Source organism: Vreelandella maris, from assembly GCF_013371085.1.
GTDB classification, from domain to species: Bacteria; Pseudomonadota; Gammaproteobacteria; order Pseudomonadales; family Halomonadaceae; genus Vreelandella; species Vreelandella maris.
Window position 1 is genome coordinate 1 of the sequence record NZ_JABWCV010000017.1, and the last position, 56778, is coordinate 56778.

The 56778-nt window shown below is 52.7% G+C and carries 59 protein-coding genes and 2 pseudogenes (1 of these 61 only partly in view); 27 read left to right on the top strand and 34 right to left on the bottom strand.

Translation table 11 applies throughout. The features are described 5' to 3' along the window. Positions 1-108: 108 nt before the first annotated feature. The 5 genes and pseudogenes from HUO07_RS14570 to HUO07_RS22245 form a co-directional block, all read right to left on the bottom strand. Positions 109-948 (bottom strand): hypothetical protein, encoded by an 840-nt coding sequence (locus tag HUO07_RS14570; RefSeq protein ID WP_176304206.1) that lies wholly within the window; start codon positions 946-948, stop codon positions 109-111. Between the two features lie 364 nt (positions 949-1312). Next, a complete protein-coding gene (locus HUO07_RS14575) occupies positions 1313-1531 on the bottom strand; it encodes a hypothetical protein (protein ID WP_176304207.1) in 219 nt (72 codons plus the stop codon). Beyond that, complete coding sequence (locus HUO07_RS14580) at positions 1528-2520, bottom strand: IS30 family transposase (RefSeq protein WP_176304208.1); 993 nt, start codon at positions 2518-2520, stop codon at positions 1528-1530. Before HUO07_RS14580 ends, HUO07_RS14575 begins: the two co-directional genes overlap by 4 nt. A 213-nt stretch (positions 2521-2733) precedes the next feature. Beyond that, positions 2734-2979 carry a hypothetical protein gene (locus HUO07_RS14585; RefSeq protein ID WP_113270605.1) on the bottom strand — a complete coding sequence of 82 codons (246 nt, stop codon included), beginning with the start codon at positions 2977-2979 and terminating at the stop codon, positions 2734-2736. A 906-nt stretch (positions 2980-3885) separates the two neighbouring features. Continuing rightward, a pseudogene (locus HUO07_RS22245) lies at positions 3886-4035 on the bottom strand (transposase); the annotation flags it as partial. 220 nt (positions 4036-4255) lie between these two features. On the opposite strand from HUO07_RS22245, the gene HUO07_RS14590 reads away from it, so the two are divergent. Then, a complete protein-coding gene (locus tag HUO07_RS14590; protein ID WP_146779539.1) occupies positions 4256-4609 on the top strand; it encodes a hypothetical protein in 354 nt (117 codons plus the stop codon). Positions 4610-4738: 129 nt separating this feature from the next. Here the strand turns inward: HUO07_RS14590 and HUO07_RS14595 are convergent, their stop codons facing one another. From HUO07_RS14595 to HUO07_RS14635, 8 genes and pseudogenes are all read right to left on the bottom strand, one after another. After that, positions 4739-5230, bottom strand: coding sequence for a hypothetical protein (locus HUO07_RS14595; protein WP_113270606.1), 492 nt, complete (start codon positions 5228-5230; stop codon positions 4739-4741). Then, complete coding sequence (locus tag HUO07_RS14600) at positions 5227-5631, bottom strand: hypothetical protein (RefSeq protein WP_113270607.1); 405 nt, start codon at positions 5629-5631, stop codon at positions 5227-5229. The genes HUO07_RS14595 and HUO07_RS14600 overlap by 4 nt, the downstream gene beginning before the upstream one ends. Then, positions 5618-5899 carry a hypothetical protein gene (locus tag HUO07_RS14605; protein WP_127061337.1) on the bottom strand — a complete coding sequence of 94 codons (282 nt, stop codon included), beginning with the start codon at positions 5897-5899 and terminating at the stop codon, positions 5618-5620. The genes HUO07_RS14600 and HUO07_RS14605 overlap by 14 nt, the downstream gene beginning before the upstream one ends. 9 nt (positions 5900-5908) lie before the next feature. Continuing rightward, positions 5909-6289, bottom strand: coding sequence for a hypothetical protein (locus HUO07_RS14610; protein ID WP_113270609.1), 381 nt, complete (start codon positions 6287-6289; stop codon positions 5909-5911). 4 nt (positions 6290-6293) lie between these two features. Beyond that, a complete protein-coding gene (locus tag HUO07_RS14615) occupies positions 6294-6734 on the bottom strand; it encodes a hypothetical protein (protein WP_113270610.1) in 441 nt (146 codons plus the stop codon). A 278-nt stretch (positions 6735-7012) separates the two neighbouring features. Next, complete coding sequence (locus HUO07_RS14620) at positions 7013-7282, bottom strand: hypothetical protein (protein WP_127061340.1); 270 nt, start codon at positions 7280-7282, stop codon at positions 7013-7015. A 126-nt stretch (positions 7283-7408) separates the two neighbouring features. Next, positions 7409-7846, bottom strand: coding sequence for an ATP-dependent DNA helicase (locus HUO07_RS14625; protein WP_176304209.1), 438 nt, complete (start codon positions 7844-7846; stop codon positions 7409-7411). Further along, positions 7830-9593 (bottom strand): annotated as a pseudogene (locus HUO07_RS14635) (AAA family ATPase). Before HUO07_RS14635 ends, HUO07_RS14625 begins: the two are co-directional and overlap by 17 nt. 458 nt (positions 9594-10051) lie before the next feature. On the opposite strand from HUO07_RS14635, the gene HUO07_RS14640 reads away from it, so the two are divergent. After that, entirely contained in the window at positions 10052-12406 is a 2355-nt protein-coding gene (locus HUO07_RS14640; RefSeq protein ID WP_176304210.1) for a DNA topoisomerase, read from the top strand. 195 nt (positions 12407-12601) lie between these two features. Next, positions 12602-13138, top strand: coding sequence for a hypothetical protein (locus HUO07_RS14645; protein ID WP_035561874.1), 537 nt, complete (start codon positions 12602-12604; stop codon positions 13136-13138). Positions 13139-14353: 1215 nt separating this feature from the next. On the opposite strand, the gene HUO07_RS14650 is transcribed toward HUO07_RS14645, so the two are convergent. Beyond that, positions 14354-14971: a helix-turn-helix domain-containing protein gene (locus tag HUO07_RS14650; protein ID WP_127061347.1), complete on the bottom strand. Its 618-nt coding sequence runs from the start codon at positions 14969-14971 to the stop codon at positions 14354-14356. Between the two features lie 142 nt (positions 14972-15113). On the opposite strand from HUO07_RS14650, the gene HUO07_RS14655 reads away from it, so the two are divergent. Continuing rightward, entirely contained in the window at positions 15114-15446 is a 333-nt protein-coding gene (locus HUO07_RS14655; RefSeq protein WP_035561868.1) for a DUF2274 domain-containing protein, read from the top strand. A gap of 5 nt (positions 15447-15451) precedes the next feature. On the opposite strand, the gene HUO07_RS14660 is transcribed toward HUO07_RS14655, so the two are convergent. Further along, positions 15452-15994: a hypothetical protein gene (locus HUO07_RS14660; protein ID WP_035561865.1), complete on the bottom strand. Its 543-nt coding sequence runs from the start codon at positions 15992-15994 to the stop codon at positions 15452-15454. On the opposite strand from HUO07_RS14660, the gene HUO07_RS14665 reads away from it, so the two are divergent. From HUO07_RS14665 to HUO07_RS14710, 10 genes are all read left to right on the top strand, one after another. After that, positions 15993-16568 (top strand): helix-turn-helix domain-containing protein, encoded by a 576-nt coding sequence (locus tag HUO07_RS14665; protein WP_035561861.1) that lies wholly within the window; start codon positions 15993-15995, stop codon positions 16566-16568. The two genes, HUO07_RS14660 and HUO07_RS14665, sit on opposite strands and share 2 nt — an antisense overlap. Positions 16569-16683: 115 nt before the next feature. Continuing rightward, on the top strand, positions 16684-17247 hold the full coding sequence (locus HUO07_RS14670; RefSeq protein WP_176304211.1) for a hypothetical protein: 564 nt from the start codon (positions 16684-16686) through the stop codon (positions 17245-17247). Between the two features lie 134 nt (positions 17248-17381). Continuing rightward, complete coding sequence (locus HUO07_RS14675; protein WP_246009098.1) at positions 17382-18251, top strand: TraU family protein; 870 nt, start codon at positions 17382-17384, stop codon at positions 18249-18251. Further along, positions 18236-19213 (top strand): type-F conjugative transfer system pilin assembly protein TrbC, encoded by a 978-nt coding sequence (locus HUO07_RS14680; RefSeq protein ID WP_113270621.1) that lies wholly within the window; start codon positions 18236-18238, stop codon positions 19211-19213. Before HUO07_RS14675 ends, HUO07_RS14680 begins: the two co-directional genes overlap by 16 nt. A 1-nt stretch (position 19214) precedes the next feature. Beyond that, positions 19215-20582: a hypothetical protein gene (locus HUO07_RS14685; RefSeq protein WP_176304212.1), complete on the top strand. Its 1368-nt coding sequence runs from the start codon at positions 19215-19217 to the stop codon at positions 20580-20582. Positions 20583-20585: 3 nt separating this feature from the next. Then, a complete protein-coding gene (locus HUO07_RS14690; protein WP_176304213.1) occupies positions 20586-22805 on the top strand; it encodes a conjugal transfer protein TraN in 2220 nt (739 codons plus the stop codon). A 577-nt stretch (positions 22806-23382) separates the two neighbouring features. Then, complete coding sequence (locus HUO07_RS14695; protein WP_035561844.1) at positions 23383-23796, top strand: hypothetical protein; 414 nt, start codon at positions 23383-23385, stop codon at positions 23794-23796. Continuing rightward, a complete protein-coding gene (locus HUO07_RS14700; RefSeq protein WP_101146467.1) occupies positions 23793-25463 on the top strand; it encodes a type IV secretory system conjugative DNA transfer family protein in 1671 nt (556 codons plus the stop codon). The genes HUO07_RS14695 and HUO07_RS14700 overlap by 4 nt, the downstream gene beginning before the upstream one ends. Positions 25464-25472: 9 nt before the next feature. Beyond that, complete coding sequence (locus tag HUO07_RS14705; protein ID WP_176304214.1) at positions 25473-25724, top strand: hypothetical protein; 252 nt, start codon at positions 25473-25475, stop codon at positions 25722-25724. 83 nt (positions 25725-25807) lie between these two features. After that, positions 25808-26152, top strand: a complete 345-nt coding sequence (locus tag HUO07_RS14710) for a hypothetical protein (protein WP_035561835.1) — start codon at positions 25808-25810, stop codon at positions 26150-26152. Positions 26153-26192: 40 nt separating this feature from the next. Here the strand turns inward: HUO07_RS14710 and HUO07_RS14715 are convergent, their stop codons facing one another. The 6 genes from HUO07_RS14715 to HUO07_RS14740 all read right to left on the bottom strand — a co-directional run bounded on the left by HUO07_RS14715 (position 26193) and on the right by HUO07_RS14740 (position 34714). Beyond that, positions 26193-29327 (bottom strand): conjugal transfer protein TraG N-terminal domain-containing protein, encoded by a 3135-nt coding sequence (locus HUO07_RS14715; protein ID WP_176304215.1) that lies wholly within the window; start codon positions 29325-29327, stop codon positions 26193-26195. Then, positions 29327-30886 (bottom strand): conjugal transfer protein TraH, encoded by a 1560-nt coding sequence (locus tag HUO07_RS14720; protein ID WP_176304216.1) that lies wholly within the window; start codon positions 30884-30886, stop codon positions 29327-29329. Before HUO07_RS14720 ends, HUO07_RS14715 begins: the two co-directional genes overlap by 1 nt. Further along, positions 30886-31905 (bottom strand): conjugal transfer protein TraF, encoded by a 1020-nt coding sequence (gene traF / locus HUO07_RS14725; protein ID WP_113270631.1) that lies wholly within the window; start codon positions 31903-31905, stop codon positions 30886-30888. The genes HUO07_RS14720 and traF overlap by 1 nt, the downstream gene beginning before the upstream one ends. Continuing rightward, positions 31902-32357: a metal-dependent hydrolase gene (locus HUO07_RS14730; RefSeq protein WP_146779542.1), complete on the bottom strand. Its 456-nt coding sequence runs from the start codon at positions 32355-32357 to the stop codon at positions 31902-31904. The genes traF and HUO07_RS14730 overlap by 4 nt, the downstream gene beginning before the upstream one ends. Positions 32358-32428: 71 nt before the next feature. After that, complete coding sequence (locus HUO07_RS14735) at positions 32429-33082, bottom strand: ERF family protein (RefSeq protein ID WP_167408823.1); 654 nt, start codon at positions 33080-33082, stop codon at positions 32429-32431. A gap of 540 nt (positions 33083-33622) precedes the next feature. Next, positions 33623-34714, bottom strand: a complete 1092-nt coding sequence (locus HUO07_RS14740; protein ID WP_052703833.1) for a DUF7146 domain-containing protein — start codon at positions 34712-34714, stop codon at positions 33623-33625. Between the two features lie 715 nt (positions 34715-35429). Between HUO07_RS14740 and HUO07_RS21770 the strand changes: the two genes are divergently transcribed. Beyond that, positions 35430-35756, top strand: coding sequence for a hypothetical protein (locus HUO07_RS21770; protein ID WP_246286688.1), 327 nt, complete (start codon positions 35430-35432; stop codon positions 35754-35756). 87 nt (positions 35757-35843) lie between these two features. On the opposite strand, the gene HUO07_RS14750 is transcribed toward HUO07_RS21770, so the two are convergent. From HUO07_RS14750 to HUO07_RS14760, 3 genes are read right to left on the bottom strand one after another with little or no spacing between them, the layout of a single operon-like run. Continuing rightward, positions 35844-36605 (bottom strand): hypothetical protein, encoded by a 762-nt coding sequence (locus tag HUO07_RS14750; RefSeq protein ID WP_113270634.1) that lies wholly within the window; start codon positions 36603-36605, stop codon positions 35844-35846. Between the two features lie 15 nt (positions 36606-36620). Then, positions 36621-37355 carry a HupE/UreJ family protein gene (locus tag HUO07_RS14755; protein WP_094584646.1) on the bottom strand — a complete coding sequence of 245 codons (735 nt, stop codon included), beginning with the start codon at positions 37353-37355 and terminating at the stop codon, positions 36621-36623. A 55-nt stretch (positions 37356-37410) separates the two neighbouring features. Then, positions 37411-37776, bottom strand: a complete 366-nt coding sequence (locus HUO07_RS14760) for a hypothetical protein (protein ID WP_035561818.1) — start codon at positions 37774-37776, stop codon at positions 37411-37413. A 128-nt stretch (positions 37777-37904) separates the two neighbouring features. On the opposite strand from HUO07_RS14760, the gene HUO07_RS14765 reads away from it, so the two are divergent. Both HUO07_RS14765 and HUO07_RS14770 read left to right on the top strand, forming a co-directional pair. Next, positions 37905-38180, top strand: a complete 276-nt coding sequence (locus HUO07_RS14765) for a metal-sensing transcriptional repressor (protein ID WP_176304217.1) — start codon at positions 37905-37907, stop codon at positions 38178-38180. A 35-nt stretch (positions 38181-38215) separates the two neighbouring features. Beyond that, entirely contained in the window at positions 38216-39586 is a 1371-nt protein-coding gene (locus HUO07_RS14770) for an MFS transporter (protein ID WP_035561811.1), read from the top strand. A 1186-nt stretch (positions 39587-40772) separates the two neighbouring features. Here HUO07_RS14770 and HUO07_RS14775 read toward each other — a convergent pair. The 3 genes from HUO07_RS14775 to HUO07_RS14785 form a co-directional block, all read right to left on the bottom strand. Next, positions 40773-42389: a phosphatase PAP2 family protein gene (locus tag HUO07_RS14775; protein ID WP_176304218.1), complete on the bottom strand. Its 1617-nt coding sequence runs from the start codon at positions 42387-42389 to the stop codon at positions 40773-40775. A gap of 409 nt (positions 42390-42798) precedes the next feature. Further along, positions 42799-44211, bottom strand: a complete 1413-nt coding sequence (locus HUO07_RS14780; RefSeq protein ID WP_113270638.1) for an ATP-binding protein — start codon at positions 44209-44211, stop codon at positions 42799-42801. Next, a complete protein-coding gene (locus HUO07_RS14785; RefSeq protein ID WP_113270639.1) occupies positions 44208-44870 on the bottom strand; it encodes a response regulator in 663 nt (220 codons plus the stop codon). Before HUO07_RS14785 ends, HUO07_RS14780 begins: the two co-directional genes overlap by 4 nt. A 292-nt stretch (positions 44871-45162) precedes the next feature. Here HUO07_RS14785 and HUO07_RS14790 point away from each other — a divergent pair, with 292 nt between their 5' ends. The 6 genes from HUO07_RS14790 (at position 45163) to HUO07_RS14815 (ending at position 50434) form a co-directional block, all read left to right on the top strand. After that, positions 45163-46356 carry a glycosyltransferase family 9 protein gene (locus HUO07_RS14790; protein ID WP_035561801.1) on the top strand — a complete coding sequence of 398 codons (1194 nt, stop codon included), beginning with the start codon at positions 45163-45165 and terminating at the stop codon, positions 46354-46356. Between the two features lie 74 nt (positions 46357-46430). After that, complete coding sequence (locus HUO07_RS14795; RefSeq protein ID WP_217908915.1) at positions 46431-46808, top strand: diacylglycerol kinase; 378 nt, start codon at positions 46431-46433, stop codon at positions 46806-46808. Then, positions 46790-47476 (top strand): phosphatase PAP2 family protein, encoded by a 687-nt coding sequence (locus tag HUO07_RS14800; protein WP_035561798.1) that lies wholly within the window; start codon positions 46790-46792, stop codon positions 47474-47476. Before HUO07_RS14795 ends, HUO07_RS14800 begins: the two co-directional genes overlap by 19 nt. Before the next feature lie 24 nt (positions 47477-47500). Further along, positions 47501-49168 (top strand): phosphoethanolamine transferase, encoded by a 1668-nt coding sequence (locus HUO07_RS14805; protein ID WP_035561795.1) that lies wholly within the window; start codon positions 47501-47503, stop codon positions 49166-49168. 75 nt (positions 49169-49243) lie between these two features. Further along, the gene (locus HUO07_RS14810) at positions 49244-49612 is read left to right on the top strand and encodes a hypothetical protein (RefSeq protein ID WP_144408646.1); all 369 of its coding nucleotides are present in this window, start codon (positions 49244-49246) and stop codon (positions 49610-49612) included. Between the two features lie 258 nt (positions 49613-49870). Continuing rightward, positions 49871-50434 carry a manganese efflux pump MntP gene (locus tag HUO07_RS14815; protein WP_035561792.1) on the top strand — a complete coding sequence of 188 codons (564 nt, stop codon included), beginning with the start codon at positions 49871-49873 and terminating at the stop codon, positions 50432-50434. A gap of 577 nt (positions 50435-51011) precedes the next feature. Here the strand turns inward: HUO07_RS14815 and HUO07_RS21780 are convergent. Both HUO07_RS21780 and HUO07_RS21785 read right to left on the bottom strand, forming a co-directional pair. Then, complete coding sequence (locus HUO07_RS21780; protein WP_235272583.1) at positions 51012-51167, bottom strand: hypothetical protein; 156 nt, start codon at positions 51165-51167, stop codon at positions 51012-51014. 5 nt (positions 51168-51172) lie between these two features. Beyond that, on the bottom strand, positions 51173-51430 hold the full coding sequence (locus HUO07_RS21785) for a hypothetical protein (RefSeq protein ID WP_235272584.1): 258 nt from the start codon (positions 51428-51430) through the stop codon (positions 51173-51175). A gap of 89 nt (positions 51431-51519) precedes the next feature. Here HUO07_RS21785 and HUO07_RS14825 point away from each other — a divergent pair, with 89 nt between their 5' ends. The 4 genes from HUO07_RS14825 (at position 51520) to HUO07_RS14840 (ending at position 53447) form a co-directional block, all read left to right on the top strand. After that, a complete protein-coding gene (locus HUO07_RS14825) occupies positions 51520-51789 on the top strand; it encodes a metal/formaldehyde-sensitive transcriptional repressor (RefSeq protein WP_035561786.1) in 270 nt (89 codons plus the stop codon). 34 nt (positions 51790-51823) lie between these two features. Then, positions 51824-51976, top strand: a complete 153-nt coding sequence (locus HUO07_RS14830) for a hypothetical protein (protein WP_157738124.1) — start codon at positions 51824-51826, stop codon at positions 51974-51976. Positions 51977-52028: 52 nt separating this feature from the next. After that, complete coding sequence (locus HUO07_RS14835) at positions 52029-52406, top strand: YkvA family protein (RefSeq protein WP_035561783.1); 378 nt, start codon at positions 52029-52031, stop codon at positions 52404-52406. A gap of 135 nt (positions 52407-52541) precedes the next feature. Next, entirely contained in the window at positions 52542-53447 is a 906-nt protein-coding gene (locus HUO07_RS14840) for a cation diffusion facilitator family transporter (RefSeq protein WP_045812307.1), read from the top strand. Positions 53448-53922: 475 nt separating this feature from the next. Here the strand turns inward: HUO07_RS14840 and HUO07_RS14845 are convergent, their stop codons facing one another. From HUO07_RS14845 to HUO07_RS14865, 5 genes are all read right to left on the bottom strand, one after another. After that, positions 53923-54321 carry a hypothetical protein gene (locus tag HUO07_RS14845; RefSeq protein ID WP_035561780.1) on the bottom strand — a complete coding sequence of 133 codons (399 nt, stop codon included), beginning with the start codon at positions 54319-54321 and terminating at the stop codon, positions 53923-53925. A 160-nt stretch (positions 54322-54481) separates the two neighbouring features. Then, complete coding sequence (locus tag HUO07_RS14850; protein ID WP_035561777.1) at positions 54482-54790, bottom strand: hypothetical protein; 309 nt, start codon at positions 54788-54790, stop codon at positions 54482-54484. Between the two features lie 128 nt (positions 54791-54918). Beyond that, on the bottom strand, positions 54919-55224 hold the full coding sequence (locus HUO07_RS14855) for a hypothetical protein (RefSeq protein WP_146779553.1): 306 nt from the start codon (positions 55222-55224) through the stop codon (positions 54919-54921). A 97-nt stretch (positions 55225-55321) separates the two neighbouring features. Further along, the gene (locus HUO07_RS14860) at positions 55322-55666 is read right to left on the bottom strand and encodes a hypothetical protein (protein ID WP_035561771.1); all 345 of its coding nucleotides are present in this window, start codon (positions 55664-55666) and stop codon (positions 55322-55324) included. 645 nt (positions 55667-56311) lie between these two features. After that, on the bottom strand, positions 56312-56778 hold the 3' portion of the coding sequence (locus HUO07_RS14865; protein WP_035561768.1) for a hypothetical protein. It continues 439 nt past the right edge of the window; only the last 467 of its 906 coding nucleotides appear in the window; its start codon lies beyond the right edge, outside the window — the gene reads right to left on this strand; it ends in the stop codon at positions 56312-56314.

Here is a 56778-nt window from a genome sequence, read left to right on the forward strand (position 1 = left end):
TCAGCACGGTGGGTTTTGGCAATAACGGGCTTGCGAAAGCCAACTTGCACGGGGCGAATGATCAAAAAGTGCTCGCTGGCGGTGATAGGGAAAGTGTCGGCGCCGGCTTCACGGATTCAGGATATTATCTATATTTTCTGGCAGGACACCGCGCGTTAATTCCACAGTCAAGTCTTCATCAAGATATACTATCCAAGAACTTTCCCCATACTTGCATATCAAATGAGGAATGGAATCAGCACTTGTACAGAATGCAGCAATCTTTGGAACTTCAAAATCATTTATTGGCGGGCATAGGCCATGAAATTGCTTAAGATATTTTTCTCTAAGATAGACCACACCACTACTTTCCATCGCCGAGTAACCATGTTTAAAAAAATCAAACGGTACATACTCGTTTCCTTCTCTATATTTGACGGACATAAATCTTTCTGGCTGAATGCTTCCAAAGTACAACTTCCAAGTAGAAATATTTTTAGGCTTTTTACAGCTCAGCGCGGTTCTCTCGTCCTTAGAAAACGCTTTATAACTTGGATCTGTAGAATGCCCAAGACGGTTACGAAAGTTTTTTGATTCTCTTAGAATGTATTTACTGAATTTCTCAAAGTCAATGAGCCCACTCCAATCTTGTCGGTCGGTACCGCGGTATGCACTTATGTCTAGCGTTTGAAGATAAGTATCATCTAGGTCTATTCTGATCTTTGTTTTATCCATTGAGTATAACGTTTTACTAGATACACCCTCACGTTGACGGACTAAATCTAAATCACCCTTACCCGTTATTAAACTTCCCTCTGGCAGTCCATGATTCTTCCAACTTGGGCTCGTGGTTAACCAGACTACAGGAGCAAGGTCATTACCTAGCTCCATTCGATATACACCATAAGATAAACCAGAATGAAAAATGTCACAGGCCTGAAGCACTGACGTGTAGTGGTATAATTTCAAAAGGCTTTCCTTTCTATATTTTTATATTTGCTCAAGCAAACTTCAACATAGTGCCTGTGATAAAAATTTATAAACTTTCAGACTGAATGGCTTTTCTGCAATATGTTGCGTTGCATCGGTTCGTAAAATCATTTGGCATGTACTAGCGGTTATGGTGTTGGAGTAAAATTATTATCACAATTGCAGCCAGCAGCCCAGGAAAAATGTTCATGGCATTCTCCAAACCACGTTGAGGCCCACAGAAATGCCGATGATGGCGCCTAAGATTGATAACACGATCAACACACCTAAAGCGGGAGCATCTTTGCAACGAAGTAGACATTTTATGAGCTATTTCCTCTTTTCCTCTTTTCCTCTTTTCCTCTTATTCGACATTAGTCTGCCTAGCGGCGTGGTTTTCATTAAGACTTTGCTGCACGTCGTCGGCCATCCCGTCGAAGAGGCCTGGCTGGGCATCCACATTTGGGCCGGGGTTGTTGCCATTTGCCTGCCTAGCGGCGTGGTTTTCGTCAAGACGGCGTTGCATGTCTTCGGCCATGCCGTCGAAAAGGCCTGGCTGTGGCTCTTTTGTCCCTGGATTCAACTAGTAAGTGCAGCACCTGCGGTTTCTAGTGCTCCTAAGTATTCGCCTAAGAACACCTGCGCTGGGGTTCGGTATCCCAGTCGCTTCCTTGGTCTATCGTTTAGCTTATTGACGACACTTCGTAGCTCGGCATTGGTCACTTTGCGAAAGTCAGTACCTTTAGGAAAATACTGCCTAATCAGACCATTGGTGTTTTCATTAGTACCACGCTGGCATGAGCGGTACGGGTCGCAAAAATAGGTCTTAGCCGAGACGGCCTTGGCAACTTTCCGGTGCTCAGCGAATTCCGACCCATTATCCAAAGTGATGGAGTGCACTGCCCCTCGGCGTGGTGCCAATAACCGCGTCATTGCCTGAGCCGTTCTAGTGGCGGTGATTGTTGGCAGCCGCGCTGCCAAGAGGTAGCCACTGCGTCTTTCGACCAGGGTCACCAGTCCAGATTCTTTGTGGCCCTTAAGCACCGTGTCGCCTTCCCAATGGCCGATATGGCGCCGTTCTTCCACCTTGGCAGGGCGCTGCTCAATGCCTACTCGGTGCGGGATTTTGCCTAACCCCGCCCGCTTAGCCAAGTGGCGCTGATAGCGCCGCTGGCGTGGCAGTCGGAGCCGTTTCCATAAGGTTCCACCGTGCTTCTTGTCGTCCCAGATTAACGCATAGATCCATTGATGGCTTACGCAGACCCCGTTGGCATTGGCCATGAAGCCACTGATTTGCTGAGGGCTCCATTCGTCCATCAATTGGTCAGTGACCCAGCGAATCAGGCTGGGCAGCCGCTTCGTCACTTTCCAGGCAGTGCGTCGACGCTGATCACTTGCCGATTGAGCCTGTTCAGGCGCATAACCACTGGTCAGACCGTTGCGCTTTATCTCGCGACTAATGGTACTGCTATGGACACCAATCGCCTTAGCTATCTTTCGCTGGCTAATACCGGTCTCAAGATAGGCAAAAATTTGGTATCGTTGGCTCTGGGTCAGTTGTCGGTATCCCATGCTCTGCTTCACTTTGGTAGGTAAGGCAGAGAGGGTACCGGCGCTGACCCTCCTGCCTCTACCTTGTGGTCCAAAGTGCTGCGGTTATTCTATGAATCCAGGTCCCAAGGTCATCTGCGAGCGTGGTAGATGACATTATTCCTGCAAGAACCAACACTGCCACTCTTGTTATCAACATAATCAATATATTTCCTTGGCTTGGTGTTGCTCTTACTACTTCACCCTGGGAATCTTCACTCCCTCCAGAGTGTAGTGCTCTCCTAGCTCTATAGCGCGGCGCACCGATTCCAACACCGGCTTACGCACTGCGCGGTAGCGGGTAGAATCAGGCGAGGCGAACCAGCCCTTCACCGTCTCCACGCTATACCCAGTCAAGGTGGCCACATGACTCTGGTTCAAGCCATGCCGCTCCATCAGCTGTCGGAGAGCTTCATTCGTCGGTTTCTCTGAAGTGCTCATTAATATCTCTCTATATATCGCCACTGTGCCTACCAGCAACGCTCTTTCATGTATGGCGCCTTAAAGCGCATTCAGGTGAAGACTACGCCTCAAAGCCCCAGCAGCGCCTAGCGCGACACTTGGCACTCTTCTGTGTATGCGCTTCTGCAAGACCAGGGGAGTGTAGTGCGCCACACAGCGTGGACTCTCATAAGTCAAGGTCGATTTCCACTAGCAAATCGACTGCTTGGTGAATATCTATGGCAGACCAAGGCTCCAACTCAGCAACGAACTCATTGTCGCGAATCAGACGCTGGATCTCAGGGTCCTATTTGATCGTCTCGATCTGCACGGTTGATGCCATGAGGTTCACCATTTGGCATCTATTTTAATAGGTGCTGCAAATAGTTTAATGTGCAATGCACACATCTGCAATGCTTGGAAATATTTAGGCATTAAAACCCATCCACGATAAACACTTGGCTTTTAAGCTTCCGCAGTTCGGTAAGTCAGCTCAATAGTAACTAATAAAAAGTGTGCGCCTTAATTATAAAGTGTGCACTGTACTCTATTACAAAGGCCATCAGTATCACGACTTTAAGGCATTCCATGAACCTAGCGATCAACCTCGACACCGCTATGCTGGTTACATTCGAGCCTGCTCCTACCTCTCTGCCCGAGTGCGTTCGCTAGGACGTCCTCAATAGCCAGTCTGGGGTATGAGCCGCTAGGGTGAACGGCTCTCATGCGGCACAAGCGCCATATCGGATATTGTCTCGTATGCTTTTGAATAAACGCGTGCCCCCCGTGGGACTCTATGGAGAAGTCCTGAGCGTCATGCCGACGGTAGCCTTTTATATTATATTCTCGCTCTTCTGATACACGATTGGATTCAGCCTTCTTACAACGGTTCTAAGCTTGGAGCTAATCATCTTCTTGCCGCTGATCTACCGGCTTATCGTAACGCTTGATCAAATAGTACAAGCTGTGGCCTGACACTTCTAAATGCTCATCGACCTCGGCAAAACGATGGCCGCACTCTACCACTTGATTGACGGCTTCGATTTTAAATTCTTCAGTTCAACGGGGATGGCTCATGGTTCCTCCTAGATGACTTAGGTATAAGGCCTGGAGGTGTCTACGAAACCCGGGTGATTCATTTGTAGTAGCCTCACTTATGCGTTGTTTTGTCTATGCATAGCGTCATACCGCATGGGCGTGGCGAAGAGAATAGTATTAAAGTTTCCTGATGTTCAGCCGTAATACATTAGTTCTGACATACAGTAACGGTCTTTGAATGCATAAAATCGGACTTATAGCCCTATTCAGCTTGTTAGTATCAGCGAACACTTATGCAGACTCACCAACATTGGGCGAGTTCTTTGATGGGGCACAAGAATGCTCTAATGAAGTTGTCATAACTTCACAGCCTTTGCGTGAGCAAAATGGTGGAATGATCACCCTAAAATCTGTTCCTTTCGATGAAATCGATATCAGTCAGTATGATATCGCTACTTCACAGCATTCTATTATTCAACTAATCCCAGTTGCTGAGTCAACATATCTTGATGGTTCGTCTGCAGGGTCAGCATGGCGCAACTGTATGGCCAGTAAAGGTCTGCCAGTTCCTACCGGTACTCAAACAAACTAGCTCCGACTTGAGGCCTGCGCCGGTGCGGGTAGGTAGCACCCTTGAAGGCTTACATGCCTCGCTAGGTAGCCTATTTTCGAACCCGCAAATGAATATGCATTGGTCACTCCTTGCAACAGCGCGGTGACATCAGTCCTCGTCACACTGAGCTTGAAGTAAGTCAGCTATTTCCCGCTCGACAGACGCGACTGCTGGTTGCAGTGTTTCGTCTACTTCGTCACGACCCAGGCGGGCGATCTCTTTCCACCGCACCAGTGAGTCACGGGAGACAAGATAGGTACGCGCACAATCACCCTCTGAGGCTTCCTTCTGAAGCGACTCCAACAGCTCCAGGTCACGCATCGAAAAGACCTGAATGGCCGGTACAAGCAGCCCTGCCTCTTCTGCTTGTCGACCGAGTGAAGCCTTGTCCCAGTCACGTTCGGCCGCTTCGTAGGAAGAATGTGTGGTGGTCTGGTAACCACACCGCTGGCACACCAGCCAGTGCGCATGAAACCAGTCGGTGTTTCTTTTCAGATAGTCTGGACTGTCCTGACAGGCACAGACTGGGCATGAGGCTCGCTCGGTCATGGTGCTATCTGGCATATCAAAGTGAATGGGGGGCGGGGCGATGGCATTCATGCATGGCCACCCGAAAGCTGGCTCAGCGTCTGTGCACGAGCATTGGCTGATTCCCGCACAAGGTCGGGAGAAAAGCCGGCACCACAGTGAACTTCATTGATCATCACAAGTTGTAAATAGCCGCGATGAATCAAGTATTGGCCAAAGCCTAGATCCGAGATGTCCCGATGCGCATAGGCACCGGAAGCCTCCATCGCATTAATGTCGTCAATGGTTACGATGCCCTTATTGAGACTATCTAGTGTCGCTTCGCGATAAGGGGCCTGCAGGCAATACTGTTCGGCAAGCTCGCCCAGGTTGAAGTCAACAAGTGCTCGATATAGCCCGCTGCACTGGTAATGGGTCGCCCCACCGCTAGAGAGTGCTACCAGCTCGCCCTTGCAATGACTAGGTTTCGCCATCGCTTTGTCTCCTGTGATTGTGTTCGCTCCCCTTGGCAATACCGGCATGAGTCAGCTTGTGGGCGCTGAGCATGCAGGCATAGGCTGAGTGCATCGCATCGGCAATGATGCGATCGGCCAATTCAAGAGGGGTGGTATCAGTGATGCCAACACGCCGCAGATCCTGCTCAATAACGGCACGATGACGCTGGTAATCATGAAGTTCACTCACAAGCGCGTTGCCTGCGAGCAAATCCTGCTTGTTCGTTTCATGGAGTGCAGAGCCCATGTCTACCCCCTACGTTGCAGCACAGCTGGCTGTCTGGCGCCGAAGAAGCTCGGCCAGCCGATCTAAGGCTGTGATGGAGATCGTCCGCTCTCCCGCTGCACAGCGCGCCTCATGTCGGCGCAGCAGCGAAAGATCCCTTGGCGAGAAATCGTGTTCACAACAAAACTCTGCCTGTGTCATTTCTCTGTCCTTGAGCAGTTGCTCCAGGGCATCACGAAGTACGACAATATCGGCATACGCGAACCCTCCCTTTCCCAGCTCACTGTCATTATTCGCTTCACTCATACTGGGCACACCCAGCTCCGGTTCGAGGTTGCATGTACCGGCCTCGGTGTGTAGCGCACCTGCTACAACCAAGTTCTGCCCAATTTCGGGCGGTTCCTCGTGCAACCTGTCACCAGAGGAGGTAGGGCGCGGGGTGACACCCTCGGCGATTGCTTGCTGGCGCAGTTTGGATAGAGATGTGATAGCGAGCACCGCGGCCAGCTGGAAGATCAGCAGCGCCACCGCTTGCATCCCGATCAAGGCCTGCTGGCGCCAGGTCGAGCACTCGGCAGGGGGGCGCCGCCACGAGAGTTGCCAATTGGTTGTCGACCTCGGCGAGACGAGCCTGTGCTACCTGTATGGGTTCGAGCCAGCCCGCCCGGGCCTCACTATTTGCCCAGAAAGTATCGATGCTCTCCTCAAGACGCGAGGCCTCTAGGGCCAGCCGCTCGAGCTGCAGCTCCCGGCCAGCGTCGACGTGAGATGCCGACAGCCATTCCTCTACCAGAGGCTCACAAACCATATAGATGGGGCCGGTAAGCGTAAGCACGCTGGCGACCATGGCCAGCATTCGCCGCGCCAGCTGGCGCTGATACCAGAGCCACAATGCAACGACTTCTAGGAGAACAGCCTAGGCCCAGCCCATTGGACCTACAAACTCCGTCCAAAACTGAATCGCATGCACCTGCAGCAGCGCGATCGCGCCGGCAAGCACCAGCAAAGGTGGCACCATCTCAATGAAGCGTGTTGTCGGTGACTGATTGCCCATTACGTTGACTCTCCACAAAGCTCACACACTGCCGACTCTCCCTAGCCCCCTCACCAAGAGGGCAGGGGTAAACAGCTTTTCTAGTCCGTCTCCGGTTCGGATTCACCGCCTGCCGAGGTGACCACGGCCATCGGCGTTCCCAACTGCGGCGCAGAGGGAGGCGGCTGGTCAGGCTCCGCCGCAGCCATTCGTATACCGATCGTCAGCGCCAGCAGCGCCGACCAAGCGACCATCCAGTGAGTTAGAAAGCGACGATCTTTGAGATTGCCCCGGCCGAGAATGAGCAACACAGCGAGGAAGACGGCATACGCGAGAGCGCCGACCCAGAGAATGGCGATGAAGCCGCTCATGCCACACCTCCGGTCAAAGTCGCCTCTGCGTTCCCGGGTTGGGAGTTGCGGTTTAGCCAGCCTTGAATGCAGGCGGTATTTGGCTCGCCGCGATCCTGGGGAACACGTCTCTTCTGTTGTGCGACTTCAAGCGCTCGTTTGGCCATAGCTCTCTCCTTTATGGGTTGGTGATACTGTTAGGGCTGGCTGGCGCAACCAAATCGGTAGTGAGGTGAGCCGGCGCTGGCCGGTGACATGGTTGACGGCTCGCTTGATAGCAGAAGGGTGGCCAACCAGTACGACACGGCGCTTTCCACGAGTGAGGCTTGTATAAAGCCACTGTCGCTCAAGCATGTGCCAGTGCGATCGCACTAGAGGAATGACCACGGCCGGGAATTCGGACCCTTGCGCCTTGTGGCCGGTCATTGCATAGGCCAGTTGCAGCTTGCCGAGCGCGTCACTGGTGAACAGCACTTCTCTATCCTCAAACCGCGCCAGCACGGTTTTGTCTTCAGCGTCTGCCGACACTACATAGCCGAGATCACCATTAAAGACATCACGGTTGTAGTCATTCTCGGTCTGCACGATCTTGTCTCCTGGCGCCCATTGGCGCCCATTGGCGCCCATGGATCGTCACCGAGCCCCGATCGCCCGGGACGTGATAGCTTCGAAACGCTTCATTGAGAGCACGGGTTCCGACCGGACCACCGTGCATGGGTGTCAACACCTGCACCTCATAAAGAGGATCGAAGCCACGCGCCAGCATGTCTTCAGTGGCCACCCGCAATGCCACACGACACATCAGCTCGGGGTCACCGCCTTCCGGCACTTCGACAATCTCAAAGTCGCTATCTGGCACCGATTGAGGAGTATTGCCCTGGTTGACGGCGTGCGCCTGGACAGTAATTTGCGAGCCTGGCCCCTGTCGCCGGATCTGTTGAAGACGTGCCACTGGGATAGCACCCGAAGCGATCACATCGCGAAGAATGTTTCCCGGCCCAACCGAGGCCAATTGATCCTGATCACCGATGATGAACAGTCGTCAGTGGTCAGGCAGCGCCACCACCAGAGCCAGAAACAACGGCACATCGACCATCGATGCTTCATCAATGATCACTACATCCGCTTCGATCGGGTTGCTAGCATTAAACTCAAAGCCGCTGGCGCCAGCGCCCAGGAGACGATGAATAGTAGACGCCGGCCTCCCGGTTGCCTCCGACATTCGCCGAGAGGCACGGCCAGTTGGCGCACACAGCGCCAGCTCAAGGCCAGCATCATCCAGTGTCTGCGCCAGCACCTCAGTCACCGTGGTTTTCCCCACCCCCGGCCCACCCGTAAGCACAGCCACCCCATACGCAAGGCAGGTCTCCAATGCTTGGCGCTGCTCATCACTGAGCACCCGGCCATCCGACAGCTCGCCATCAACACGCACTTGGTTGCAGCCATTCCAATGCACCGCACGCGTTAGCAACGCGGTGGCGATGGTTCTCTCGGCTTCCACCAGCGAAGGCAGGCCAACTAGCCCGCCCTCAACACTTATAAGTTTTTCATGCGCCAGCAGCAGTTCAACAACCGAGGCCATGCGTGCCACGTCGACCCCGAGGAGCTGCGCGCCTTCCGAGGCCAATTCATCCGAGGTTGCCAGGGTATGCCCCGAGGCTGATCGTGCATCAACGACATGGCGAAGCCCCGCAATGAGTCGATCGCGGTGGGTCAACTCGCAGCCAAGAGATTGAGCCATAGTATCGGCTATACGAAACCCTATACCTCGAGTCTTCAATAAGGTGCGGTAGGGGTTGGCGGATACTTTCGCAATGGTCTCCTGGCCCAACTGGCGAAAGACCGACATTGCACGTGAAGCGCCCAGACCATGCCCCTGCAGGAAGATCAATGCATCACGCGCTTCTTGGTACTCATTCCAGCTCGCCGCTATCCCCACTGCCTTCTTCTTACCGATGCCTGACACAGCCCGTAAGGCCTTTTCGTCACCGAGTACGTCGCGCAGCCCATCACCGAAATGGGCGACCAACCGCGCAGCGAACTTGGGGCCAATGCCGGCCACCTTGCCACTCGCAAGGTATGCACCCAGCGCTTTGGACTCCTGAGGTATTTGCGTGATGAGCCGATCGGCTTTGAACTGCTTGCCGAACTTAGGATGCGTGCCCCAAGTGCCGCGGGCCTGCACAGACTCCCCCTCGTTGAGCGGCTGACATACAGCCACCAGCGTTACCTCCTGTTCCTGAGCATCGCGCACAGTCAGGATCTGAAATCTCTCATCACCTACGAAACGAACGGCACTGATCACGCCGATCAATTCCTCAAGGTTGTCCATGGATCGCCCTCGCAAATAAAAAAAACCCGGCTGGGGAGGCCGGGTGAGGTACAGGGAAACAGGCTCTTACTGGGGAGCGTGGATTGTCAGCACGCCCGGGCCGCGCCCGACTTCAAACTCTGGATCTGCTACTGGGGAGCCCTCTGAGTTGAGAGTGAGAGAGAAGCCGGATCAGGGCTAACTCAGAGGGCTCTCCGGTAGCCCCGTTACCGAGACGACCAGACGGCTAATGCGCATCCCCGAAGCCGTGTCAGGGGAGAGAGGAGATAGCGGACGCAATCCGCTTAATTCGTTCGGCGATGGGTTGTTAAGCTGTTTCTGCTTACTATGTGTTACTATACTAGACGACATTTTTTAAGAATACAACACACTTTAGAGATGAAAGACATCGTATTGTCGGTTGCTTCTGAGCGGTGCTTATTCCGCTTACTTTCCTCTACCGAAGGACGACCTTCAGGATGACATCACGAGCACTCATTCTGTGTGAGAAACACTCCGACCAGGCCGACAAAATAGCCCCTGCTTTAGGTCTTACGCGCAGCGGCAACGCCTACACCGGCACCTGGAATGGCATCACACTTACCTTAGTTTGGGCCGCTGGGCATTTGCTGGCGCCTGTTGAGCCTTCCGAGGTGAGCCCAGAGGCCAATTGGCGCGATCCCCGCAGTCTTCTGCCCCTACCTACCGCCTTTCCTCAGACGCCTACCGACCGCGGTAAGAAATACCTGGGAAACCTTAAAAAAGAACTCTCTCAAGCAACAGAAGTATGGTTGGCCACCGATCCAGACCGCGAAGGCGAAGCCATCGGGTACGAGATCCTGCAATACGCTAAGTACCGCGGTTCGGTGAAGCGGATGTGGCTGACCGGCTCTATGGAAGCGGCCGATGTTCAGGCCGCGGCCAAGCGCCTCAGGAACGCCGGAGAAACCATATCTTTCTGGCGGGCTCAGCAGGCCCGCGCCAACGCGGATGGCTTCTGGCAGTACCTTGTCCGTGCATACACGGCAACCGCACGCATGGGCCTTATGGGTAGCGATTTAGCCAAAGGCAAGGGCAAGGCTGGGCTCGTGTCGGCCGGCCGCGTACAGTCCGCCACCCTTGGGCTAGTTGTTACCCGCGATCGCACAATCGAAGCCTTTATTCCAGTCGATCACTACCAGGCAAAGATTACCCTGGGCGGGGGCGAGCTGACCTATTCTCCAGCCACCCCAATAGCTGGCGCCAGCAGCATCCAACTGCAGGATGAAGGCAAGCCAATGTTCCTGGACAGGGCAGCCATGTTGGCCTTCACCAAGCGCTTAGAGACCGTCGATAACGCCGCCATTCTGGAGGCCGAGACAAAGCAAACAGCCAAACATCCACCGCTGCCATACAGCCTCACAGCGCTTCAGCGAGACATGTCAAAAAAGTACGGCCTCACGGCCACACAGACGCTGAAAGCAGCCGATTCAATGCGAAGCGATGGTTACCTGACCTACCCCCGAACAGAGCATGGCGAATTGCCCGCAAGCCTCTATAACCGGACCGATCTGTTGGCCATTTTGGGGGGCGCAGCAAAGGCTGATGACACGCTCATGACGCCAGCTCGGCAAGCTGGACGCCGGCATTGCATGGAGGGTGCCGAGGCGCCACGTCCACGCTGTTTTACCGACAAGCCCATGAACCACCACGGGATCATCCCAACGCGCAAGACACCGAACCTGTCAGAACGCACTGAGGCCGAGCAAAAGGTTTATCTGGCCTGCGCAAAACAATTCATCCAGGCCCTCCTACCAGCCGCTACCGTCGAGTCCCTGAGTGTCCGCGCCAGCATAGATGTTGAGGACGTGATTGAGCGACAGCCAGCGCTGTTTGCAGGCACCTTCAAACGCATCATTGACCCCGGCTGGATGACTGCTTTCGAGGCCCACAAAGAGCAGAAAGACCTGCCGCCACTGGTGACCGGCGCTAACACTCCCGTCGAGGCAGTAAGGCTTCATGAGGCACGCACAGAGCCGCCCAAACACTTCACGCTGCACGACTTACTGAGCGCAATGCTCAATGCAGGCCGGCACGTCGATGGTGAAGATGCAGAAGCACTCCGAAAAGCTGAAGGGATAGGCACTCCAGCCACTCGGGATACCGTTTTGCAGACATTGTTTGATCGTGAATACATAACCACCAAGCGTAAGGGCAAACAGCTGCTTATTGTCTCCACCCCGCGAGGCCGCGCATTCATCGATAACACCCCCTCCGAACTCTCCGATGTGCGTGTGACAGCCGCCTGGGAGCGCCAGCTCGATGCGATCCAGAACGCACCCAACGACACAGCGGCAAAGCATGCCCGTGACAATTTTATAACCGCTCAACGCGACTTCATCACCACCCGTATCAAAGAGGCAATCGACATCATGGACAATGCACCCGAGGCTGTTTTGGCAACGGCCAATGGCCCCACAGAGAACATGGTTTCTGCTGCACGAAAGCTAGCTGCAGCTCGCAGTCTCACGCTACCAGAAGGCATCGAAAAGAGCTTCGAGCTGTGTCGCTCATTTCTGGACGAAGTAATGCAGCAAACACCGCCACCAACTGACAAGATGAAGGCCTTGGCGATGCGCTTAGCGGATGAGAATGAGGTGACATTGAATGGAGAGCTGACCTCCTTCAGGGAGTGTAAAACATTCATCGACAAGTACATGCAGATCCAGGCACCGACCGCGAGAATGATAGCTGCTGCTGAGTCTGCAGCGAAGCGCTACAAAGTAACGCTACCCGAGGCTGCCCGCACCTCAATACAAGAGTGCCGCGTGTTCCTCAACGAGCACCCACGCTAGCCGCGCCGAGAGGTAGGCCGGGCACCCCTTGGGCGGGGCAAGGGCACAAGTACGATCACATCAAAAGCTACCGAACAAGACAATCCCTCGCCAAGGAAGGCGTTCAATTTAACACCTGCCAGACGTACCCGCTCACCACCTTTAAAGCACACAGAAAATATCCTTTAAGATTGATAGGAGACGATAGGAACCGTTATGCATGAAGCCCACCAAGACGACGATGAACTACTGGTTGAAAGCACTAATCAACGTCGCTCACGCCGTACAGTTGATAGAGAGGTACTAGCTCACGAGGCCGAGCTAATGGTCGGCGCACTGACGGCAGATATAGATGCAATTATGGGGGAGTACACAAGGCAGCTACTGGACATCGTTGAACGCATCAGAGAAGCCCAACCACGCACCCATGGTGCGGTACTTTTAGATGTTAGTCGGTGTGGTTATGGATGCCTCGGTTGCCCTCACCCGGTATGGCGTAAATGGGTCAACCGACAACAGCATAGCCGGCATTCTCCATCAACCTGGCATGCTGTGAGAATACAGCGACCAGGGGTAGCAGCAAGAGCGAAATCTGTACCTCAAGAGGCACGGGAACTGATAGCAGAAGCTCTCGTGCTGATCGAACGTAGGGCACGCTTCATCGACCATTTGAAGCGCATCAATAAGGCCATTGGTACTGCACGTCACTATCGACCAGAGCTAGGCCAACATGGCGGCAAAGAGGACAGCTAGACGCTCTTTTTTTTGCGCACCAACTGATTCCTCTATGGCTGGGAGTGTCACTCTACAAGCCGTTTTTGAGACGCTGAACTGGCCTCAAGCGGGCTTAGATGTTCACCGTAATGGTGAACGCACCATGATGCATCTCACCCATTATATGTGTACTCGCTATGCGCGTTACTCCTTCCTACGGAGAGCTATACCCATGGGCAACCACCCTTTGGGTATCCTTGTACGGGGGATGGATGACAGTTACTAAATGACCGCGCTGGTAGGTATGAGAGGGTGGGGGAGAGGTAATACCCCATACGGGAATCAACCTCCATGAAAGCACCTCCTAATACAATATGTATTCCCTTATATATGAGATCCCAAGCGCGCCATTGCTGACCAAGCTGGCGCCTTCGGTGCGTGAGCAACAACGGTGAAAACGTCCTTGTCGGGGTGTGGGAAGGCCACGCCACCGCGCTCTATGCTGGCGCCTTCGATGCGTGAGCAGCAACGGTGAAAACGTCCTTGTCGGGGTGTGGGAAGGCCATGCCACCGCGCTCTATGCTGGCGCCTTCGATGCGTGAGCATGAGGAGACAATAGCGGGCTAGAACGAAGTTGAATCGGGGCGGTTTAAGGAATTAGAAATCGCAAATATTAGGCGTTTCGAGGCTTGCCTCGTGATAGGCCGCGAAGCGGCCCATGTGCTTTTCGTGGACAGCAGAAGAAAGATCGCTTGCTCTCCCACAGCAGTCCTGCTTGCTCTAACAAAACGAAGTGACTTGGGGCGTTTTTCCGGCTTTAACTATAGCAAATCTAGGCGTGTCGTGGCCTGGCTCTTATTCAGCCGCGTAGCGGCTCATGTGCTCTCGTTGACTCAACAAATAACTGCAACGGTGAACACAACAAGAAAGCACACCAAGCAGCACATAAAACCATTCAAAAAGTTGTAGAAAAACCTTCTAAAATAGATACGCGCTAACACAGAATACCGCCTAAAATTAGTCGTTTATATGCAATTCCAGAGATGTTCGTAAACTATCTTTTATTGAGATGGGCGAAGATAGCCGGAGCTACCGCGCCGTATAACTCGAACGATTCACGGCCTTATAATCAAATCAGGGTAGTTCGGGGGATGTTCCCTGTCCCTGGCCTAAGGCATGCCTAGTCACCGTGGTTTCAAAGCTACGCTCACCACTGCCACGGGAACTGCATCATTTTCTTGGAAAGGGAAGACCCTATTCCTGACTGGGATATTCCCCCCTGAATTCATCCATGCTCTTGAGCAGGTCCAGGTAATCTACCCCACCCGTAATAAGGCGGGTCTTTGTAGCGCGTTCATACATCCACACACTCCATAACTTCATATGCGTTGAGGCGCCTTCAAGGTCCTTGGGCATCATCCCTCCCCACTCTGGATCGTCAGCCATAAACTGGAGTGCCCGATCAATGGCACGATCCAGATCATTTCGGGGCGAGTAAAAGTCAGACAGATGTACCTGCTCGGCCAGGATCAAAACCGCAAGCACCGGATAGTTCAGAAACTCTGCAAACTTTTCAATCACATCCCGGCCCAGGCTACTGGCAAGCCTACGTCCAGTTTTCAAGTGGCTTAGAGTGCTCGGCGCAATGCCAAGGTGGTCGGCTAGGTCTGTGGAAGCCAGCCCTTCGCCAACAGCTCTCTCGAAGATAACCTGAACCAACTTATAGCCAGGCGTTTCGGGCTCGATTTGCAGGTAGTCAGTTCTTGGTCCTTTGGGCTTTCCCCTCTGTCCATCCTTAGGGCCTGAACCCCCTTTACGGATTCCTGCGTCGATGACCTTCTGTAGGTCTTTATCATTTTTTCCCTGATCCAAGTTTTTCTCCCCATATGACGTCAGCATGTCATCTAGTCAAATAGAACTATACCGGATAACAAATTCTAATACTTATTGCCTATCCAGCGCCGCACGCTCAGCGGCAAGATTGCATCGCTACATCTTAACCCAGGAGTAAGCAATGCTCATCGGCCGTATTGAACACGATCCCAAAAAACACTTTCCGCTGCAGTTGCCGGAGTCAACGCTTGGCCGCCTTGAACTGTACAAAGAACTTTATCAGCAGACATTCGGCGAGAAAGTTGCAAATAACGATCTCGTGGACCTAATGCTCACGAATGTCATGGATAGAGACCGTGAATTCAAGCGGTTCTTGAGAGAGGAGGAACGAAAGAAAAAACTGGAAGCAAAACAACAGGAACGAGGCACAGGAACTAGCCCCTCAGCTGGTGAAGCTGAAACCGAATCTCACGCTGAGGCACAAAGCCATCAGCGTGAGCAGCACCAGGCATAAGGGTACTAGGTCTCGATATGCTGCGCTTGGATGATCTCACACATCTGTTCTACCTGGGGAACAACACGTCTCCACTTGGTACGCAGAACACGGTGATTGCCTGTAGCCCAACTGCGCACAGAGGTAACAGCCTCGTCAGCAGCCACGGCTATCTGGCGTGGGGTCATTACTTCCATCCAGCGCTCTACAGTAGCTTTGATCTCTTTGGAATCGACCCAAGCACCGCCTTCGATAGCGACGTGCTCGGACATTATTTCATTAAGAGCATTGAGCACTTTGTCATATCCGACCTTTCGAGGGACCGCTCCCCCTGTCCAGGTATGAATGGATGCCACGGAAATCGAGCATCCAAGTTTCCCCGTCAGGTGCTCTGCGATCTTGGCCAGAGTCATGCCGTAATCGTCTCGCAGAGTAGCAATATGTCGAGCCAAGTCACTGTCGGTCTTGCTGCGTTCAGCACGCCCACGGGTTGTCGGAATGCTGATCTTGATTTCGCAGCCATGCCTCTCGAGCGTGTTGATCAGGTCGTTCAGGAGTGCGTCACGCATGACTAACCTCTATGAATATTTGGCAAGTCACCCGCCTTCTGAAATGCAGCGACTTGTTGGTTGGACGGCAGCCCGTTTGCATATCCCCAGGCAATGGCAGGAGGACATGAAGCAGGAAATATACGTTGCCTGGTTTTCTAAGGAATATGACCCTTCGTATTCCCATGATGCGATCATGAAATATGCTGGTGAGGCGGCTTTCCTCGCGGTCAGCACATGGCGCCGCCATACCATCCTACCAGTGACCGTTCATAAAGCCGGTCAGGCTGATAGCGAACCCAGGGCTGAGCAGTTTGATCTGATGGCTGAACAGATCCCTGGTTTCACTGAAGAGTTCAACGACGAAATCGACATTGACCCTGAGGCTTTCGTTGAGACCACTTCGATGGCTTCAGCGCACCTCATCGACCTACCCAAACGCTCAGCTCGAACTGAGCTGTCTCATGAAAACTTGTTGGCCCTTCACTGCGAAGGCCTTTCGCCCGCTGAGATCGCAGCTGCAGCGAACATGACCGAGCGCAGCGTATACCGCAGATTGGAACGCCTTAAACATGGAAACCGTAGTACAGTATAGTAAAATTGCAGCGTTATCGGTAGCACTCTTAGGAGCTGCTTTATCCACTACCGCACTTGCCTCTGATCAGGACCTAGGTGTACTTGGCCCTACTTGGGAAATCGTAGAGCCCGACATGCGGCTGGCGATCGTGGCAGAGGCGCATGGTGTCGACTGGGACTCCGTAAATGAGCACCTAGCAGGGCAAGCTCAAAATCATACGAGAGACATCCCCGATTGGTTCGTCCCGATTGCCGAGCATACCGAAACTCACTTCGTAGATCCGTCCTATACGCTAGGTGAAGACATCGAAGCCTTGAAGCGGCAATCCGATGGTACATACCAGTGGGGAGTCATCTATGAGGCCGGCACCAAGGTCAACCCCCTCAAGCACATACAGCCAGAGAACTGGCTCCTCGTTGTTGATCTTCGAGCCGATGATCAGCGTGAACTGGCCATGACGTTAAAGGCCCGACACCCAGCCAACCTAACAGTAATCGTCACAGCAGGAGACCCAGGTAGTTTGGCGTCTGATCTTGGCCAAGCCGTGTACTTCGCAGAGGAATGGCATTTCGATCGGCTGGGCATTACGCATACCCCCTCTTTAGCTGGCGTTCGGGACAGTCATCCTGACGTAATCGAAGTGACCCATTTCGCCTATCCCTACGATGTCACCACCCTGGAGGAACACCTGCCATGAAGAGGTTACTACTCTCTGTTCTGACTGTTGCAGCTCTCACAACGGGGAGCGCCTATAGCGCATCCCCGTTATCGGGTTCTGCCGCATGTCGGGGAGAGATTTTCAATCCCATCAACGACGCGAACTGGAACAACATGTTTCCGGTAACGGTAGCTGGAATTTCCATGGGGGGTGGGTCTAATCCTTCCCTTATGCACATGGACTCAATCTGTTTGTGTCCTGGGCCCTATGGCATCGACATGCCAGGGATCGGCATGACGTTCTGGGAACCAACGTTCCTCGCTGAAGTGGCGCGAACACCTGGCTGTATGTCGACGCTCGGTGGCACGCAGGTACTAACCGGATACGACTCCCTGACTTCTAACCAAACGTATGGCTCGGGACGTGGAGATAGCAGCGTTACCAGGATGCAAATCCACTGGTATATCTACCCTCTGTTCAGTGTACTCAACATGATGAGTTCGCTGGGGTGCATGAATACCTCCGGATTTAACCTTGCAGACCTCACTGAGGTCGACGCCACTTGGCAGGATGACACTTGGACATCCATCGCATTTCCAGAGTCAGCTCTCTTCGCCAATCCAGTTGGTGCTCTCTCGTGCATCCCTGACGCCGTAGCTTCTGCAGCGGGTCGCCCCCTAGACATGATGTTCTGGTGTCAGGGCTCTCAGGGCGTCGTGTATCCCCTCACTGGCTCAAGCACCACTCACAGCTCCCCCCAAGGTGGGAATCTCCACGTCCTTGGCAAGTACATGCAGCGTAAGACACGCATGGCGGGCCTGTTATCAACGACCGGCCCTTGGGCTGAATGCCAATCCGTTTACCTGCCGAACATGATTCGCAGCCAATACCGTATTGACCCGGTGGCCCCTGTTGCCAGCAACCAAACTGCTGTTCTTGGAATGTCCGAGTTCCGCTGGGGGATGCTGCCTCCCGCCAACACCGCTGTTCGTACTGATTCCGCATTCTTGATCTGGGTAGGTAAGCAATGCTGCGCACTCTGACCGCTATTACTTTGACGCTATTCAGCACATCGGCGTTAAGCCAACAAACACCCGTACAAGCCGCTCAAGACGCTTTCTCTGCTCTTCAAGGGTCACAGGCACCTAGTGGCCTATTCGCTGGCCAGAAGAGCCCTGAGGCAATCCTGGAGGCGATGGGCGCGAACACAAGCGGATCAACCGCAGGCCAAGCAGCCGGCTCTGAGATGCTAGGAAACGTCCGGGCCCAAGGTCAGACCGGGGGGATCGCAGACCCTGAAATGGCCGCTGAATGGCAAGCACTGAGGGATTCGTTAGACCTAGGTGAACAGGATCGACTGTATTTCTTCATCTCATTTTCAATGCCCGAAAGCTTGATTCGTGGCTATGCACTTGATGCAGCCAGAGCAGGAGGCGAGCTGGTTCTGCGCGGAGTGGAGCCGGGTATAACGCTCCGTGACTTCACCATGGAGCGCTTGCTGAAGGTACTACGCCCGGGAGGCATGACAGCACCGATCCAGATCGACCCGCGACTGTTCGATACCTACGAGATCGAGACCGTACCCACGATTGTCCTTGCCAAGGAAGATCCCATGGGCGTGTGTCAGACCGCCAAGCGCCAAATAGGCGAAATCGATGGTCAGCAGCTCGAGTACCAGGGATGCCCTAAGGGCAACCCAGACAATTACTGGAAGGCTGAAGGGTCAGTAACTGCCCTATATGCCTTAGAGCAATTCAACAAAGGCGGTGCCGGCAATGCCGAGGTCTACATCAATGCGCTCAAGGGCGAGGGCGCCGAAAGCGCTCCTGAGCAGGGAGGCGTTGCGTCAGCACAGTGGGAGTCGATGAGCGACGAGCTAGCTGAGCGCAACGCACAACGACTCCGTGAGCGCTATCAAGGCACTGATCGCGAAGTTTACGACACGCCAATGGGGCCGGCCGTTGGTCCCGCGGGACAGAATATTGATCATCTCTGGGAGGAGTGACATGCCGAAGGGCTCTTGCTTAAAACTGTTTGCCATGGGGGCCGCTTTTGCGGCCCTCGCGCCCTTGAGCGACGTGGCAATGGCCACCCCTAACCAAGCGGGAATGAATGCTGGGGGAGCCTGGGCTCGAGATTTCAACCCAAACAATGCCTTCCGTTCAGCTACATCGAGCCTGGGTCTTGAGGATACAAAAACCTCTGGCGAGCTTGGAGGGGAGGTGGGGCTTCAAGTTAAACAGAAACAGCAGCGGAACTTTAGATGCCGCGACGGGGCTCGCCTCACTGCAGGCGGCATTCGAGTTTTGGTCGAAGAGTGTGAACAAAGCGACAATGGTGAGCTTGAGCGGATCAGTGTGTCCGTATGTGACGCACTAACTCAGGGGATACGGTGTAGCGAGGACCGCTACACGGTCACAAGAGAAATACCGACCGGGGGAGAAGCCGCCTTCAGCGGAGGCAACCTGTACGGAGCATATCGAGTCGAGGCTGAATGTTCTTCATCGTCTTGCACCATGACTATGCACCAACTTCACGGGGATGCATGGGGCGGCAACGATATGCGTCAGAAAGGGAATGATAGAGTCAATCAAGATCCCAATCACCCGTCAAATACAATTAGTGATGTTCGCGACAACCCTACTTTTGAACGTGGCAGCAACTTTGCTGATGATCGTTCAAAGTGTCTCGGCAATCAAATAAACCAACTTTTCAGTGAAGGTGATATTCCAGTTTCATGTGACCCCAACGACCCAAGGACAATTGATTTTCTTGACATCAATGCTGGTGGAGAATGCAAGCCGGATAAAATCACAACCGATTCCTGCGTGGTCGATATACCAACAAGACTCGTTACTTGTGAGCCTGAATCTCGGGAGTGTGAGGTAAGAAGAGACTCCGCAGAGTTTAGCTGCGCTAGAAAACTTGAGGTGACGGGAATAAAAATACCGACATGTAATAATGGCGATCACCTTTTAACTATAACAAGCGACCCCTGCCCTAGTTGCGTCGATTACCTCAGGTATAACTTTTATTGCCAAGAGCAAGGATACCGAGTTGTCTATGACACTGTAAATAAATCAGATGGTTCACGTCGGACTGGCCCTCACTCAAACGTTGTCAGCGGCGGGTTAAATACTAATGTACCTAAAACAACTGTTATAGAGGACTTCAGCGGAAGTAAATGCTTTCGAGTAGCTTACGAGCAGAACTGTAATGGCACTACCTGCAACGTCACAGCTTACTTTGAAAACCCTTGCAAGAACATAAGCTATGCAGGTTCAAATAGCTTCCCTATACCAATGAGAATCGAATTCACAGATAGAGTGATCGATGAATGTACTGGTTTAGAAAGCAGACGACCTGAGTTATAAATTATGAAATATATTCATCTAGCAACTTTATTAATTTATCTAATAATACCTCAGGTTACCTTTGGAGCTTTAAGCGACTACCAAGAGTGCTATAAGGTCGGAGAAACATGTATTGATTCTGCCCCTAGAACAATAATGGGTGAAACAGTCAGACGAGAATGCTGGGAATATGCTGTTACTTATAGATGTTACGGCGATCCATATAGCCACACTTGCAATCTCGAAGCACTACAGAACGATGATGACTGGGAGTTGGTAAACACATTTGGAGAAACATATCCAGCGACCTATTCGCAATATTCACGCATTCTTCCTGACAGTTGGATCGAAGAATGGCAAAAGAGCGAGTTCACATGTAGTGCCGACACTTCGTATGGCTGTGGCCCAGATATAAGCAGGACAGATATAAAAGATGCTTCTGGAAATATTGTCGGCCAGAAAGTAACTAAGCGCTGTTACATCGGCGAGACACCACGTTGCAATAACGACCCGAACTGCAACATAACGAGCTACGACTGCACCAGAAAGCAAGACGGTTTATGCGTTCGGCAGGAACAGACATATACATGTCGCGAAGATGGGAAATGCGATCCTAGTTCCTACGAAATTATGCCTGAAGTTAGCGATGATGAAGGCGCCTTCTCAGACGCTATTGCAGCGGCAGGTGTCATGGACATGATCGCTGCCGAGGGTGGGTTAGATGAAAACATGCGGATCTTTTCTGGCATGGAGCGCGAGTGCAAAGCGATTACAAGCGATTTCCGCCGCATGATGGAATTTAACGCAACCGTATCAACCGTTTTGGCAACGTATTTTGGAGGACCGCTTGGAGCTGTCTTGGCTGGCACTGCTTCGGCAGACATTCTAAATGCTATTGAGCACATGCAATGCTGTCAGGAAGACCCAGAAGATGTCGTTTTGACCAGCTCATTTATCTCTATGGCTACAGGAATCGGTGCTGACTACTGTGACCTCGAAGATGTAGAGCTTGCTGCTGCTCGCATGGCGAAACGAGCCGTCCAAGTTACACCCGGCTTTGTTCCCACCAATAATACGCTATGCACGTTCGCAAATTATATTTACAACGCGCCTGCGAAAGGTGACATGTCCTACGCGAAGCAAATATGCGCACATTGGACAAGGCCATGGTCGATTGCGAACACCCAAACTCAGGTGGATAGATACCAACGCTGGTGCGAGTTTGACTCGATGCTTGCCAGAATAATTCAAGAACAGGGTCGAGAACAGCTTGCCGAGTTGGCTTCGCAAAACGCAGGTGGAGCTGTTACCAAGCGCATTGAGTTTCCTTTTTACAATTCTGCCGGAGGATGGTCGAACGAGCTAAATGCCAACAGCAATCGAGTGCGGTTCTGGCAGTGGAAAGAGGAATGCTCTACCGATGAAGGCTTTACCAATTCGATGTTATCTGGATACGATTGCCCTTCAAGCCCAGACATTTATGCAGCGGTCTGCTCTGAATCGTCATGCGGGGCACCGCCTGATCACCCTGTTTATGGCTTTAGCCCAGGCTGGGAAACCCATCGCTTAGCAGCAGAGGATCATCACACCCGTGCGATCAACCGATATTCGGTAGTAGAAGGTGGGTGTTTTGAAGATGGCAGCTGTGAATACAAAGTTCACGCTTGGAAAGCTGGCGCTGGTGGTCAGATGCGCATTCCCTTAGATATGAAGTGGCCAATCAATTTTCCTAATGATGGCTGGGGCGAGTTTTCTTGGGCGCATAACAATGTTCACTTCGAGGCATATACAAACCCTCTAGGTTCAGAATCCCCTTCCAGAGGGCTGCGCATGTGTATCGGTTCATCATATGAATGCTATGACAATGCGGCGTGGAATGAAGTCAACATCCAAAATGACATTACTAATTTGAATAACTATGTCAGCAACAGTCCACCAGTGACTCTCACTGGTGGATGTTCCGTTGAGGAATGTGAGTTTAGAGCTTCAATTGAAGTCAATCTTACAGCTAAGCCTTGGTACACCTACTCAGAAAAGAAATACGAGCCGTGCATGCTAAAGGTTTTGGGTAGCTGTGTGACAAAGGCCTCCACAACTTACGATCGTCAGTACAAGCCAGACTGCACCGGGTTCACTATTGACGAGTTCCTTGCACTTGATCTCGGCGATATGGATTTCTCGGAGTACGTGGAAACGTTGTCGGAAAAAGCACAATCGGAGTTCAACCAGACATGGGCAAGATAGCTTTAATTCAAGCTACTTGTGTGGTGATGGTATTGGCATCTACTGGCTCCTTCGGGAGCCCAGTAGACCGAATCACTGCCCAAGCTGAAGCGCTGGCATCGGGTGCAGCCGGTTCAGAGGAAGTTGTGCAGAACGCGGGGCAGAGGCCTTTCATGTTCACGCCCAATAATGGGTATGTAGGCCTAGAAACCCAGCTAGATGTATCGCTCACTTATACGTCCTTTGAGAACGGTGGACAGAACGTTAGAAGAGTTGAAAAAGCAGTTGTCGACTGGGGTGACGGCTCAAGTCCGACCACAGTGCTCCCTGGCACACCCGCCTACCATACGTATGGCCACCGCAATAAGGAGGGTGCCATTACACCTCATGGAAGTATTGTCTATACCGGCAGGATTACGTTCGTGACTACTTCAGGCAATGCATATACCGAGCAATTTCAATATAGCATGTGGCATTCCTTTCTTGACTCGCTTGTTCCAGGAGGAAGATCGCTACCCAACAACATGCTACCGAGCGTTAGTGGGGCTGGTGGCAGGGATCGTTTGCCCAGTGGCTTCTTTGATAGGAACAACAAATAATGCAAACTCTTTTCAAGGCTGCGCTGATCATGGTGGCAACAACCATGCCTTTGTTTGCCAATGCTCAGGAAGGCGCCAATGAACCCGCGCATCAGCTTTACGGCGGTCATGATGCTGGCGCGCTACTTAGCAAGTCGCTTATGGTGACCAGCCAGCTAGATTGGCTCAATGCCTGGTCGCTGAACCTTGGAGGCAATCCACCAGAAGATTTGCCCCAAGGCTATATCGGAGTTCTAGTCTTCGCGTCCTACCCAGGACACCTCATAAGCCTTCATCCTCTGGACGACAGCTCATCTTTGATGATTCGCTGCCATCAGGCACCGCTGCCCGACAGCCGTAGCTACATCGCCCCCTCTGCATGGGCAGCCGGGATGTTCCGTGCTGATAGCGTGACGCTGGAGGATTGCCCATGATAGCCGGCAGAATGGATGCGCTGGCACTTACCGCCATTGCAGCCGGCGTTGCGGCCGCTACACCTTGGGCTGTCGGCACCTTCCCAGCATGGCCTGCTGGCGTCCTGGGTTCGCTGGGGATGGCGCAGCTCACATGGAGCCAGGCTATGGCCAAGCTGCGCCAGTACGACGAGGATTCCCGAGAGGGCTTCGTGCTGCCTTCAGACGAGCCAGTAGATGATAAGGGGCCTTCCTTACATATCGGCCTGACCACCGACAAAAATACTCGAATCAACATGCCCGACATCCTCGGGCAGCGACACACTGCGATCGTGGGTCAGTCTGGTGTGGGTAAGACTACTCTTGGTGAATATATCCTCTGGCAGCAAACTGCGCGTGGGCGCGGATGGCTATTCATTGACGCCAAGATCGATCGGGACACTCGGGATCACCTAGCGTACATGGCCAAGGTGACAGGCCGCGAAGATGAACTCTACATTATCGACGTGTCAGACCCCGATAACGCCAATACCTATAACCCTGTTCTCCACGGCGATCCTGATGAGGTGGCATCGCGGCTGATGAACCTCATTCCTTCTGCGGAGAACAATCCAGGCGCCGATCACTACAGGCAATCCGCCAATCATGCACTCACTGTCATCATTGCCGCTCTGCAAGCCTCCGGTCAGTTATATCACTTCGGCGATCTATCAATTCTATTGCAGTCCGATAGAGCCCTTGAAAACTTGGAGAGAATGACTCCTCAAGGGCCTGAGAAGAGGGCGCTATCGATCTTCCTCGATCAGTTCCGTACCCGTACCAAGGAAGGGACAAAAATCGACCTCAACCGCATGAAGCAAACGCTGGGCGGGATGGCAGGCCGGATTGCACTGTTCGCCCAGGGTAAGTTTGGAAAGGTCTTCAACGTTTATGCCCCGGAAATCGTGCTTACGGAGATTATTCGGAAGGGCCACATGCTTTATGTCTCGCTTCCGACGATGGGAAAGGACACCGCAGCCCTCAACCTAGGTAAAATGATCGTCTCGGACATTCGCTCTGCTGTTGCCTATATTCAGGATTTACCCAAGGGCGAAAGGCCAGAGCATTTCATCGCACTTCTGGATGAAATGGGTGCTTACGTAATGGAAGGGGTAGGGCGTCTCTTCGAGCAGGCGCGATCGGCCAATATCGCACTGATTCCAGCCTTCCAGTCCTTCAGCCAGCTTAATCGAGTCTCGCCAGACTTTGCAGACATCGTGATACAGAACACATGGAACAAAATATTCTTCAAGTTCGGTGCGAAAGACAGCCCTGAAGAGGCCGCAGAAATACTAGGTAAAACCAAGCGTTTTCAACGTACTGTCTCAGTCTCGGCTAACCAGGGAGAGAGTGCGCAGTATTTGAGAACCACCCCACAATCCAGCATGTCCGATGGCGGCGGCATGGGTGAAAGCTGGCGCGAAGTTGAGGAGTTCAGGGTAACACCGGATCAATTGAGAGCCATGGATATGGGGCAAGCGGTCATGATGATGGGCGCTCGCATGTATCATTTGAGAACGCCAATGATCAACTACCCCAAACACATTCCTTCATTTAAGGTAATAAAACGCAAGATGAAGATGCCTGCCGACAAACAGGCGCTTAACTTCGAGGAACGACTAAACGAGTTTCTTACAGCAACTGTTTAGGGGGTAGTTATGATTACAGTGTTATTTTGGGCAACAATCGCCATCTTCGCTATGTTGCTCTTAGGAATTCTTCCGGGAGTAAAGGAAGTCTTTAGACCGCTCATGGATATTTTATCCAAGGGAACCATAGAGGTATTGAAGTTTGCCGGTGGGTATATTCTTTGGCTTGCCAAGACGATAATTCATGCCCATATCGACCTTGTTACCCACTCATGTCATAAGCGCTCATACTTTGACCCAGCAGAAAAGATGAGAAAATAGCCGCTTCTTATTGTAATTTGAAATCGTCGTATGGTATTATTAGATAACAGCAAGGTGATTGCGTCGATCGTTCGGAGGTCGAAATGGCTAACAAGAATCGCAAAGCTCGCCGCCAACGTGCGATCGCAGCACGGCAACATGCCGCTCAGCCATCCCAGGGCTCTTTCGTCGCAAATGAGCTGCACCAACTGATCGGTGCTAATGAAGAAGATGTAGTCAGGGCTTTTAAGTGGAGAGCCAGGCAGAACGTTATCTTTATCTATGCGGTTAATGCAGTGATATTTGCGTTTCTACTATTCTTCACCGCGTACACTTCAAACAGTGGGCTGAGCAAATTTGTCCCGTTTATCTGGGCGGGTTTCATCGCTTTGTTCCTAGCACAACAAGCTATGCTGAAACGCTACAAGCAGCTCATCCGAAACACATAACCCCCCTGCCTTGGCAGGGGCTTTGCCTATATGGCTCCTCTTATCGAGACAGCATAAATTCCCGAGGATCAATTTCCTCGCCTTGGGCAGGGGAAGGGATCGATTCATTGCTTGATGAATCTGATGAAGAACCCCCTGAACGGACCTGTATCCTTGTTATCGTTGCTTCAGTTGCGTTCAAGGTGGGTCCATTTCTGGCCTGGGAGTCAATCTGAGACTGACTAGGCGGGGCTTCGACATCAACCGGCTCAAAAGTGCCATCGCCACCATATTGGTAATATGCATGCCCGTCTTCTCGCTCGACTGCATAGATTGCTTGCCCATGACCACTCTCATCTTGGGTGTAAAGCGCGGGTACGAACATATCATTGCCGACTTGAATATTCGTTCTATCGCCACCCGTGATCATGGCGTCAGCGTTGCTGGCATCAGCTGCCGCTAGATCCCTGCGATCAGCAACAGTAAAGCTCTCACCTGTGTCTATAACATGGTAACTATCAGGACGAACAACAGGAGCCTGGGCATTGGCTTGTATATCATTCAATTGCGTAGGCGAATCAACAGATAGCCCGCTGACACCAATAGCACCAATAGGCGATGTAGTGGCGTCTGCATGACTTGCCCTTTCATTAACATCGGCGGTGTTGGCCCCTACTGTCCCCATGACAAGGGCCCCTCGGCCGGAAATGTCTTTTACATCTTCACTCATTTGTCCTTCTACTTTACTCCGGACAACATCAAAATCACTTTGTATGCCAGCTACAGCGTGAGGATTTGCAGCTGTAGGAAGCGAGCCTGAACGGCTAGTTGTGTATTCCTCACTTGCTCGTTGCTGAACCTGCACGGCCTCTTGGTAATCATTTGAAGCCGCGTAGAGCATTGATGCTCGGTCTTCACCGGCACGGCTTTCAAGAACCTGACGTGATTCCCCTTCGGTAAACTTCTGGGAGTAACGACTACCATCTTGTCCTGTAACACTTAGCGTGCCGTCTTCACCAAAAACGAGCTTTCCAGTATCTGCCTGCGCAACACTGGTGGTTTCTTCGCGCGCATCTTGATCCGACTGGGACCTACGCACTCCGGCCTCAACAGCCGCCGAGCCTCGGTAATAACCACTTATGCCACTGCTAAGGCTAAGCCCAAGCTCGCCTTTAACACCTGCTTCAGCTGCCACCTTACCTGCTGCGTGCATGGTCATATCGTTTATTTCGCGCTCAGAAAGACCTGTTTGATCCATCACTTGACGGGTTGCACCCAATTCACTCATATACCTCTGACCTTGGGTGTCTTGACTCATTCGAGACCAATCAATCGAACCGTCTTGCATATAGCCATTGTCTTGGGCGTATTGAGTAGCACCTCGAAGGGAATCGGTCATCATACTTTGAGACTGCTGTGAGAACGACTCCTTGGCTTCTTGAGTGCGCTGTGTAGCCTCTGAGTATGATTGCGAAGCCGAATAGTTCGCTCTAAAGTCAGCTGGGCGTAAGCCCACGTTCATATCTTGGCCGCTCATACTGGTCACAGTAGAAGCTCCAACCCCTACATGGTGGGCCGATACTTCTTCCCCAGAGCTATAACGGTGAGAGGTTTGGTGAGCATTCATGTTCGCGTTGTTCATACTTACCTGGCCAGCCGAAGCTGCACCTGTAGACATGTTGTTCGCGGCTGTCGCCGCTTGTTGGCTACCAGATGCCCTGTCCAAGACAGAGGTGAAGGCGTAACCGCTGCCAGATACTAGCCCCCACATGATGGCGGGAACTAAGGTGGACATAAAACCTGATGCCATCACCATCTTGTCCGACATCTCGCTGACTGCGCTCATATTGGCCATGGTGAGACCATCAGCGAGGTATCCCGCTGTCTGCCCCTGGAAATAGAGCATCATGATGTAGTTCACGATAGCGAGCCCTGGCCACCATAAAATGAGCCAGGTCATCACCTGGGCATACGAGGTGCCCATCTTCTTGCCTAAGCCGGGGACCAACACCGCAGCAAACACAATCGGCGCCAGCCCAATCACGAATGCCTGAAGGATCGCGAAGAAATAGCCCGCCATATCCCGGAAGAGAATAGCTGTGCTATACCATCCAGATTGCTGGGCACGTCGAGCCTGTTCCATATTCAAGGCTGAGATCAGCTCGTTGGAGCCTGTGGCCATTGCTGCGTATTCATAGGTGCCTGAGTACATTTCTGCGATTGCGGCTTGTGTGGCAAGCCCTGTGGCGTCCTGAACGGCACTTCCCCCTGAGGCCCAGCGAAACGAATCATCCAGAGCGGCTTGTGCCAGCGCTGTTGAACCTGCTGCCTGCTGAAGCCAGAACGGGGAAGCTTCCCTCATGCCGTTCAATAGCGCGGGAGCTGCAGTCTGCAAACGGTTGTCAATGCTCGCGTAGGCCTCATCGCAAGCCTGCATGCCACCATTTGGATCGGTCGAGTCATAAACGACGGTATAAACTGCCCGGTTCAGGTTATTGCCTAAAACCCCCCATGCATTTTGTGAGGTAATTAGCGTCACCGGGGATATTTTGCCGCTAAAAATATTCGGCAACGCACAGTCATTCATGAAACTTTGAATGCTTGATCGCAGGTACGGATCAGTCAGGCGAATCTTCTTCATGTCATTCAACATGCTTGCCGCCATGCCAATGGGAGCCCCCTCTGAAATACGTAGATTTTCGAAGTTTGGCGTCGTGAAGTTAGTTTCAATGCCGTTTGTAGCCCACATCCCTATCTCTGAGATGACAACAGCAGGAAGACCGATGGCTGCCGGAACGCCTTCAATTCGTTGAATGAATTGGGGCGACCCAACGCCATCCCACACCATGTCTTCAATAAGAATATCGACCTTCAAAGAGAACAGCATGTAGACAGTAAGAATCATGCCGGCAAAATACATGGCCACCTTTTGCAGACTTCCACCCAGGATTCCCGTAAAGCACATCGCAAGGAAGCCGGCCATCGCCAAGAACAGCGCCAAGTTCCTGAACCCAGGGTTTGAGTCAGGGTCAGTCAGGCGTTTAATCGCCTCCAGTATTTGCGCCAGCGCATAACCATTGCCATAGCCATAAAATGTCCAAGTGTCACCACTTGCAGGCGTCATGGTCTCTGCGATTGCTAACCCCGGAACAGCGACCAATCCAATAGCTATAAGGGCAGGAACAAGCCATTTCATCAGTCCATCTCCCGAACCATATCACGAGCGAAATCCATGCCGGATAGACCCATGGCATGAAGATTTCGCAACGTGGCGCGGTTGATCTTGTCAACCTGGCTCATTATGTTTTCCTGAGTCTCAGCCATAAGGTTAATTTGCTGAGCCTTCTGGGAGGTCATGACAACTAGCTCATTCTGGGCCTCGCGGAATTCGCGCAAGATCTCACCCGGCACGGATGATGTCATCGATGTCTTAGCCGTTGCCTGGACGGCATAGCGAATGTACTCAATGGAGATCATGTAAGACAGAATGGTCGAGTTACCAACTACTAGGTCGTAGGCAAGGTCCGGGTAGGTCGCTGCAACATTAACTGCTTGATAGAGCGGGAAGGGCGCTGCAGCAATAATGGCCTTTTGAGAAGCGGTCAGCGGGGTGCCACTGGCAACGTTCTTAACCGCACCTTCCAATTCCATAATCACCGTGGTCAAAAAGCCGTGGCCTAGTGATATATCCTCAACCTTTGCTTTGTTCGGGTTCCAACAGTCTCTCAGATCACTGTTGCTACAAGTATAAATCTCGGTGGCCTGGCCTGAGGCGCCTGACCATATCTTGTCCTCGCAAAAGCTGTTCACGAAGTCAGCGTATTCAATGACGGTCGGCGAGGCTTTATCACTTCCGCACAGGAATATGTCCAGCATCGCATCGGCAGTTTCGATGGTTGGCGCAAAGGTGTTCGAGTCGCCACTACCCCCTTTGTTGCGAACCTCAGTACCAATCCAACTCATCAATAGCTCGGCAAATATCTTGTTCTCTGCCCCCATGTTGTTCCTGCCATCTCGCCCAGGGGCAATACCTGCTTCTTGAAGGCCTAGCCATGTGCGGTTGCCATCAAGCTCTAAGGCCAGTGCGCGATCCCCGGGATTGTTGCTGAGGTGGTCTCGCACTTCGCGGCCCGAATCCGATTTGCTATCACAAGTGTCCTTCTGGGCTGCCAGCCAGTCACTTTCCACGCCCTCAAACATCCCTACCGAACTACACCAGAGATTCCCTAATTCGCCGGAGTAGTCAGGGAACCCCTCAACCAGTGCGGTAGCAGCCTCACAGCTGTCCTGGGATAGTTTCGCCGCCGCCTGTGCCATGCGTTGTGCGAACTCAAGCACATCCCCACAAATAGGGCAGAGCTGTTTGAGCGCGAGCTGGAAGGAGAGGGCTACAACCCCTTGGGCGATTTGCTCCAACATCTGCTGGATCTGCTCACTGTCGATATAGGAGAAGCCACCAAAATGCGCGTCGATGCCATTGCAGCCTACGTCTAGCCGCGGCGGGTCCATGTTGACTAGCGAGTAGCGGTTCTGAGAAAACCGCATGGTCAACCCCCCGGCCGTGTATCCATGCCGTGTCCTGGTCTCAAACGACGCTGCGCTGTTTGAGCTACTGAAGCCGCCTCCGGCACTGGATAGCCGGTCAAACGCATTTTCGAGTGCGTTGGCTTCAGCCAGGCTTGTGGTGGCCGTTATCGACATTCCGCTGATCACGGCTGTTGCCACCATGGTTACCAATTTGTTTCTGGAGAACATTACTCAACTCCTTGGGGAATGCCGGCGCCGAGGCCACCGGATGACCGTTCCAGCATGTCGGGAACGCTGAAATCAACGGGAGGACTCGTGCCATCACCAACCGCCTCGAGGCCCTTTTCTGCTGCTCGTTGGATAGCACCAAAGAAGACCTCAATCCTCGAGGTAATCCGCTGCGCTGCTTCAACACCACTGGAGACGCGGAACCAAAGATCATCCTGTGGCAGGTAAAGCCAGAGGTCCGGTACCGCTTCGACGGCAAGGTGGCCAGCAGCCTCTACTGAGCGTCCTGTGGTATCGCAGCTGTTCGAGAACTCTGGCATGCACCCCCCATCAAGTGGGGCGTTGTAAATGGTGAGCCCAGTACGTCGTTCGAGCTGCTTCATAACTGGTTGCATGTCATGACAGAATTGGCAGCTAGACCGGGTAAACCAGACGAGAAACCCATTCTGGTCATCTATCTCTTCCATGACCGCATTGCGCTTGCCATCGCGTGCTCGTGACGCTGCACGAAGCCCAAAGGAGGAGACGGGGCTATGTACGAGGGGGTTGAGGTCCTGGTTTTGGATCTGATTCCACTCCCACATCCTCGACATTGTGATGGCTTGGTCGACGGCCCATCGCATATACCGCTGAAAGGCCTCGACTGTCTCTGGATTGTTGGGGTTCATCACAGACTGGTTAAGCAGCATGTCGCGCTGCTTGGCTTGAAACTCGAAGCTCCCCTCTGGGTCGACAAAACCACAAGAGGGCTCCCACTGTTCTGGGTCCGTACAATCCAGCTCCTCTTCAGGCGCCTTGGCCATCGGTATCTCGACTGGGGGCTCTTCGGGCTCTTCTTCCTCATCATCATCTAAGTGCCCCCAGAACCAACCGCATTCGCGAGCATTATTGCTATCAAGGCAGGCTTGCCCTCGGTCTCCACCAGGCTGGGCTATAGCGGTCGAACTCAGCGTTAGCAAAAGCGCCAGCATTAGCCGCAGAAATGGCGCCGGCAAAGGGCCAGCGGTAATGTGTTTCATAGCACAAGGCTCCGTATCAATATCGCGGCAATGGCCCAGGCCAACAGCACGGGCCAAAATTCTGAAGTGCCGCCATCCCACAGCTTCAGGGAATGGCGTTTGGCGGGGTGCCACACAGGCACTCCCAAAGGGGTGCCAGCATCTCCAATGACGTGAGAGAGCCCACCAACCGAGAAACCTAAGAGAAGGGCGGCAAGCAATGGCGCATCAGGTAGCCAAACGGCCGATGCCACTGCCAGCCCTAGCCAAGGGAGCAACCAGTGGGTCACAGTCCTATGGGGTATGAGCGTGGCTGGACCAATGCGGATCTCCAGCCAGTCAGGTGCCGTTGATCCAGGCAGCGCCATCGCCGCCACCGCCAGCGCAGACATCCCGCCATAAAAGGGGGTCATAATCGCACCAGCCGATGCGCCAAGCGCCAGGCCGAATAATCGATGAGCGTTCCCGGTCAAGCTGCCTCCAAATACCTGTGTCATGCACGCGAAAAAGCCCCAACTCCACAAAGGGATGGGGCTATGGAACGTTAAGCATGTTGGGATTGCTGTCGCTGGATAATTCGGCGTCGCTGTGCGATCGCTCCCTTGAGCCGAGCTGACAGGTGTGCATCCAGTTGAGCGCTATTGACCCAGCGTTCGGCCGAAACCAATCGCTCAACATCTGAGTTTTCAATCTCCGCTAGAATCGCTTCGCGCGATGCCAAACGGTGACCGTTCGATACCCGCTGCTCTGATGGCTCAGGCTCTCCTCGAGAGAGAAGCACTGAGGATTCCACAGCGGCGTTATAGGCAGCATTTCCATCATCGTCCGGGCCTTGAGCAAGGCCTAGAAGAGCCATCAACCCATAGCGACGTGCATACGTCTGGGCTGACGCCACACCATGGCTATCAAGGGTCTCAACGGGCATCTCACAGTAAGAGCCAATGTACTCCCCAGAAGGACCATGAATGAGCATGGTCTCCATCACCATAGCCCCCACTGTTCCGGGCACAGGTGCCTGAACCAGTGCAATTTCAAACTTATTCAAGACGGCACGAATGCTGCCGATTATAATTGCGAGGCTTGCATAGCGGTTGTCGTACATCGGATTCGTAGAATCCGGTGCGATCAGACCACCAAGCTCAGCCTGCACTGAAGCCAGGGCTTTGCCGATTCTGGCGATCGAGTCACTGCGATTCATAACGTGCTCTCCTCTCATCCCCCAGGTATCGGGGTCTCATGAGGGGTAGGGGCGCTACTGACAGACAAACGGGAGGTGGTATTGAGATTACCGAGAGGAGTGGCAACGCCGCTGAAGTGACACGATCCAGCGGATAAATCAAACAAACGTTTAATTTAAAAGAAAGTAGGGAGAAGTGATGCACCACGCAAGGGAACTAGAATCATTCCCTAGGCCCCATATAACCTTAGTCTCAGAACGAATAACAGATAATAAAAGCAAGGCTTGTTATGGAATGACAGATAGGGCGGTAACTTTGGACCCTGTGCTCAGAGCCTTGAGCACAGAATCACCGCCCGGAGGCATGCTATCCACGCTAAAAAGCGCCAATGCCACAGAAATGCGCTTCAAGCGAGGTAGAGTGAAATGACCTAAGTGATCAGTAGCTGCTTGACCCAAACAGATTCAGCAAATATATAAAAATGCATCCTTCCTCCCGAATCCCATCATGCTGAAAATGAAAAACCCTCCTGACAATGGATGTCAGAAGGGTTTGAAGGGTTAAGCAGCTTTGCTCTTGCGGGGAAATCCCGTGAGCCCACTACTGGTGTACACATCAGCCCAATCAACGCTCACATCAGTTGAGCTGGATGCATCAGGGATCTTTATCGAAGCTCGAATCCCTTTCTCTAAAAGCCGAGCCTGGAGCACTTCCGCTGCGTCCTGACCAGCCTTGCGTCCTTTCCTGTCGGGTAGGTCACGATCAGCCCAAATAACGACTTCCGTGACACCCTCAGGCGGCTCGAACGACCTCATTAGGGAAGCTGACAGTACCGGCCAGACAGGCATTCCCGTAGCAGCCCGAATAGCTAGCGAGGTCTCAATACCCTCAGCCACACCGATAACGCCGGCTGTAGCTGTGCCTAAGCGAATAGCACCACCGTGGACATCACCATCCTTCACCACAGGGAACAGCTTTTTAGCCTTGCTCACAGGCGCCTTCTCTACCACACCATTTTCTGTGCGGTTGAGATACGTCCTATGCATCGTGACAGGCTTTCCAGCCGCATCCCTGACAATGGTTATCAGTGCAGGGTAGTAGCTAACCACTTTGCCTTTCTCGATGTAGGCCATCCTAGGGTGGAGGCGTGCCTCCGTCTCGAGAACGCTAAGCATCGGCTTTACAGGCAACCCGCGGAACTGCAAGTAGCTCGCCAGCATGAAGCGACCTTCGCCTCTTCCCAGGGGTAGAGCTTCTTCCCAGCGCTTGCGCAGCGTTGGCCGGATGTCCTGCTTTTCCTCGACCTGCCGTGGCGGTGGCCGTGATACTGTAGGCGCCAGCGGCTCAACGGATTGTTCACCGAGAGCCCCCATTACCTGCTCCAGTATTTCGGGAAGAGCCCAGCCTTTCAGCTCTTTCAACAGGCTAAAACCATCCCAGTTACCGCAAGTGCAAATGGCCGTACCCCGTTGCTTGAAGCCGCGATCGAGGCGGAAGTCTTCCTTGCCACCATGTATCGGGCAATCGATGTGATGTCCCGGGTGGGCAATTGCATGCTCCAGCTCGGGGCACAGTGCCTGAAAGACCGTATCCCATTGACCTTCCGCGACACGCTTCACATCAGCAATTTCGTACTTGTTGCTATTCCTCATGATCTGCTCCTCTCTCATTTCCGGTCACCCGGATCTCACAATTAGATAGGGCGACCAGTGACGGCTATGAAGAGGTAGGGGAGACACTGCCACCAAATAAAAATGTTCCGCATGCGAAACAATGGCAGTTGGAAGTCCTATACAGAGAAAAGCCCCTCCCGATTAATCGGAGAGGGGCTTGAAGGGTGCCTAGTCGTTCAGTGTGTGGCTAAGCCGCGGAATGCGTCTTGAGCCACTTCTGTTGCCAGGCAGCTTTGTCCTGCTCACTAATACTTTGCAAGCAGTTGCCAATGAGGCGGGCCACAGCACGAAATGCACAATGCACCACTACTTGGCCCAGCAGTAACTCGACCAAGCATGGTCACGCATACCGAGCTATACGGAACTGCTTCATCACTTCGGGGCAGAGGGATTGCGGCGTGTGAGGCTCCCTATGTGATGGTTGCATGAAGAGCAAGGGGTAGAGCCGGATCACCAAGCAAAGCGGATCGACTCAGAGAAAAGACGTATACAAGCGTGTCTCAGTTCTATGCCGTCCGCTTCGCTATCAGACCAAGTGCTGCAAGCCTGTTGGCTGTAATTGGAAACCCGTATAGAGGCGGGCACAACGTCCCACACCTCCGCACGACTTGCACTAAGCGCGGCAGCCGCATTGTTACTCAATACTGACAGAGAGGGACAGCGGCTACCTAACCAGGGCGATGTGGACAGTTACTTGAGTGCGGTGCCCGGACAAGCAGCCTTGGTGACGGGGTTTACCAATTTCTTAAATCGCCAGCATGCCACCACACTGACCCCTAGGGTGGATGAGAAACGGGCAAGAAAACGGCGAAAAGAAAAGTTGGCTCGCACCATGATTCAAATGGCTAAGTGTACTGATCAAGGGGAGGAGTGGAAGGAACGATGGATCGTCACTACCATGGAATACTGTCATGACAAGAAAGTATCTAAAAAAGCACTCCGTCAACAGACCATAGAGCATTCAGGAGACGGGGTTCGGGTTAGCATGGAGGGCGTGAGCTACTGGCTGCCTATTGTATAAGAGTAAAACGTTAGCTCTGCTGTTTGTCGTTAGGTGCGCTATGGGGGCCGCCCCGGCCTTTTGGCCGGAGCGGTTCAGTTAAGGGAATTAAAGCATACCTTTTAGCTCCCCGTAGTCTCCTCCAACACGCAAGACCACGGTCACGTCGTTGTCATTGCGGTTACGGAAGAACCAGCCGTGGTTGCCGGTGAAAGCAGCTTCCAGCTCTCCCTCATCTTCGGGTACGCCACGCCCCTTCTCGTAGCTGATGGAGTTCCCATTGCCATCGCCGTGGGTGTCAAAATTAAGTGGCCCGCCGTCGGACGCCCAAGCGAATGTCGCGACAGCACCTTCTTCCATCGTTAGCTTATACTCGGTACCTTCACCCGGCGTGAGTGTGAAGGTCACCTCATCACCCCATGCCGCAGTTTCTTCAGTTGCCTGGGAAGGTGTCTCCTCAGCGGCAGGAGCGTCAGCAAGCGCTACGTTTGCTTCAGTCTGCACCATCTCTTGGTCTTCTGGTAACGAAGCGGCTACCTGCTCCGTCTCTACGTCTGAAGTTGGCGCAGCAGTAGCGGTTGCAGCCGAAGGTTGGCTATCACTAACGGCCTCTTGAGGTGCAGCGGGTTCAGAAGCCTGTTGGACACTGGCTTGGTCGAGCTCGGCTTCCTCAGCCAACTGGGTCTTGATTTCTCCCATCTCCGTCAGCCCCAACAAGCGCCCAGCGCCGGTCGGGTCAATGGCATACTCAGCAGGTAGCACGACGCTGATCAGCAAAGCGACGGCAATAACGACTGCCATCAACGTAGAGCGAAGTAACTTACCCGTTGACGGCAGTTCGGCACGGGTTGGAAGATCAGTGTTATACATTGGGGACTCCTTCAATTAGGCAATGAAATAGCCGGTCAGTTGATAACCTACCAGCATAAAACCAGCACACATCATGGCGACGTTGGCGGTATAGGCGTGGCGTAAGAAGCCCGTAGTGCGTCGCCAGAAGCCCATCACAATGAGAATGGCGCTCAATGCCAGTAGCTGGCCGATCTCTACGCCTATGTTGAATGCCAGAAGGTTAGGGACGAGACCATCGGGCGAGATATCGTACTCAATGATCTTGCTCGACAGGCCAAAGCCATGAAACAGACCGAACACCAACGTGGCTACCTTGGTGTTGGGCTGAAAGCCGAGCCAGCGCTGATACGCACCGATGTTATCGAGCGCCTTGTAGATAACGGATAGCCCGATGATGGCATCGATCAGATAGCTATTGATGCCGATATTGAAGTAGACCCCGAGAAGCATGGTCGTCGAGTGACCGATGGCAAAGAGGCTGACGTAAATAGCGATATGCTGCATTCGGTAGAGGAAAAAGATGACCCCTAACAAAAACAGGATGTGGTCATACCCCGTTACCATGTGCTTGGCACCGAGATACATAAACGAGATCAGATTAACGCCATAGATCTCTTGGATGTAGCCCTTGTCACCCTCAGCAACCGCGTGAGCAAAGGCCTCGCCACTGGCACCCAGCAGCATGAACAACAGTGTTAGAAAGGCTAAGGCGTGGCGTCGTGCCATCATAGGCAAGCCGAGCGCACCCCTTACTTGGGATGGAAACATGCAACCTCCACGGGTCTGTCATTAGTGTTGGCCATCGGATGGATGGCCCCAGTCATCAAGCGACGACTGGCCGTGGAGGGCGCTCCAAGCGGTAGACACGACGCAGGGGAAAAGCGCGTCGTTCGCCTAGCCGCATGGCATGACGAACGTTTGGTGCGATGGCAATGTTCGCCCCCAAGCGATCCGCTTGTTCGTGGAAGTGACTGCCGCTCTCATGAGAGAGGTGTCGACCGTCATCGTGTTCATGCCCATGGGTATGCCCATGGCCCTTCTGAACACTCTCATGGTGAGATGACTCAACGCCAACCATGCTCATTGCGCCATGCGCACTCGCTTCGCCCACACTGGTAAGCACCAGGCTAGGCAAAAACAGCAGTAGCAGGGTCAGATAGCCAAGACGGTGGCGCAGCCGATTGAGCATTTAGAGCAACCAAGACAAAAATTGACGATAAAAAATGTAGATAACAATTTGCTTACGCTGTAGCTCCGCATAGCACCAATAGATTATCATCCCCTCCAGGGGGATAGGAATAGAATAAGGAAAAGAAAATGACAATACATACACACCAGTCACATCCCGATATCATCAAGCGCTTAAACCGGGCTCGGGGACACCTTTCGAGCGTGACGCAGATGATAGAGGATGGTCGCCACTGTCTAGACATTGCCCAGCAGCTTCATGCGGTTGAGAAAGCTATTCAACAGGCCAAACGTACCTTGGTTTTAGATCATATCGATCACTGCCTAGAAGATGCCTTGGGCTCTCAGGATCAAACGCAGCGGGCGCGGACTGAAGAGTTCAAGGCCATTGCCCGCTACCTGTAAATGCATCTAAGCTCCCCTCACTTGAGGAACGCTCTATGCTCGATGTACTCGCCCATCGCGTCTATCGCCATCTCTTTTTCGCTCAGGTCATTGCACTGATTGGCACCGGTCTGACCACCGTTGCCCTAGCGTTACTGGCTCATGATCTTGCTGGGGGGCAGGCGGGTGTCGTACTAGGCACAGCGCTGGCGATTAAGATGGTCGCCTACGTGGGCATTGCTCCACTGGTGGGTGCTTACGCCTCACGCCTACCTCGACGCACGTTGTTGGTTAGCCTCGACTTGCTGCGAGCAGCCGTGGTTTGCGCACTGCCTTTTGTTACCGAAGTGTGGCAAATCTATGTGCTGATCTTTCTACTCAATGCTTGCTCAGCAGGCTTCACTCCCGTTTTCCAGGCGACAATACCGGACATCCTAGAAGACGAAGAGCAATACACACGAGCATTATCCCTGTCACGCCTTGCCTACGATTTAGAGAATCTTCTTAGCCCGATGGTGGCCGCGGCATTGCTGATGGCGATGAGCTTTGATGTCCTGTTTGTACTCAACGCCCTGGCGTTCGTGATCTCTGCCTCACTGGTTATATCGGTGATGTTACCTGAGCCACAACCACTAGAGGAAATTCCCGGTGTTTGGCGTCGCGTTTCTCACGGCATACGGATTTATCTAAAAACACCTCGCCTTCGCGGTCTGTTGGCGTTGAACTTGGCGGTCTCAGCCGCCGGAGCGATGCAGATCGTCAATACGGTAGTGCTTGTTCGCTCTATGTTGGGGCTTGGCGAGAAAGAAGTAGCTTTGGCCTTTGCGGCCGCAGGTGGGGGCTCCATGCTGGTGGCCGTACTGCTACCTAAGGTACTGGATCGATTGCCTGAACGACCAGTCATGCTGTTGGGTGGCGTTATCATGGCGCTCAGTCTCTACTTGGGCTGGCTAGGCCCATCGTTTGCGGGACTTGTCGGGCTATGGTTGCTACTGGGTGCAGGCGCTTCGATGGTCATGACCCCTACAGGGCGCTTGCTCAAGCGTTCGTGCCAGACGGAGGATCGTCCAGCGCTATTTGCTGCCCAATTCTCGTTGTCACACTGTTGCTGGTTGATCACCTATCCGTTGGCAGGCTGGCTGGGGATAAACCTGGGTCTGACGGGAACGTTCGCTTTGCTCGGGACAGTAGCTTTAACGGCGACAGGGCTTGCGATGCTTACTTGGCCTCGTCGAGACTCAAGAGAGATTGCGCATGAGCACTCGCCTATACGTCATAGCCATCTTCACTATCACGATGAACACCATCAACACGAGCATGAAGGGTGGGAGGGGCCGGAACCTCATAGCCATCCCCACCATCATCCCAGAAATGTGCATCGGCACATATTTGTCATTGATAACCACCATACACGATGGCCTTCGTGACACATTAAGGCTGACAAGTTAATAGATGCCTATTAGGTTAAATCACTACGGGTGATGCCTACTTTACTGAAGGCATTCACCCCAGAAGCTTCGCAGGGAACATTTTCCTTCTTGGGCTTAAGGTGCTTGAACGTATCGGCGATCCCTGGGCAGTGGCCAGCCAATTACTCAGCTATCTTGCTGCTGGTGTGGTGTTACCCCCACGTCACACTGACCACTAGACCGTTGGGCGTGCGATTACTAAGCGTAAGGCGTGCGTTTTGGCGCTGGGCCAACTCCGAGACAATCGATAAACCCAATCCGCTGCCGGTGGTGCCCTGGCCAGAATCGCCTAAAGCGCTCAGTGACGTTATCCAAAAGTGCCTCGGGGAGTCCGGAGGACGAGCAAACGCACATCAGCGACTTACACATTTGGTCGATTGGCCCCAATATCCACGCGGCGATTGTCGCGCTCGTCTCACACAGCCCAGAATCGCCTGATATTTACCTGCAGCGCATTCAAGCTCGATGCCCGTCGTTAGTACACATTACAGTCGAACCCCAGCTGTCTCACTGATCCAAAGAAAACTGACAACGGGATGAGTTAACCCTTTGAGCGATGTGAGCCAAAACCTGAAGGCTCAGATTGAGGAGTAGCCCGTTCGAATTATGGCGTTGCGGCAGGTCTTTTGTCGGGTCGGCGACATCAATGTGATCGGCACCTATCTGAGCAACAATCCGGTCGAGTCGTTGCACGATGGGCTGACCCACCTTCATATTCAAACGTACCGCCGACCGCCGCCACACTGTCGGAGTGGCGCTTTCCAAGCGCCGAATGCTCAGCGGAGACAGTCTTGGCGTCGCGTCTGATAGGCTCCCGGCGGTGTATCCCTATCATAAAAGTCACCTCCTCCGGATCAAGGGCTTGGCGCTGCTTGCGTAGGCGTCTGGCAAGCCGGACAAGGTACTTGTGCTCGGTGTTCATGTTGGCTCCAATCAGGGCAGTTGCGATCTATTTCTGCGTCCATACGATGATCGGGATGCAACAAGCTGCCTTCGACCCGCGCCATATAGTGGATTTCATGACGAGATTTTTCATGTCGCTAACATCACCCGGTTGCGCTCCTGATTTTTGGATACATACAGAGTCGGCGGGTTATACAATTATAGTCTTTCACGATTTAATAGGGTGGTCATTTCAGTCCTCTCACCCCGCCGAATCGGCTGGTGCCAGCAGCACAGGCTGGCCATCTTCCCTCCTGCGCAGTGTGCCCGTCAGCCGGAGATCGTGCCGAGAGGGATAGGCAACCTCATGTACCACTGGCAAATTGATCATGCCGACAGCGCGACGAATGACTTCGGTTTCCACGCTCACGAGTAGGATCGGCGTCTGCCTGCCTGTGTCGGAAAGCGCCGTGTTCGACTTCCAGAGGCGCAGGACCTCGCGACTCTTGCCGTCCTGTGCGGGCCGCACCATGGTCAATACCGAAAACTGGCCATCCTGCAGTCGAGGGATCACCGGCAGCGCCTCGGCTGAGACTGCCGGATCGAGATAGCGTGGCAGGGTCTGCAAGGTGAGGCCATCGGCGCGGACCCAGCCAGCAGTGCTCGCAGCTGCCTCGAAGGCAGTAGAGGTTCCCGTCCATTGCAGCGAGAAGGGTTCTTCCGTTTCACCCACCAAGTCGGTTCTACGCACCGGGAGGGTTTGCCAGTCTGCGGTAAGCCAGGCATCGCGGGAAATGACCTGCACAGGTGTCGGGGGCGGCGTGTACATGGCCACGGCCTGCGGCAGAGCGCGCCATGAGTGCCAGGCTCCAAATCCGAGGAAAACGAATAAGGCCAGCGCGATCGCCATACCTGGCCGGGCCTTGCGTAGGTCTACGCGACGAAAGGCCAGCGCAAAGCATAGCGTAAGCCCGGTTCCCAGCAGCATGCCGCCGACGACATCCGATGGCCAGTGGGCCGAGAGATACAGGCGCGAGGCGGCGATGATGCCCACGACCGCGGCGAAGGCCATGGGCATCACCCTGCGCCAAGGTTGTGGTAAGCCGAACCAAGCAAACCAGGTAAGCAGTCCCATCAGCGTCGCGGCCCCCGTGGCGTGGCCGCTCGGGAAGCCGAAGACCTGGGCGCCCTCGTAAAGTGCCTGCGGACGCGGTATCGCCAGTCCCGCCTTGAGGAGCGTGGCAAGTCCTGAGGCAATGGCGATGCTCAGTACAACCCCTAGGGCGAGGTGCCACTGCCTGCGCAGCAGTAGCCAGCAAGTGACCGCTGCAGACGAAGCGATGATGACATAAGCGTCACCGAAGCCGGTGAGGAAGGCGACGACTTTATCGCCCGGTTCGGTACGCAGGTGGCTAAGGGCTAGGCTAATCGACTGATCGGCGACCGCCAGCCCGCTCCGCTCGGCCACCTCTTGAGCCAGAGTCGCCAAAGCGGCGGCAACAAAGGCTAGCGGGACACCAATCAGGATGAGCGGTTGTAGGTCATGCGAGGGCGCGAGAAGTGACATTGCCAAAGTGCTGACACGACCCTCGCCACTTTTCCGCAATCGCCCGATAAGCCGCAAACGCAGAGCCTCAAGGGCTGGCACGCCCCTGGTCAGCATCAGACGAATCAACAACACAATGGCGAAGCCAGCTCCGAAGATGATGCCGACAAGCACCACCAAACGCATGCTTGCATGCCCTACCAAGCTGAGCCCGAGGCCAGCCACTGCACCGGGGAGGATGTGAGCAGGAGCCCATATGATTGCTGAAGTAATATTTGCCGCCAGAAAGCGAACAGGGGCCATGCCCGACACTCCTGCCATGACGGGTATCACTGCTCGCACGCCCGGCGTAAAACGAGCGATCAGGATACTCTTGCCGCCAGGCGTTGCTGGTATGGATGAGGTTTGGCCGCCCCCTTAGCGGCCATGCCGTAGTAATACCATCGCGCCAATGATGACCGACCCAAAAGGACAGCCCATCTCCTGCGATTGCCCCAAGGGTCGTGGCGATCAGAATTGGCCATAGCGCAAGATGCCCGAGACCAATGGCGGCACCCAAGGCAACTAGCAAGGCGGTTCCGGGAACGAGGGCACCGATAACGATGATCGATTCCGAAGCCGCGAGCATGAAAGCCGCAATGACCGCAACCCACTGGTGTTGTTCGAGATACGTCGTCAGCGATGCCATCATTTCCGTGAGCCACATGTCTTTTCCCTTGTCTTGAAGTGATCGAGTCGGAGCTTACGATGCACAGGCATACACACGCTCCCACCTCACGCTAACCTCAAGCCCACTAGGTTCACGGTTGGTGAGGGTAAGAATGGCTTGTTGGCGCTGGACTAACTCCGAGACAATCGATAAACCCAATCCACTGCCGGTGGTGCCCTGGCCAGACGCGCGCCTAAAGCGCTCAGTGACTTTATCCAAAAGTGCCTCGGGGAGTCCGGGGCCCGTGTCTCTCACCGTGAGCTGAGGCAAGCCCTCCCAAAGCGCTAACTCTACCTCTACCTGACCGCCTTCTGACGTATAGCGCAAGGCGTTATCCAATAAGTTACGAAACAGAATCCCCACCTCGATTTCGTCGGCGCGGACCTCCAGCCGGGTTAAGCCTGTTAGCCTCAAGTGCTGATCTCGCTCTTCAGCGAGTGGCCACAGCTCAGCTACCAGTTCAGCAATAATAGGATAAAGATCGATAGTGGCCGATGAGGTTGTGGCCACTTGATCCAATCGAGCCAAAATAAGCAGTTGTTCTACCACCCGCTGAAGCCGTTCCACACCTATATAAGCCTTTTGTAATGATTGCTCTCCTCCCGCCTGCGCGTTATCTAGGTGAATCCTCAGTGCTGCTAAAGGGGTGCGTAATTCATGGGCCGCATCTGCGGTGAAGCGCCGCTCGCGCTCTAACGTTTCTTTCAGCCGGGCGATAAAATCGTTTAGCGATTGACGTAATCCATTAAGCTCTTGAGGAACAGGATTATCGATTTCACTTAGGTCGCGGGCAGAGCGGCCTTGCACCTGACTAGAAAGCGCTTGGATAGGGACAATCCCCCGCCGGATAATACGGCTCATCAGCCAAAGAAGAAGAGGTAGCAAAAAAAGCATCGGCAATAAATTATTCCAGGTGATGCGCTCGACTACTTCATCATGAAACGAACCTCGCAGCCCCATGCTGATCCAGGTATCGGTGGTAATATCGAACATGCTGAAAACCCGCCAACGATGACCATCGTAGCTTTCCCAGCGAAATCCCTCCTCTAAAGGAGCGGGGAAAGGCCCTGCATCATTCCATTTGCCCCCTAACAACCTGGGTGAGCCATCTGAATTCCAAAAACCCAGCACTAATTTAAGCTCTTCCTCGTGGTAAAGCTTGGGACTTGATTCAGGGCTGTTCACGGGCACTGCGATACCGTCGCGATATAGCTGGGCCGGATATTCTGGAAGGCCCAGGTGCGAAGCCAGGCGAGCATAGTCGTCAATGGTCGCGTTTGGGTCGAGTTGGCCAGCTACAATCCGGCTATGCAGACTGAGCTGTGTATCGAGAATTTCTTCTAGCTCGTGATCGGTAATTAAGTAGGCAGCGGTAAACGCAACGCCCCCGGCGAGAACCAGGGCAATGGCGAGCGTACGGAGTAGATAACGCCGTATGGAGATCATCGCGCTTGGCTATCCAAACGGTAGCCAATCCCGCGCACGTTAATGATCAGATGCTTTTCAAGCTTTTTACGCAGATGATGAATGTGAACCTCCACCGCATTGGACTCGACCTCTTCGCCCCAACCATAAAGCAAATTTTCCAAACGGGGACGAGACAGCACTCTGTCGGGGTGCCTGGCTAGCTCTAACAATAGAGCATACTCCCGGCGGCCCAACTTTACGTCTTTGCCCCGCCAACTCACCGCATGACGCGCCTCATCAATACTCAGCGCTCCCAGTGTCAATATCTGCGAAGCGCGCCCCTCAGCGCGTCGCATGACGACACGCAAACGGGCGAGTAACTCCTGCAAATTAAAAGGCTTGAGCACATAGTCATCCGCCCCCGCATCTAAACCGCCAATACGGTCTTCCATCGCATCTCGGGCCGTCAAAATCAGAATAGGTAGAGTGGATTGCTGACGGAGTAACTGCAGTACCTGCATACCGTCCATATCGGGCAGTCCAAGATCCAAAATAATCACACTGAAGGTCTCGCTGCCGATAGCACTGATTGCCTCGCGCCCAAGCATAAACCAATCGACCGTGTACCCCTCGCGTTCCAGCGCCGTTTTAATGCCATCCCCAAGCAAGGGATCATCTTCTATTAGCAGTGCACGCATGCTGCTCCCCCAATCTACAAACCGCTATCTTCGCCACTAAAACTTAAGCTTTTCTTAAATACGGCAACGTATCCCCCACAAAGCATACGCATCTGAATTCAACCTGTAAGTCAGCCACCCTTTTTTGCAAACCTTTTACGCAGCTTAACTCTTCTTTAAGTTACTTAGGCTCAAGCTGCTTCTTTCGCCATGGGCAAAGCCAAAGCAGCGCCTTCACTGGCGGTCATTTTGAATCTGCCCTGTCGCTACCGCGGGCAGGTCATTTTCTATTAACTGAATAGAGCGCCAGAGTATGCACTTACTAACACTGATTAGAACAAACTATTATTTAAAAATAATGGCCCGTTTTGTAGAAAAAAGAATGAAGCGATTTTTACTCGGAGGTATACGGTATATCGTCAAAGCGCCTGCACCAGAAACCATTAATAACCTTGTGGGCATAGAAAAAATTCTCATTATTCGCCCCAATTTTCGTCTGGGCAACGCGCTAATCAGTACCCCTGTCATCGATGCTTTTCGTGAACGTTTTCCTTCCGCGCGCATAGATTATTTAGCGACGGATAAAACATGGCCACTGTTGCAGCAACGTCCTGTTGATCATTTTCATTTACTGTCGAGAACCGCCATTCTCCGTCCCTGGCAGTGCGTGACGCTATTACGACGCTTACGGGCACAACGCTATGATCTAGCGGTACAAGTGAGCGGAGGTTCAACGAGCGGCTTTATCGTGACCCGGTTAATAGGAGCACGGTACAGCATGGGTTCAGGTAAAGGTCACCAGCGCTGGTACAACATTGAGGCGGAAGGTAAGTCATCACATGCCTATGATGCCATCGTCAATTTGACACGCCCGCTCGGCGTTGCTTGCCATAATCGGCCACTGCTCCAGCTAACGGATCAGGAAGGCTATCAAGCCATGACGAAGATACGACAGCTATTCAGTCTGCATAGCGACCACTCATCAGATACAGACTTTATTGCGATCTTCGTAGGCGGGCATCAAAACAAACGTTGGCCGTTGGCATTTTGGCTAATGCTCATCGATGCCATGGAAGCCTGCAAAATACGTTATGTCGTTTTCCTTGGACCGGAGGAGTTTAGGCTTCTAGCCCCTATTGAGCAGCGCTTGATGTCATCACTGTATGGTAGCTTATGCCCGCCGCTTCCTATTCGTCACTTTGCCGCTGTTCTAGGGCGAGCGCGGTTACTCGTGACACCAGACTCAGGGCCTATGCACTTAGCGGCAGCACTCGATGTCGCCACCATTTCCCTAGTACGCCAGAAAAAATCACTCGCCTTCGTACCACGAGAAGCCTATGACACTATTCTGTGGCGCCCAGAGATCAGCACGGTAATAGACGCTATCAGCGCTAATCTTGACGGACAAAACGCAACCGCTCCCGTTCAACTGGCCTCGGCAACAAACCAACCAACACAGTGGGTTAGAACACCACCCAGCGCTGCCCCTTTGCATTCTAGCTACTGAATTAAAGCGCATAACTGTTCGTTAAGTTTTGCGCTTTACAGTGACCCTACTGTTACGTTATCGAGAGTACTGTCTTGCCTATTTCAACGACGTCAAAACCTAATGGCACGGGTGTCAAACGCATCTTCCGCGCTTCTATTAATGCAGTATCGGGTTTAAAAGCTTGCTGGATAAATGAGTCTGCATTTAGACAAGAGGTGATGCTATGCCTCGTCCTTTACCCTTTTATATTTTTTGTTAATGCCACTTCCGTAGAAAAAGCATTGCTGTTTTCTTCACTCACCCTTGTAGTGATAGTAGAACTCATTAACTCCGCCATCGAATGCACCATTGACCGTATTGGACTAGAACATAACGAACTTAGCGGGCGTGCTAAAGACATGGGGGCTGCCGCCGTCATGATGACCCTTTTTATGATGATGGGTGTGTGGCTATGCGTGCTGCTCTACTAAATGTTCTCAAATCCGTAGCATCCGTATGGCTTTTATTTCTAATCGTCATGTCGGTCTTCAGTATTTTAAACATAGATTTTACGATAACTGACGTTATATATCGCTTTCAAGGTAATGCCTGGACGTGGAAAGATGCCTTGATTACCCAAGATGTTCTTCACACAGGCGGTAAATGGCTAAGCTTAGCGATGGGTTTAGTCACACTCCTCCTTTTGATACTAAGCACCGTTGTAACTCGTTTTAAAGCGTATCGCATGCCGCTTTTATATCTTTTTTCCGCAACGCTTCTTTCTACGCTGCTTGTCGCAACGCTTAAACAACTTGTGAACATGGAATGCCCTTGGGATTTAGTTCGCTATGGCGGGGAACGAGACTTTATTGGCTTGCTCAATACACGGCCTTCCTCCATGCCAGCATCCGCCTGCTTTCCCGCCGGGCATGCCAGCGCAGGCTATACGTGGATAGCCCTCTACTTCTTTTTTGCCGCCATACGGCCTCATTGGCGATGGGCAGGGCTTTCTCTGGGTTTAGGGCTTGGCCTTACGTTTGGGATCACTCAACAGTTCCGCGGGGCGCACTTTCTCTCCCACGACCTCTGGACCGTCATGATTTGTTGGACCGTAAGCTTTGTCCTTTCAAGATTCTTATTACACCCCAGCGTTCATTAATCTTTTCATTCAGAGATCTTTTCGATGCGTACTTTGCTATCATTGCCTTCAAATGCTGTTGGCACCGCTTGGCATTATCGCCCCACATTAAGCACGGAGCAGCTTGTCTTATGGGCCGTTGTCATATTCAGTGTTTTTTACAATGTCCCTTTTTGGCAACAAGCCTTTGCTGGCTATGAACCTCTTGCCGTCCAGACGTGGCTAACCTTTGCCACTATGTTTTTGGTGATGACCTGTCTTAACTATTTAGCCTTTATTAGCATTGCTTTTCGAACACTGGTAAAGCCATTATTAACTTTACTTTTTCTGATTGCCGCTTTCGTCAGTTACTTTACTAGCTATTACGGCACCTATTTTGATACTTCAATGTTAGACAACGTGCTTCAAACGGATACTAACGAGGCACAGGAGCTTCTTACACCCGGATTACTGATTCATTTAATGCTCTTTTTCTGTTTGCCAACCATCATGATTTGGCGCGTTAAAATCACACAGTCAACTTGGAAGAAGGCAGTGTTGCGTCGCTTAGCTTATTGCCTTGCCAGCACTGCTATATTGCTGTTAGCAATTTTCTTATCTTACCAAGAAGTGTCGTCACTCATGCGCAACAATAAAGAGCTACGCTACTTGGTGACCCCAGGTAATTATATTGTTTCGATGGCGCAGGCCCTTTCGAGCCAACACGCTTCCGCGAATACGGTGCGTTCCCCGGTGGGTGAGGACGCCAGTATCAGTTCACAAGCGGGTGACAAACCCACACTGCTCGTCATCGTGGTGGGCGAAACGGTACGGGCGGCGAATTGGGGGTTAAATGGTTATGAACGCCAAACCACACCCAAACTTGCCCAGCAGCCTGACGTTATCAATTTTTCAGATGTTTCCTCATGCGGTACAAGCACAGCGGTCTCATTACCCTGCATGTTTTCATTACCAGGGCGTGCCGATTACGCTAAATCGTATGCTCAGCAATATGAATCCTTGCTGGACGTATTAGCCCACGCCGGGTTAGAGGTCACCTGGCTTGATAACCAGTCAGGCTGTAAAGGTGTCTGCGACGGAGTGACGACAAAAGCGCTATCGCCAGAAGAGTATGCCTCTTTGTGTCAAGATGGGCGATGCTTGGATGAAGCACTGGTTCAAGCCTTGACCAAGCAAATTAGCGGTACCTCAGCTGATCAGGTTGTTGTGCTGCATCAGCTAGGCAACCACGGCCCCAGCTATTACCAACGCTACCCTGATGACTACGAACGTTTTGTTCCCGCTTGCACCACCGCTGATTTAGCCAAGTGCTCAAGAGACGACATTACCAACAGCTACGACAATGCCATTCTGTATACCGACACTGTGTTGGATCAGGTGATTGAGATGTTAAAGCGTCAGGATGACTACGCAACTGCGATGATCTATCTCTCTGATCATGGTGAATCACTGGGTGAAAAAGGCCTATATTTGCACGGCATTCCCTATGCCATTGCTCCCGATGAACAGACCCATGTGCCTATGGTTTGGTGGCTTTCCAACTCATTTTCAAAGCAGCGAGGACTCGATACGGAGTGCTTACGCCAAGTCTCTGATCAAGCCGCTTCCCACGATAACTTATTTCACAGCGTGCTGGGGTTGCTTGGCGTAGCAACGGACGTATATCAGCAGGCAGAAGATATTAGCCAAACGTGCCGGAGCCTCGCCAATTAATGAATGCTTAAGTGATCGTTAAGTATTCCATGTCAAGCTGCTCTCCACTCTGCTCAACTATCCTGGTGTATGCACATGGTTTTATCGCATCTATTGGACTCCAACCAAGGTTTTTGGAGACGGCTACTACCCAAAAAAATGGCAACAGCAGGGGGCTTGGTAGACGGTGTCAATACCTCTATACATTCTGCTAAATGGCTTTCCTTTAGAGCCAGTGTTGTTTTAATTACTTTACTATCGACTCTGCTGTGGTTAACGGGAATAGAAAGAATCGAGATCATCATCGCCATATTAAGTGTAACGTCAAGTGGTATGTCACAGTTACTTGGACGTTATTATTCTATCAGTGTATTGAAAGTAGTTGAAAATGATTTGATAGATACGCTCGACGCATTAGGAGCTGCAGGAGTTGGAACCTTAATAATTTTATATCTATTGGATTAACACACTTAATGTACGCTATTGAAAAAAAATTCACTTATTAATGCAACTAGGCTAAAAGTAAAGACTGAGGAAACATGGCTAGCCTATGCTAAGTGTCTTATACAAGACGAACTATATTTTTAACGTTTTGACTTGTTTATCTAGCCGGAAATGATAATGTTGGGAGCCTTTTAATACCCGACGAATTTACTTAAGTATAGCAGTAATTTTGGGTGACTTGGTTTAGAGCGTCGGATTTTCAGCTAGAGACACCATGTCATGACATTTGCCACCATATTGATTTTGGCCTTTTCCATGTCGGCAGATGCCTTCGCTGCTTCCATCAGCAAAGGCGCTGAGCTACAAAAACCCTCGTTTCGGCACGCCATCAGCATTGGGCTGATATTTGGTACTATCGAGACCATAACACCCTTGCTGGGCTGGTTGGCCGGGGTAGCATCGCAGCGCTTTGTGCAGGCTTGGGATCACTGGGCTGCGTTCTCAATCTTATTGGTTATTGGTTTACATATGGTGTATTCGGGCCTATGCAAAGAAGACAAAATAGCCCAAGAAAAGCAAACACTGTGGTTATTGATATTAACGGCTATTGCTACGAGTATTGATGCCATGGCCGTTGGTGCAAGCCTTGCCTTTATTGATGCCAATATCATCGCTACCAGCTTAGCTATTGGTTTAGCCACTACTGTCATGGCATCAATTGGCACCTTATTGGGTCACCAATTTGGCAAATACGTTAGCCACTGGTCTGAGCTGATCGGTGGGATCGTTTTAATTGGTATTGGCCTGGGAGTGTTAGCCGAACATACTGCTTTTTTTAATTGATCTTTCCTGATCTGTGTCATCCAGAGACAGTGTTAAAGCAATATGCGTAGCAACCCTCTGGGAAAGAGGACTGTTCACGTAGCATAAACGCAGAATCGAACTACTGATGCTTTTCCTTGCAGGTCACCGGAACCGGAGCTTCGAGCTGAAGTGTAGATCATGCTCTTTCGTCTTTGTGCCCAGGATGCGGTATTACAGTAAGTGAAGGATGTTGTCAGCCAAAATGGTCATACAAACGTTTCTTGTGCCTTTTTGTCATGTCACGACGTCCATTTCGTGTGATGACAAATCGATTACAAAGATGTGTCGATGCCTGCCCCTCGGGTGATGGTGAGGATGGCGATGCGGTTCAGACCCCTCCCAGACCTCATGTTCATGCTGGTGATGGTCGTCATGGTAGTGCAGATGGGAGTGCTCCACAGGAGCATGGTCATGCTAGAGCGCCACCGGAACCCGTGACGGCCAGAGACGGGTCGCGAGCGCCTGTTCGCCCAGGCCCGGAGCGGACATAGACCACGGTGTTAACGATTTGCATGGCCCCGGCGACCGAAACCGCTATGTTCAGGGCAAGCATCCCTCACAGCCGGGGCGTTTTCAAGTAGATTCGCATGCCGTGGGAGACCTTGCGCCAGTCACTTAGCGCTTCGTCATCCGCAGTTTGGGGCGACAGCAGGACCACCGAGACGACCAGGAAGGCCAGACTATTGAGCAGGAACAGCACATCGAAGCTCATCACCATCAGCAGCGCGGCAGACGCGAGGCGTAGGCTTCGACCAGTGACGCGATGCCCACATAGGCCACCATCTTAGCCTGCCCGGCCACCAAGTCATGGGCCAGCAGCGCTAGGGCGACCGTCGTTAAACCGTTGCCGACGAGGGCGGTGACCTGGGCCAGGAACGAGTGACGATAGATACGATGAGCCAGCACCTGGAGCACGGGGCCCTCCTCGATGTGTTGCAGTCGGTTACAGGCGGCATGCTGGGATGAACGATTCACATAACTTTCTTCTGTTGCAAGCAAGCCATACTACCCCCTAGTATCTATACTACCTCCTGTACTGTTTCCTTCTCCACAGAGACGACCACATGCACACGATCAAAGACAAAGCGAAGCTGCTAACTCGTGTTCGACGCATTCAGGGGCAGGCAGCCGCACTGGAAAGGCAACTTGATAAGGAAGGGGATTGCACTGCCGTGCTGCAACAGACTGCCGCGATTCGCGGGGCGGTCAATGGGCTGATGGCAGCCATAATAGAGGGACACCTAACTGATCACATCGTCAGGGAGCCCGAATTGGAGCAGCGGCAACAAGATTTGGACGCGGTGCTACAGGTCATCAAGTCCTACCTCAAGTAGGAGAGAAAGAAGCCTGGCACACAGAATATTCAATATGGATGAGAGCAATGATCAAGGCCGCCACCCGCTCGAAGAAAAGGATCAAAGGCCCTGGCGCGGTACGACCATCACCTACGCCTGGGGTGATTTCTACCATGAAGCGATTACAGTTATGCGCTCCGGCTTCCTTGCTGTGTTTCAGCACTGAGGAACTGGCCTTGCTTCTTGTTGGTACGAGTACTGAGTAGAGAAAGTCCCTGATGACAACAGAACTAATCTCGAACGCTAAACAATGGGCTCGCACGATCAAACGGGATGTACACGCCGTCTGGCTTGCCGCTCGCGATCCACGTACCCCATGGTTTGCAGAGGTGTTGGCAATGATTGTCGCAGCCTATGCCGTCTCACCTATCGACTTGATCCCCGACTTCATCCCCGTACTCGGCTACGTGGACGACATCATCATTGTCCCACTCGGGATATTGTTGGTGGTGAAGCTTACACCACCAGAGGTCATGAACGAGCACCGAGCAACCGCTGACGCAGCCTCTGAACGCCCGGTAAGCCGCATAGCTGCTGGCGTGTTTATCGCTATCTGGTTCTTCTTCGCCACCTTCTTGGCAAGAATGCTCCTATGAATATATCCAATACGTAATGTGGCAGGTACAACCTGCCTTATATTAGCGCGGAAAAAACCTGTCGACCCAATGGCCTGATAGAGGGTAGGGGTGGCTCGCGGGAAGTCTCGTGGGCTAATAACGAAGGAGACATAAATGTCAGACCACGATCATAGCCATAGTGGCGGCAAGACCTTGTTGTTCGCACTGGTCTTCACTACAGGTTTTGCAGCTGTCGAAGTGTTCGGTGGCCTGATAGCTGATTCGCTTGCCCTGTTGTCGGACGCAGGCCACATGCTAACCGATTCATTGTCGCTAGGGATTGGTGCCTTCGCTGCTTGGCTGGCCAAGAAGCCAGCATCGCGTCAGCACTCCTTTGGACTCAAGCGTGCTGAAATCCTCGGCGCTCTGTTTAACGTGCTGTTTATGTTCGGGGTGATCGTATTCATCGCTTACGAGGCGATCCGCCGCATGGCAGATACACCCGCCGTTGCCGGAGGCATGGTTTTGGCGATAGGCGGGCTCGGTTTGCTGGTGAATATCGTAGTGGCTTGGGTGCTGATGCGTGGAGAGCAAACTATAAACGTCCGCGGAGCGCTTCTGCACGTAATGGGAGACTTATTGGGCTCGGTAGCTGCGCTGGTTGCTGGGGCGGTCATTTATCTGGACGGGCCGCCCATTGCGGATCCGATCCTGTCTCTTTTCGTCAGCCTATTGATACTGGTGTCCGCCATTCGGCTACTGCGTGAGGTGACGCATGTCTTGATGGAAGGCGTGCCAAAAGGAATTGATGCGCATGAAGTCGGCTGCGCTCTAGTCCGGGTCGACGGTGTCTGCGCTATCCATGACATGCATATTTGGAGCCTGTCATCAAACAGCCAGGCTCTAGTGGCACATATCGATGTGGAAGCGATGGAGCGATGGGAAGAGATACTGCCGCAGCTGCAAACGATATTGCGGGAGCGCTTCGATATTGCGCACAGCACCCTACAACCCGAAGATGCCGCTATCCGCCATGTTTGTGATGCCGATCCTTATTGTGGGGCTGGTAAGGTGAATTAGGAGACAACCGGCAGAAGGTCCCGCCGAGGCTGCACGTAGCAGCATCAATAACTATAGCGCCACTTGATACCCATTATCTCTATCTGGGAATGTACGCCCCCCTTGGGGAGTCCTGCTCCTGAGCCGCTCAGGAGCGTCCGTATCAACACTTTTGGCAACGCCAAGTGCTTTCCAACGTGCGGCTTGCATTGTTTCAGAGAAACGGTCACAAGGGCGCGCTCTATATAAACTCAACATAGAGATTGTCGCAGCAATTATTGTTTAGTCGCAGCAATTGTTGAAAATGACACCAGCGCCTTGCTAATGACGTTGTTGGGCAGGGGGGGATATTGCACAGTCAGCCCCTAGAAACAGCCCTGCCTGGCGGCTGAGGCTGAGGGGGAACGTTGCACAGCAGCAATTAAAGATGTGAGAAATGCTTTGTTCAGCGTGAAGAGAAAGACCCCTCAAAAGAGAGGGGTCTAGGAAAAGCTCATCAGAACATTTCGAGCTTTGGAATGTTATCAGCGGCGGTATCGATCCCTTCAAGAAGCTCGATGCCGCGAGCCAGTGCATTCTGAGCCAGCTCAAAAGCACTAGCGTTAAGACGGGCATTATTATCGTCCCTATTGACCTCAACCCCACTTCTTGCGAATTCAACATCGCTCAAAAGCACGGGTTGGCTACCTATCTTTACTTCGACCTTGGCGGACAGCATACCGAAGAACCACTTATGCTCAGCAAAAGCTTCCTTATCGGAATCTGAGTACCTATCGAAGAAGTCCGGGGTCACCACTGGATCATTGTCGAGCATCAGTGTGACGGTTAAGTGGCCATTCGTACCTGTAACGGTGTCACCACAGATTGCAAAGCCGTCAAATTTATTAAGTTCCATGATCGTTCCTCTCTCTCATTCCTGCTGAATTGCAGGTCTCAAGAAGAGATAGGGACTCCACTGACACAACTGGTGAGGCTCTGTGCAGCGCAATGAAAAAGGCCCCTCGATCTTGAGGGGCCTTCAGGATGAAATAAAATCTCGTTAAGCCTCAATGAAACTACAGGTTCTCTCGAAACCCTAAGGCTTTAAGTTTCTTAATAAACTTTTCTGGAGTTATCTCTTTGCCATCCAGTTCAGCCAGTAAATTCAGCACATCTTGCATAGAGTACAGGGCTTTCCAATCATCCTGATAAACATGCAATAAAGGGGAGTGATTACCCCACTGAATGCAGAACTCCCCGGCTGTCCCACCATCGATATGGTACAACCCGATATAAATCTGCTCAGTGGCCCCTGCTGGGAGGCTCATCCCATCCATACTGCTGTTGAGCATGTAACCCTTGAAGCAGCCCTCGAACTCTTTCATACGGTCTCCTTAGTCATTCCTGCCCGTTGCAGGACTCATCATTGGTAGGGCGCAGAGTGACCCTTGGAGGCCTTGAGTGCTAGATGGCCGCAACCAGTCGATAGGCTACAGTATAAAACATGGACGTTTCACGCAGCCGCCCGGTCGAGCATTGACCGAACGTGCGGATTCGCATCCCTACCATCACCTTCGACTCCCTGGGCAGGTCGATTGAGTGAGGCGCCAGCCCATAGAGCCACAGCAGCAGACCGGCTCACCCCGGCAGTGCAGTGAATGACCAGCTTCACCGGCCTGCGATCGCTGGACCACTGGCGAATCCACCCAGAAATTCTCTGTGCATCCTCGAGCGTCATGGGTTCTTCGCAGCCGAAGCCTTCACCGGGAACGACATCATCAAACTGCATTAAGAGAACATCATCCCCCCCCTTTGCCAAGCGAGTTGAACGCTCGTCAAGCCCTCGAATGGACAGGACTACAGTATCGGCGCTTGCTTGCCGGCGCTCGATGTCACGTCGACTTGTATATTCGATGCTAGTGATCATTGGTTATCTCATTCCGGTTGGTTAGGGCATGGAGGGCTTGCTCGCGAACTCGTCCTGCGAGGTGAATCCTCATCGCATACTCGACGGCCGCGGAGCGAGATCGCTTTCGTGAAGCCAGGCGATTGATGTGCTGCTGGGTATCGATCACCAGGGCTTGTGCGGCAGCGACATATCGCAACAGGGTTTCGCGTTGGGGGTACTTAGGATGGGAGCAATCCCATGACAGGCGAATACAAGCCTCGCCAATGACGGACGACCGAGAAAAAGGATTATCCAGATAGTGTGTCACCAGCGTCTCGCCGGCCTGATCCACCTGCTCAACACGTTGCTGCATGCGATTCCCCCTATTGTCCCCAGGCTCATGAATGGCTGGTTATAGGGAGTTAGGGATGGCAATGACACAGAATGAGAAAGCCCCAACTAGCGAACTAGAAGGGGCTTGAAGGTAAAAACCTTGAATCTGATCAGCTGAAAGCTGCAGATTTGCTGTGCAAGACAGCTTTACCTGGAGCGAAATGCCACAGGGATTCCTCAAGGAGGTTATTATCAGGACTGCTGACGTAAGCGCCCTTGCGTGATAGCCGAAAAGCCCGCGGGCCTTGTCGAAACAACCTGACAATCAACCTTAGAGGTCATCGTGATTAGCAATTTCCGTTTCCCATACCGTTCAATGAACGGCCTCGCCAATAAGATAGGGACATGGGTGACATCTGGGAAGTTAATATCGGAAAAAATAATCCCCAACCGACAATCTCGCTCAGTTGAGGGAAGGCTGGATAGGCAGGATTTGGCGGCCATGATCTTATTTCGAGCTGCCGTTAGTAGAATCAATTTCACAGGCGGTGAGCGCCCGAAGGTATCGCTTCAATGTCTCGCGATCGGTAATCGCAGTGCCCACCATGGCGCGGCCCCAGCGGCGCCCGCCTGAGTAAAATGTCTATTTCAGCACTTCTCCTTTATCTATCTTGTCTAGGCAGCATTACTGATAAGCTAGGTAGCTTGGGGGTTGGTTGAAATCGATTGTGACATCCCTGTCCGGTAGCTCCTCGCACTGACCGACAAGCTGGCGACCGCTTTCTCCCGGTAAGTCGATGCGAACGTCAATGTGTCCTATCTGTCTTCTGCATCGCATCTGCTCTCGAACGACCGAGAAGGGGGCCACCCATTGGCCATGAGGGTTTCGTCGAAGTTTCATCCAATAATATTCGATAGGCTTCATCCTGACGCCTTTCGGTACTGAGTTAACCCCGAAGCACAATAATCTATTCAATAGAAAATTCACGTTGTCGAGACGACGACGATTCAGCCCGTTGTTGATGATCCCTTCCCCGATGAGTTGTGATAACGCGATTAAGGCTCTAAGCGTAGCTTCATCTAGCGGTGGAAGAGGCATACCGTCTCTACCATAGCCCGATAAGGTGAGGGGGGTTTCCACAAACTGAGCTT

Excerpts from the sequence above, each read along its gene's own strand:
- HUO07_RS14675 (WP_246009098.1), top strand. The coding sequence starts at position 17,382 with ATGTTTCCGGTAACGGTAGCTGGAATTTCCATGGGGGGTGGGTCTAAT.
- HUO07_RS14760 (WP_035561818.1), bottom strand. The coding sequence starts at position 37,776 with ATGCTCAATCGGCTGCGCCACCGTCTTGGCTATCTGACCCTGCTACTG.
- HUO07_RS14645 (WP_035561874.1), top strand. The coding sequence starts at position 12,602 with ATGCATGAAGCCCACCAAGACGACGATGAACTACTGGTTGAAAGCACT.
- HUO07_RS14825 (WP_035561786.1), top strand. The coding sequence starts at position 51,520 with ATGCACACGATCAAAGACAAAGCGAAGCTGCTAACTCGTGTTCGACGC.
- HUO07_RS14835 (WP_035561783.1), top strand. The coding sequence starts at position 52,029 with ATGACAACAGAACTAATCTCGAACGCTAAACAATGGGCTCGCACGATC.
- HUO07_RS14600 (WP_113270607.1), bottom strand. The coding sequence starts at position 5,631 with ATGGCGAAACCTAGTCATTGCAAGGGCGAGCTGGTAGCACTCTCTAGC.
- HUO07_RS14585 (WP_113270605.1), bottom strand. The coding sequence starts at position 2,979 with ATGAGCACTTCAGAGAAACCGACGAATGAAGCTCTCCGACAGCTGATG.
- HUO07_RS14655 (WP_035561868.1), top strand. The coding sequence starts at position 15,114 with ATGCTCATCGGCCGTATTGAACACGATCCCAAAAAACACTTTCCGCTG.
- HUO07_RS14770 (WP_035561811.1), top strand. The coding sequence starts at position 38,216 with ATGCTCGATGTACTCGCCCATCGCGTCTATCGCCATCTCTTTTTCGCT.
- HUO07_RS14815 (WP_035561792.1), top strand. The coding sequence starts at position 49,871 with ATGACATTTGCCACCATATTGATTTTGGCCTTTTCCATGTCGGCAGAT.
- HUO07_RS14660 (WP_035561865.1), bottom strand. The coding sequence starts at position 15,994 with ATGCGTGACGCACTCCTGAACGACCTGATCAACACGCTCGAGAGGCAT.
- HUO07_RS14785 (WP_113270639.1), bottom strand. The coding sequence starts at position 44,870 with ATGCGTGCACTGCTAATAGAAGATGATCCCTTGCTTGGGGATGGCATT.
- HUO07_RS14665 (WP_035561861.1), top strand. The coding sequence starts at position 15,993 with ATGACTAACCTCTATGAATATTTGGCAAGTCACCCGCCTTCTGAAATG.
- HUO07_RS14750 (WP_113270634.1), bottom strand. The coding sequence starts at position 36,605 with ATGTATAACACTGATCTTCCAACCCGTGCCGAACTGCCGTCAACGGGT.
- HUO07_RS14695 (WP_035561844.1), top strand. The coding sequence starts at position 23,383 with ATGCAAACTCTTTTCAAGGCTGCGCTGATCATGGTGGCAACAACCATG.
- HUO07_RS14780 (WP_113270638.1), bottom strand. The coding sequence starts at position 44,211 with ATGATCTCCATACGGCGTTATCTACTCCGTACGCTCGCCATTGCCCTG.
- HUO07_RS14740 (WP_052703833.1), bottom strand. The coding sequence starts at position 34,714 with ATGAGGAATAGCAACAAGTACGAAATTGCTGATGTGAAGCGTGTCGCG.
- HUO07_RS14680 (WP_113270621.1), top strand. The coding sequence starts at position 18,236 with ATGCTGCGCACTCTGACCGCTATTACTTTGACGCTATTCAGCACATCG.
- HUO07_RS14755 (WP_094584646.1), bottom strand. The coding sequence starts at position 37,355 with ATGTTTCCATCCCAAGTAAGGGGTGCGCTCGGCTTGCCTATGATGGCA.
- HUO07_RS14800 (WP_035561798.1), top strand. The coding sequence starts at position 46,790 with ATGCGTGCTGCTCTACTAAATGTTCTCAAATCCGTAGCATCCGTATGG.
- HUO07_RS14580 (WP_176304208.1), bottom strand. The coding sequence starts at position 2,520 with ATGGGATACCGACAACTGACCCAGAGCCAACGATACCAAATTTTTGCC.
- HUO07_RS21780 (WP_235272583.1), bottom strand. The coding sequence starts at position 51,167 with ATGAGCTTCGATGTGCTGTTCCTGCTCAATAGTCTGGCCTTCCTGGTC.
- HUO07_RS14805 (WP_035561795.1), top strand. The coding sequence starts at position 47,501 with ATGCGTACTTTGCTATCATTGCCTTCAAATGCTGTTGGCACCGCTTGG.
- HUO07_RS14790 (WP_035561801.1), top strand. The coding sequence starts at position 45,163 with ATGCACTTACTAACACTGATTAGAACAAACTATTATTTAAAAATAATG.
- HUO07_RS14710 (WP_035561835.1), top strand. The coding sequence starts at position 25,808 with ATGGCTAACAAGAATCGCAAAGCTCGCCGCCAACGTGCGATCGCAGCA.
- HUO07_RS14715 (WP_176304215.1), bottom strand. The coding sequence starts at position 29,327 with ATGAAATGGCTTGTTCCTGCCCTTATAGCTATTGGATTGGTCGCTGTT.
- HUO07_RS14705 (WP_176304214.1), top strand. The coding sequence starts at position 25,473 with ATGATTACAGTGTTATTTTGGGCAACAATCGCCATCTTCGCTATGTTG.
- HUO07_RS14690 (WP_176304213.1), top strand. The coding sequence starts at position 20,586 with ATGAAATATATTCATCTAGCAACTTTATTAATTTATCTAATAATACCT.
- traF (WP_113270631.1), bottom strand. The coding sequence starts at position 31,905 with ATGAAACACATTACCGCTGGCCCTTTGCCGGCGCCATTTCTGCGGCTA.
- HUO07_RS14765 (WP_176304217.1), top strand. The coding sequence starts at position 37,905 with ATGACAATACATACACACCAGTCACATCCCGATATCATCAAGCGCTTA.
- HUO07_RS14830 (WP_157738124.1), top strand. The coding sequence starts at position 51,824 with ATGGATGAGAGCAATGATCAAGGCCGCCACCCGCTCGAAGAAAAGGAT.
- HUO07_RS14735 (WP_167408823.1), bottom strand. The coding sequence starts at position 33,082 with ATGAATCGCAGTGACTCGATCGCCAGAATCGGCAAAGCCCTGGCTTCA.
- HUO07_RS14700 (WP_101146467.1), top strand. The coding sequence starts at position 23,793 with ATGATAGCCGGCAGAATGGATGCGCTGGCACTTACCGCCATTGCAGCC.
- HUO07_RS14840 (WP_045812307.1), top strand. The coding sequence starts at position 52,542 with ATGTCAGACCACGATCATAGCCATAGTGGCGGCAAGACCTTGTTGTTC.
- HUO07_RS14670 (WP_176304211.1), top strand. The coding sequence starts at position 16,684 with ATGCGGCTGGCGATCGTGGCAGAGGCGCATGGTGTCGACTGGGACTCC.
- HUO07_RS14615 (WP_113270610.1), bottom strand. The coding sequence starts at position 6,734 with ATGCTGGCCATGGTCGCCAGCGTGCTTACGCTTACCGGCCCCATCTAT.
- HUO07_RS14685 (WP_176304212.1), top strand. The coding sequence starts at position 19,215 with ATGCCGAAGGGCTCTTGCTTAAAACTGTTTGCCATGGGGGCCGCTTTT.
- HUO07_RS14810 (WP_144408646.1), top strand. The coding sequence starts at position 49,244 with ATGGTTTTATCGCATCTATTGGACTCCAACCAAGGTTTTTGGAGACGG.
- HUO07_RS14605 (WP_127061337.1), bottom strand. The coding sequence starts at position 5,899 with ATGGGCTCTGCACTCCATGAAACGAACAAGCAGGATTTGCTCGCAGGC.
- HUO07_RS14620 (WP_127061340.1), bottom strand. The coding sequence starts at position 7,282 with ATGAGCGGCTTCATCGCCATTCTCTGGGTCGGCGCTCTCGCGTATGCC.
- HUO07_RS14850 (WP_035561777.1), bottom strand. The coding sequence starts at position 54,790 with ATGAAAGAGTTCGAGGGCTGCTTCAAGGGTTACATGCTCAACAGCAGT.
- HUO07_RS14640 (WP_176304210.1), top strand. The coding sequence starts at position 10,052 with ATGACATCACGAGCACTCATTCTGTGTGAGAAACACTCCGACCAGGCC.
- HUO07_RS14595 (WP_113270606.1), bottom strand. The coding sequence starts at position 5,230 with ATGAATGCCATCGCCCCGCCCCCCATTCACTTTGATATGCCAGATAGC.
- HUO07_RS14720 (WP_176304216.1), bottom strand. The coding sequence starts at position 30,886 with ATGTTCTCCAGAAACAAATTGGTAACCATGGTGGCAACAGCCGTGATC.
- HUO07_RS14860 (WP_035561771.1), bottom strand. The coding sequence starts at position 55,666 with ATGCAGCAACGTGTTGAGCAGGTGGATCAGGCCGGCGAGACGCTGGTG.
- HUO07_RS14590 (WP_146779539.1), top strand. The coding sequence starts at position 4,256 with ATGCATAAAATCGGACTTATAGCCCTATTCAGCTTGTTAGTATCAGCG.
- HUO07_RS14845 (WP_035561780.1), bottom strand. The coding sequence starts at position 54,321 with ATGGAACTTAATAAATTTGACGGCTTTGCAATCTGTGGTGACACCGTT.